Raw genomic sequence first — 56,114 nt, 5'->3', positions numbered from 1 at the left:
CGCGGCGATCAGGTCGGGCTGGCGGTAGCGGCACATCAGGACCGCGCCGCCATCGAGGTGGTCTCCCAGCCGAAGCCGTCCGGGTCGGTGAACGGCTCGGCGGCACCGCCGATCGCGATGCGGTGCGACCCGCTGCCCTCGGCGGGGACGCCGGCGTCCTTGGCCAGGGCCTTGCGGCGGTACAGGCCCAGCTTGACGGGGCCCTGCCCGGCGGCGAACTCGACGTACATGCGGCCGAAGCTCTTGGCCACGGTGAGGCCGCGGTCGACGTAGAAGCGTTTGCTCGCGGCGACGTCGCTGACCCCCAGCAGGAGCACGAGGGCGTCGACCTGCCCGGTGGCCGGGCCGGTGTCCTTCTTGGCCGGGGTCGCCACCTTCCAGATCGTGCCGTCCGGGGCTCTGACGACGCCGCCGTGGCCCCACAGGGACTTCGCGACGGGCTTGAGCGTCGTGGCCCCGGCGTCGAGGGCGGCGTTGAACAGGGCGTGGACGTCGGCGGGCTGGGACATGATGAGCGAAAGGGTGAACCCGCGAAAGCCGGTGGTCGGTTCCTGCGAGGCCCGCAGGCGCAGTTCGTCGCCCAGCCCGAAGGCGGTGGTGTAGAAGCGTCCGGCGGCCGCAGGGTCGGCCACCTCGAGGGTGATGGTGTCGATGGAAGTCATGGTGGTAACGCTAGGCGCAGCCCGGTGACCAGCGCTTCTTGATTCCTGACCGGTCTGGGCGGCCGGCTACCACCACGGGTGGGGCGCGCTGGCCCGCCCGTACTCCCCGGGGCGTCCCCTGCTGCCACCCGTGGGCCGATGCCCGCGCCCCTGTCCTGCTCCTACCGTCGGCGCAGGCAGGGCAGCGCGGCACGGGCCCGCTCGGGAAGGAACGTCATGCGAGAGCCGGAGAACAACGACGGCGGCCTGCGCTGGGGGCTGATCGTCGCACTCGGCGCCGTGGCACTGGTCAGGCCGGTGCTGAGCATCGTGGGCGCGCTGGATGCGCTCGGCAAACCCTGGAGCCCGATCGCGGTGACCGCGCTGATCGCGATCGTGTGGACCGGCGCCGCCGTCGCGACCCGCGCCGAGCGGCCCGTGCCCACCCTGGCGCTGGCCGGGGTGGCCTACGCGGTCCTGGCGATCGTGCTCAACCTGGTGACGGCCACGGTCACCGACGAAGGCCGGTTCGTCACCGTGCCCGGCGCGATCGCCATGCTGGCGACCAACGCCCTGTACGGCGCCGTGCTGGGCGTGGTGGCCCACGGCCTGCTCCGGCTTCGCGAACGGGCCCGGCGCTGACGCGCGTTACACCTGACCGGCGGTGAGTCGGTACCGGTGCCAGGCGCGGTCGTAGGCCTCCCGGTGCCGGTCGGCGGTCGTGGCCCACGAGAACTCCTTGGCCCTGCGCTGCGCGGCCTCCGCCAGTGCCGCCCTCCGCGTCGGGTCGTCCAGCAGCTCGCCGATGGCTGCCGCGACGTCACCCGCGCCCACCCCGCAGTAGGCCACCGCGTCACCGCCGACCTCAGGCAGCGCGAGCCGCCGGGTGGTGAGCACGCAGGCCCCGGAGGCCATCGCCTCCAGCACCGGCAGCCCGAAGCCCTCCCCCAGGCTCGGGTAGGCCACCAGTTCCGCACCGCCGAGGAAGCCGGCCAGGGTGTCGAACGGCAGGTAGCCCGCGCGGATCACCCGCAACCGGTGCGGCACGGAGTCGAGGGCGTTCTCCACCTGGCTGTCCCAGCCAGGCTGCCCGGCGAGCACTAGCGCGGGCGGGTCCTGCCGGTTCGCGACGGCCAGCGCGAAGCCCCTGATCAGCGCGGGCACGTTCTTGCGCGGTTCGAGCGCGCCGAGAAACGCCACGTACGGGGTGTCGCCGAGGCCGACCGCGTCCCTGGCGGCACGCACCTCCTCCGGCGACGGCGGGTGGAACCGTTCGTTGTCGACGCCGTGCTGGATGACCTCCAGCTCGGCACCGCGAACCCGGGTCACGCGCCGCAGCTCCGCGGCGGTCGCCTCGCTCGGCACCACGCACACCGACGCCCGGCGCAGCGCCGTGGTCGTCCACGCCCGGAAGAACCGGGCCTTCACCGACGAGTGCAGCACCGCGTCGGTGAAGAACGTCGCATCGTGCAGCGTCACGACCGATGCCGCCCGGCTGGCGAGCGGCATCGTGTAGTGCGGGGAATGGACCACGTCCACGCCCAGTCTCCGCACGAGTCTCGGCAGGGTGGTCTGCTCCCAGGTCAGCCGCGCGGTCCTGGTGGCCGTCGACTCGGCGGTCCGGACCACGCGCGCACCCGGCGCGAGCCGCGTGTACAGCTCGGCATCCCTCGGCTGGCACACGACGGTGAACTCAGCCCCGCCCTGGTGGAGCGCGGCGACGAGCGAGTCGACGTAACGACCGACACCACCACGGTCGGCGGGGACGGCCGTGGCGTCGATCAGCACACGTGGTTGAGCCACCCGTGCAGACTACGGGGCCTCGCCGCGCCGTTGGACAGAATCCAACAAAGTGGGCCTCACCTCGCAGGATCATGCAGGGCCCAGACGGCCTTCGCCGCCTCGGCCCAGGAGAACGCGGCGGCCCGGCGGCGACCGGCTTCGGCCAGCTCAGCGGCCCTGCGCGGGGACGACAGCACCTCCCGCAACGCGCCGGCGAGCGCCCGCGCGTCCCGCCGCGGCACCGTGAGCCCGGCCCCGCCGGCCACCTCGGCCAGCGCGGGGGCGTCCGAGTGCACCACCGGCACCCCGGCCGCCATGGCCTCCAGCACGGGCAGCCCGAATCCCTCCGCCAGGCTGGGCGCCGCCAGCACGCTCGCCCCGCGCAGCACGCCTGCCAGCTCGGCGTCGGACAGCCTGCCCAGCACCCGCACGCGCCCCGGTTCGACACCGTGCTCGCGTGCCAGCGCCGCCGGGTCGAGCCCGCCCCAGCCGGGCTGGCCGGCCAGCAGCAGCGGCACGTCGAGCCCGGCCATGGCCTCCACCAGCACGTCCACGCCCTTGCGCGGCTCGAGCGTGCCGATCGCCAGCACGTAGCGCTCCGGCACGTCCACCGGCGCGGACGCGGGCAGCTCGGTGACGCCGTGCGGGACCACCCGCACGGGCGCGGGCCCGCTCACCCGGCCCGCCAGGTCGGCGGCGACGGCCGCGGTGGGCACCACGAGGGCGGTCGCCCGCCGCGCCGCCCTGCCGATCATCTGCCGGTGCCAGCGCACGCCGCGCGGCGTCAGCGTCTCCGGGTGGGTCCACGGCACGGTGTCGTGGACGGTGACCGTCAGCGTGCGGCCCCGGCCCGCGCGCGACGGCGCGAGCGGAGTGGGCGCGTGCACCGCGGCACCGCCCGGCCACAGCGGCACCCCGGCCTGCCAGGCGGCCACCAGTGCCCTCCTCGGCAGCGGCAGCATCCTCGGCCCGCGCACTCCCTCCACCCGCGCGGGCTCGGCGTCGGCGTGCCGGGCCACGGCGCTGGCGAGGGTCCAGCCGTCCGGGGTGGTGGCGGCGAGCGCGCGCAGCAGCTCGGCGGTGTAGCGGCCGGTGCCGCCCGGCACCGGGGCGAGCAGCTGCTCGGCGAGCACGACCAGTTGGGGCACGCCGCTATTCTGCCCCGGTGCCGCTCACCACCGTCATCGTCGTCACCTGGCGGGGCAGGGACCACGTCGCCGACTGCCTCGACGCCCTCGCCGCGCAGGATCGTCCACACCGGACGATCGTGGTCGACAACGCCTCCGACGACGGCACCGCCGACGTGCTCGCCGCGCACCCGTCCCGGCCCGAGGTGCTGCGCCTGTCCCGCAACACCGGATACGCGGGCGGCATCGCGGCCGCGCTGTCCGCTGTGGACACCGAGTACGTGGCCTGGCTCAACGACGACGCCGCGCCGCGGCCAGGCTGGCTGGCCGCGCTCGAGGACGCGATGGGCCAGGGGGTGGCGGCCGTGGCCTCGCGGCTGGAGTATCCGGACGGCACCGTGCAGTCCACCGGCGTCCGGCTCACCGCCGACGGGCACGGCGCCGACTCGACCGCGGAGGGTGCCCCGTTCGGGTTCTGCGGCGGCGCGGCATTGCTGCGCACCGAGGCCCTGCGGGCCGCGGGGGGCGTTCCGGCGGGCTTCTTCTGCTACTACGAGGACACCGACACGGCCTGGCGGCTGCGGCTGGCCGGGTGGGACATCCGGCTGGCACCGGATGCCGTGGCGCGGCACCGGCACGGCGCGAGCACCCGGCCCGGCTCGGTGGCCTTCCACCGCTGGAACGAACGCAACCGCCTGCTCATGCTGCTGCGCTGCGCCCCGGCCGCGGTCGCCGCGCGCGAGCTGGGCCGCTTCACGGCGCTCACCCTGTCACTGCCCGTGCGCAGGCGAGTACCCGATGCGGCGAACTTCCGCGTCCGGCTGCGCCTGCGCGTGCTCGCCGAGGTGACGCTGCGGCTACCGGCGACACTCGCGCAGCGTCGCGCCGTCGGCGCGCGGTGCACGGTGGACCGAGGCGTGGTCTGGCGGCGCTGGGCCTGCCGATAAGCTCCGCTGCGACAGCGCGTGCTGACGACGACGAGGAGCGCGGCCTTGGCTCAGGGGGACACGACACACCCGCCCGTCTCGGTCGTCGTGGTGAACTACCGCGGCGCCGACGACACGATCGCCTGCCTGCGCGCCCTCGGTGAACTCGGCTACCCCCGGCTGGAGATCATCTGCGTCGACAACGACTCCCCCGGCGACGACGCCGCCCGCATCCGCGCCGCCGTGCCGGAGGCGACCGTCGTCGGCTCCGAGCGCAACCTCGGCTTCGCGGGTGGCTGCAACCTGGGCGCCCGCCACGCGAGCGGCACCGTGCTCGCGTTCCTCAACAACGACGCCCGCCCCGCGCCCGGCTGGATCGACGCCGCCGTCGCCGCGCTGCGGGCCGACCCCGCGGTGGCCGCCGTGGCGAGCAAGGTGCTCGACGCCGAGGGCACCGGCACCGACTTCGTGGACGGCGGGCTCACCTGGTTCGGCATGGGCTACAAGCGCCACGCGGGCACGCCGATCGCCGACGTGCCCCCCGCCGAGCACGAGACCGCCAAGGACGTCCTGTTCGCCACCGGCGCGGCCATGTTCGTGCGCGCGTCGGTGTTCGCCGAGCTCGGCGGGTTCGACGAACGCTTCTTCATGTTCTACGAGGACGTGGACCTCGGCTGGCGGCTCAACCTGCGCGGCTGGCGGGTGCGCTACGTCCCGGAGTCGCTGGCCTACCACCGCCACCACGGCACCATGTCCGAAGTGGACACGCCGGACAGCGGCCGCGAGACCTTCCTGCTGGAACGCAACGCCCTGTGCGCGCTGTACAAGAACCTCGCCGACGACACCCTCGCCAGGGCGCTGCCCGCGGCGCTGGCGCTGACCGTGCGCAGGGCCACCGCCCGCGGCGAGCTGGACCCCACGCAGCTGGATCTGGAGCGCGACGCGGGCACGCCGGAGACCGCGCCCGTGCCGGTGCCACGCAGCACGCTCGCCGGGGTGCTGGCCGTCGACCAGTTCGTGGAGCTGCTGCCGTCACTGGCGCAGGCAAGGCAGGCCGAGCAGGCCGCGCGGGTGCGCACCGACGCCGACCTGCTGCCGCTGCTGCGCAACGCGCTGGAGCCCGCCTACCCCCTGCCGCGCTACCTGGCCGCGCACGACATCCTCGTCGCCGCCTTCGGCATCGAGCAGGCGTTCGGCAAGCGCCGCCGCGTCCTCGTCGTCACCGGCGACGCCATCACCGAGCGCATGGCGGGCCCGGCCATCCGGGCCTGGAACATCGCCACCGTGCTCTCCGCCGAGCACGACGTCCGGCTGGTGACGGTCAACCCGCTCGCCGACCCGCCGCCCGCGCCGTTCGCGGTCAGCGCGGCCCGCCGCCGCGACCTCACCGAGCCGATCGAGTGGGCCGACATCGTGATCCTGCAGGGCCACGTGCTGGAGATGGCTCCCGCGCTGAAGGACGAGCACTCGCACAAGATCGTCGTCTGCGACCTGTACGACCCGATGCACCTGGAACTGCTGGAGCAGGGCAAGGACGCGCCCGACGACCGCAGGAGCGCCGACCTGGCCGGGGTCACGCGCGTGCTCGACGCGCAGCTGGAGCGCGGTGACTTCTTCCTCTGCGCCTCTCAGCGGCAGCGGCACTTCTGGCTCGGTCACCTGGCCGCACTCGGGCGGCTCTCGCCGCGGCTCTACGACGCCGACCCCACCACGCGGTCCCTGCTGTCGGTCGTCCCGTTCGGGCTCTCGGCGACCCCGCCGCGGCGCACCGGCCCCGGCCTGCGGGCGTCGCTGGACGGCATCGCCGACACCGACCACGTGGTGCTGTGGGCGGGTGGCGTCTACAGCTGGTTCGACCCGCTGACGCTCGTGCGCGCCGTCGGGCAGCTCAGCGAGCGCAGGGCCGGCCTGCGGCTGGTGTTTCTCGGCATGCGTCACCCGAATCCCGAGGTGGCGGAGATGGACATCGGCACGCGCACGGTCCGGCTCGCGGACTCCCTCGGCCTCACCGGCAAGCACGTGTTCTTCAACGAGCAGTGGGTGCCCTACGGCGAGCGGCAGAACTGGCTGCTCGACGCCGACTGCGGGGTCACCACCCACTTCGAGCACGTGGAGACCACGTTCGCGTTCCGCACGCGAGTGCTGGACTACCTGTGGGCGGGACTGCCGATCGTCACCACCGACGGCGACGCGTTCGCCGACCTGGTGCGCGAGGAACGGCTCGGCGTCGTGGTGCCCGCCGAGGACCCGGACGCGCTGGCCGAGGCGCTGGAGCGCTGCCTGTACGACGCCGAGTTCGCGGCGGCCTGCCGGGAACGCATCGCGGTCGTCGCCGAGCGGTACACGTGGCCGACCGTGCTGGCGCCGCTGGTGGAGTTCTGCCGCGACCCGCGTCCGGCGGCCGACCGGCTGCCCGGTGCCGCCGACCTGGTGCCCTCGGAGCCGCTGCGCGGAGCCGAGCTTGTGCGCAGGGACCTGGCCCTGGTCAGGGAGTACCTGGCCGAGGGGGGCCCGGCCGAGCTCGCCCGCCGCGCCGCGGGCCGGGTGCGCAAGCTCGCCCGGCGGGGGCGGCACCGTGGCTAGGACCGCGCTGCGGGTGCTGCTGGACGGCACGCCGTTGCTGGGCAACCGCACCGGCATCGGCCGCTACACCGCGTCGCTGTCCGAGGAGCTGGCCTCGATGTCCGATGTGGACACGCGGGCCGTGGCGTTCACGTTGCGCGGCTGGCGCCGCCTGCGCACGGTACTGCCGCACGGGGTGCGGGCGCGCGGGATGCCCGTGGCGGCACGGCTGCTGCGCAAGGCGTGGCTGCGCTCGTCGTTCCCGCCCGTGGAGCTGTTCGCCGGGCCGACCGACGTCGTGCACGGCACCAACTTCGTCCTGCCGAGCGCGGCCCGCGCCGCCGGGGTGCTCACCATCCACGACCTGGCCTTTCTCGACGCGCCGGGAGAGCTGCCGCCGAGCGACAGGGAGTTGCCGGAGCTGGTCCGGCGCGGTGCCGCGAAGGCCGACGTCGTCTGCACGCCGACCGCCGCGGTCGCCGACGCCGTGGCGGAGCGGCTCGGCATCGACAGGGGCAAGGTCGAGGTGACGCCGCTCGGCGTGGACGCGGGCTGGTTCACCGGGCGGCCGCCGAGCGACACCGTGCGGGAGCGGCTGGGCCTGCCAGGCCGGTACGTCCTCTTCGCCGGGGCGGCGGGCCCGCGCAAGGGCCTCGACTGGCTGGTCAAGGCGCACGGCCTGAATCCGGACCTGCCGACGCTGGTGTTCGCCGGGCCCGGCGGCTTTCCGCGGGGCGAGCGCCTGCACCACATCGGCTACCTGTCCGACCTCGACCTGCAGCGGGTGGTGGCCGGTGCGGCGGCGCTGGTACTGCCGTCCCGGGACGAGGGGTTCGGCCTGCCCGTGCTGGAGAGCATGGCGTGCGACGTGCCGGTGGTGTGCACGGACGTGCCCGCGCTGCGCGAGGTGTCGGGCGGGCTGGCCAGGCTGGTTCCCTACGGCGACGTCGAGGGCCTCGCGGCTGCGCTGGCCGAGGCGGTGGAGGAGCCGAAGGCGGCCTCGGCGTCGGCGACCCGCAGGGCGCACGCGGCCAGCTTCACGTGGCGCCGCTGCGCCGCGGCCACGGTGTCCGCCTACCGCAGGGCCGTCGAGCTCCACTAGCGCCCACCGCCACCGAGCCCACGGTGACCTTGGGTACGTACCGTGTACCCAAGGTGCCCTTCGGCTCGCCCGCAGGCCGTTCAGCCGCGCTGGAAGTAGGCGTGCAGTGCCTCGCGCCACGGGCGCAACGGTGTCAGCCCCGCCTCGGTCCACGACGCCGACGACAGCACCGAGTAGGCGGGCCGGGGCGCGGGGCGCGGGAACTCCTCGGTGGTGCACGGCCGCACGCGCTCCGGGTCGGCGCCCAGCTCGGAGAAGATGGCGCGGGCGAAGGCGAACCAGGTGGTCTCGCCACCACCGGTGCAGTGCAGCACCCGCCGGGCGGGTCCCGCGCCGTCGGCGATCCGGCCCGCGAGCTGGAGCAGCCCCGCCGCGAGGTCGGCCGACCACGTCGGCGTCCCGCGCTGGTCGTCCACAACGGACAGCGTGTCGCGTTCCTTCTCCAGCCGGGTCATGGTCTTGACGAAGTTGGCGCCGGCCTCGCCGTACACCCAGGACGTGCGCACGATCCACGCCTGCGCGCCCGAGCCGAGCACCGCGTCCTCCCCGGCGGCCTTGGTGCGCCCGTAGGCGCTGCGGGGCCCGAGCGGGTCGTCCGGCTCGTAGGGCCGGTCGCCGTCGCCGGCGAAGACGTAGTCGGTGGACAGGTGCACCAGGGGAACGCGCCGCGAGGAACAGGCCGCGGCGAGCACCCTCGGGCCGTCGGCGTTGACGGCGAAGGCGCGGTACTCGTCGGTCTCGGCCGCGTCCACCGCCGTGTAGGCGGCAGCGTTGACGACGATCGGGAACCGGCCGCTCTCCCTGGCCCTGGCGGCCAGTGCCGAGACGGCCTCCACGACGGCGCCCGCCTCGGTCACGTCCAGCTCGCCCGACCCGGGGGCGCGCACGTCCACGCCCTCGCCCGCACCGCCGGCGCGGCCGGCACGGTCAGCACGGCCGGCAAGGTCAGCAAGGTCAGCAAGGTCACTGCCCACCTGGCCCGTGCCACCGGGCACCAGGATCGCCAGACCCGCCACGGCCATCACCTCCCTGTCAGCGTGGCCCGGCCCTTCAACGGCTCCCACCACGCGCGGTTCTGCGAGTACCAGCGGACAGTGTCGGCGAGGCCGGTCTCGAAGTCGATCCGGGGCTCGTACCCGAGTTCCGTACGGATCTTGCCGATGTCGACCGAGTACCGCCGGTCGTGCCCCTTGCGGTCCTCCACCGGCTCGACCATCTCCCAGCCCGCGCCGACGGCGGCCAGCAGGCGCTCGGTCAGCTCGCGGTTGGTGAGCTCGGTGCCGCCGCCGATGTTGTAGATCTCGCCCGGCCTGCCCCGGTCGGCGACGAGCTGGATGCCGTGGCAGTGGTCGTCCACGTGCAGCCAGTCGCGCACGTTGAGCCCGTCGCCGTAGAGCGGCACCGGCTTGCCGTCGAGCAGGTTCGTCACGAACAACGGGATGACCTTCTCCGGGAACTGATACGGGCCGTAGTTGTTCGAGCACCGCGTGACACACACGGGCAGCCCGTAGGTGCGGTGGAACGACCGCGCCAGCAGGTCCGACGACGCTTTCGACGCCGAGTACGGCGAGTTCGGCTCCAGCACGTGGTCCTCCGACCACGAGCCGCTCTCAATCGAGCCGTACACCTCGTCGGTGGAGACGTGCACGAATTTTCCGACACCCGCGTCGTGAGCGGCCTGCAGCAGCGTCTGCGTGCCGAGCACGTTGGTGAGCACGAAGTCGGCCGAGCCCAGGATCGAGCGATCCACATGCGACTCCGCCGCGAAGTGGACGACGAGATCGACGCCGGCCATCAGCTCGCCGACCAGTGCGCCGTCGCAGATGTCGCCGCGGACGAAACGCAGCCGTTCCTCGGCGGCCACGGGCACGAGGTTGCTCTCGCTGCCCGCGTAGGTGAGCTTGTCGAGCACCACGACCTCGGCGTCGCGCAGCGAGGGATACGCACCGGTGAGCGCCTGCCGCACATAGTGCGACCCGATGAACCCCGCTCCACCGGTGACCAGCACTCGCATGTGTTTCCTCCCGGACTCGTCGGGGCAGTCTGTCACGGGCTGCCCCGAGGGAAACGCAACATCCAGGCAACGTTTCCCGATCGAACGCACTCCTCACAAGTAGATCAGTAGTGTGGATCGTGGCGTCGACTGGGAGGAGCGCACGGTGACCGACTGGCCGCGGGGACCGGTCGAGGCGGCATCAGTGCGCCGCAGGAGCCGGGTGGGCGCGTTCGCTCTCCTGGGTGGCAAGGCCGTCATCTCACTCGTCTCGGTGGCCGTTCTCGCGCTGGCCTGGTACGGCTGGCAGTTCGTCGGCAACGTCAGTTCGGGTGTCACCACAACGGACGTGTTCGACAGCGAACCACAGGCCGTTCCGCTGGATGGAGCAATCGACATACTCCTCGTCGGGCAGGACAGCCGCACCGACGCCCAGGGCAACCCGCTTCCCCAGGAGGTGCTCAACCGGCTGCACGCGGGTGAGGCCAACGGTGAGCGGCAGACCGACACCATGATCCTCGTGCACATCCCCCAGGACGGCACGCGCGCGGTGGCGATCTCGTTCCCCCGCGACTCCTGGGTGGAGCTGGCAGGCGGCTACGGCACGCACAAGCTCAACAGCGCGTTCGTCTACGCCTACAACGACCGGTTCGAGACCCTGCAGCAGGAGGGCGAACTCGGGCAGGACGAGATCGAGCAGAAGGCGAGGGAGGCGGGCAGGCGCAACCTGATCGCCACGATCGAGCAGTTCATCGGCAAGCGCGGGATGATCGACCGCTACGCCGAGGTGAACCTCGCGAGCTTCTACGAGGTGACGAAGGCCATCGGCGGCGTCGAGGTGTGCCTGAACAACCGCGTGCGGGAGCGGAACTCCGGCGTGAACCTGCCCGCGGGGCGGCAGACCCTGCAGGGCGTGCAGGCGCTCGCGTTCGTCCGGCAGCGCTACGACCTGCCGAACGGCGACCTCGATCGCATCGCCCGGCAGCAGGCGTTCCTGTCCGGTCTGGTGCGCAAGATGCTCTCCTCGGAGGTGCTGTTCGACCCGGGCAGGCTCAGTGACGTGGTCGCGGCGGTGAAGAAGTCGGTGGTGCTGTCGAAGGACTGGGACCTGCTGCAGTTCGCCGCGCAGATGCGCAACCTGTCCGGCGGCAACGTGGAGTTTCACACCATCCCCGTGATCGGCGACGCACGGATCGGCAGTGCGTCCGTGTTGGAGGTGGACCAGCAGGAGGTCCGCGCGTTCGTCGACGAACTCGTCACCGACGAGCAGGAGGACACCACGGAGCCGGCGCCATCGGTGATCGCGGGCGCCGAGGAGATCACCGTGGACGTCTTCAACGGATCCGGCGACGAGGGTCTCGGCGAGTCCGTGCGAGAACTGTTGCAGAGCAAGGGTTTCCAGGGCGAGGGTTTCGCCACAGTGGACCCGGCCACGGAGTCGGTGATCCACTACCACCCGGGCGAGGAGTCGGCCGTGGACGCCGTGCGCCAGGCACTCGGCGAGACGCTGGCCGCCGTGGAGGACAGCACGCTGGCCAGTGGCAGGCTGAGCGTCATCCTCGGTTCCGACTACGAGCTGAACGTCACCGCGAGCTCCGAGGCCGCCGCCGAGCCCAGCTTCGCGGGGCAGGCACCTCCGCGGCAGAACCTCACCTCGCCCTCCGGCGCGCAGCAGACGGACGGCGCCGAGCCGGATGAGCCCATCACCGCCGGTGACGTGCCCTGCGTCAACTAGGCTGTCCGTCATGGGGACCGCGCGCGGGGTGGGGAGGAGCCAGCGTGGACAACGACGACGATCGCGACGCCGGCCGGACTGAGTCCGAGCCGGAGGTGGCCTCGTCGGCTGTCCCGACGCCGTACCCCCGCTCATCGGGGACGGGCGATGGCGAGGCCCCCGATTCCGAGGACGGGGACGGTGACGCCGGCCGGCCCGGCGAGCAGGCCGGGGACGCGCCGCCGCGGCGGCGCAGGCGCTCGCCGGTGCGCGCCGCGGCCCGCACGCTCATCGCCCTGCTGTCGGTGGTGGCGCTGGCCGCCACCGGCTACGCCTACGCGACGCTGGACCAGCTGCAGGACAACGTCCAGACCACCGACGCGCTGACCTACGACGACCACGGGGACGACGAGGAGGGCACTCCTCCCCCGCCGAAGGACGACGGGGCCACCGACATCCTGCTGGTCGGCGCCGACTCGCGCACCGACATGCAGGGCAATCCGCTGCCGCTGTCGATGCTCAAGCAGCTGCGCACGGAGAGCAAGGAGGGCATCAACACCGACACGCTGATCGTCCTGCGCATCCCGAAGGACGGCAGCGCACCGTCGGCCGTGTCGATCCCCCGCGACACCTGGGTGGACGTGCCGCAGGGCGGGCGGGACAAGATCAACTCGGCGTACGGGGCGGCGAAGGTCGCGGAGGCTCAGCGGCTGCGCGCCGAGGGCAGGACCGACAGCGCCGCCATCTCCCGCGAGTCGGACCAGGCGGGCAGGCGAGCCCTGGTCAAGACCGTGCAGGACTTCACCCAGGTCAGCATCGACCACTACGCCGAGATCGGACTGCTCGGCTTCTACCTGCTCACCGAGGCGCTCGGCGGTGTGGAGGTGTGCCTGAACCACGCGACCGAGGACAAGGACTCGGGTGCCGACTTCGCGGCCGGGCCGCAGGTCGTCTCGGGTGGCGAGGCGCTGTCGTTCGTGCGCCAGCGCAAGAACCTGCCGAGGGGCGACCTCGACCGCATCGTGCGGCAGCAGGCGTTCCTGGCGTCGGCGCTGAACAAGGTGCTCTCGGCGGGCACGCTGACCAACCCCGGCAAGCTCAGCCAGCTCACCGAGACGGTGCGCCGCTCGCTGGTGATGGACCCCGACCTGGACCTGCTGCAGTTCGCCGAGCAGGCCAAGGACATCGCGAGCGGCAAGATCCGGTTCGTGACGATCCCGGTGGTGCAGGTGGGCGCGCGCAGCGCGGACGGCCAGAGCATCATCACCGTGGACACCGGGCAGGTGCGCTCGTTCCTGCGCAACCTGGTGAACAGGGACCTGCCCCCACCGGCGGCCGGAGGCGGCGGCTCGGCACCCGCGGCCGGTGCGTCGGCCCCCATCACGGCCGACGGGGTGCCGTGCGTGAACTGACCGGGTCGTTAGGGTCGGGTGTGTGAGCCTCACCGAACAGCTGTTGCGCCCGATGCTGGCCTCGTCCGCGGCCCGGCCGCTGGTGACGCACTACGACGACGCCACGGGCAGCCGGATCGAGCTGTCCGTCGCCACGACGGCGAACTGGGCGGCGAAGACCGCGAACTGGCTGGTGGAGGAGTTCGACGTCGAGCCGGGCGACGAGGTCGCCGTCGACCTGCCCGCCCACTGGCAGACCGCAGGGGTCCTGCTGGGTGCGTGGTGGTGCGGGGCGCACGTCGTGGCCGACCCGGCGGGTGCGCGCGTCGCGTTCACCGGGCCGGAGGGCACGCCGGGCAAGGCCGAGGCGACGGCGATCGTCGCGCTCGACCCGCTGGGCCGGGGGCTCGGCGCGCCGCCGTCGGGTGGGGCGCTCGACTACCTCTCGGAGGCCCGGCTCGCCGGTGACGACTTCTCCCCGCTGCTGCCCATCGACGGCGGCACGCCCGCGCTGCTCGGCACCACGGTCGACGACCTGCTGGCCACGGCCAGGGAGCGGGCCACGGCGCTGGGCATCGGCGCGGGCGATCGCGTGCTGTCCACGCGGGCGTGGTCGCTGCCGGACGGGGTGCTCGACGCGCTGCTCGCACCACTGGCCGCCGGGGCGAGCCTGGTGCAGGTGACCAACGCCGACCCCGCCCGGCTGGACGCCCATCGCACGACGGAGCGCACGACGGTGGACCTGGTGTCCTGACCGGTCCGCGACCGGCAAGGTCAGGCGTTCTGCCACGCCGCATCGGCCTTGCCGGCGGCGGCGCGCCTGCGCCCGAAGATCAGGTGGTCGAGCGAGAGCCGCCCGCCGTTGAAGCCCAGCGCCAGCCCGGCGAGCCCGAGCACCAGCACGAGTTCGTAGCCGCCCTGGCCGGTGAGCCCGGCGTCGAGGTGGACGAAGAACAGGGCGCCGAGACCGCTGATCGCGTAGCCGATGCCCACCACCGGCAGCGCGAACCCGGCGATGAACGCGATCGAGCCGAGCACCTCGACGGCCATGAGGAACAACGCGGTGACCGTGGGCAGCGGAACGCCCGCGGCGCCCACCATGTCGGCCGTCCCTCCGATCCCCATGTCCCACTTCTGCAGCCCGTGCGCGAGGAACACCACCGCGATCGCGACGCGTCCGAGCAGCGCCGCCACGTCCTGTACGCGACCGAACATCCCAAACCACCCCCGTATAGATGAACCTTCAACTAACAAGGTTGATCGTATCCGGCCCAGGTAAAGCCGGGGGAAAGAACCTGACCGCCGCGCGAGCCTGTTCGACCGGTTCGACGATCGAATCGTGACCGCGTGCCCCGCTAAGCTGCGGCCGTGAACGGCGCGCTGCGGTGGAGCAACGAGATACTGGCCTTCCTGCTGGAACTCGCCGCCCTGGTCGCGCTGGCGTACTGGGGCTTCACCGCCGACCTCGGCACCGTGAGGGCGATCGTGCTGGGACTGTGCGCGCCGACCTTCGCCGCCGTTCTCTGGGGCCTCTTCGCCGCGCCGCGGGCGCGGTTTCCCCTGCCCGTGCCCGGCGTGCTGGCGGTGAAGGCACTCGTGTTCGGCGCGGCGGCGGCCGCGCTGTACGCCCGGGAGCACGCCGTGCTGGCCACCGTGTTCGCGGTCGTCGTGCTCGTCAACACCGTCGTCGTCACCGGGTACCGGCACCGGGAGCGGCAACGGGGTGCCGCACCCGGCACGTGAGCCGCGATGAGTTCCCTCCGCCGTCCGAGTCGATACAGGCGTCACACGATGCGGACGACGAGGAGAGACGATGCTGATCATCGCGGGCCGGATCCGGGTCGACGAGCGCGACCGGGACGCCTACGTCGCGGACTGCCGCCGGGTCGTCGAACAGGCACGCCGTGCGCCGGGGTGCCTCGACTTCGGCATCACCGCCGACCCGCTGGTACCCGACCGGGTGAACATCTACGAGCGGTGGGCCTCCGATGACGCGCTCGCCCGGTTCCGGGGCGCGGGCCCGGGTGACGACCTGGGCAGCCGGATCCGCGAGGCGGACGTGCACAGGTACCGGATCGCCAGCGTCGAGGATCCGTGAGAACCCTACTGGGAGTGGACCGAATGCGGCACTGGTGCCACTGGATGGAGCGAATGCCGCATTGGGGAAGCACTACGAGTGCACGTCTGCACCTTCCGTGTGGCTCGCTTCCGTATCGAAGTGGGGTGCGGCTGGGCCTTGCAGCCTGGCGGGCCGGGCAATGAATGGCCTGGGGTGGTCGCCGGTGGGTACCTTGGCCGCGTCGTCCGACGATCGCCCGGCCAGTCAGCGTGGCGGGGGTGGTTCCGGTACATCTCCTGGTTCCGCCGCTTGCGGCTTGGGCTGCGTCTTGGCGGGCGTAGGCGAATGCTCGAATGGATACGCAGCCTCCGAGTTTTGACGCTCGCGATCGATCTGATCGAGCGTCTTCACCGAATCCTCTGACTTCTGGCCTTCGTAACGCATACGGCCTGCGTTGGTGTTCTCGATATCGGCATAGGAACCGTTCGCAGCATGTAGCTTGTCTGCGATCCCGTCGCCGATCTGCGCCAGCGCGACGCAGCCCTTCGTAACGCGGACTAGCGCGGCACCGACGACCTCCGACGAGAAGCCAGCGTCGACCGCGTCCGGCATGTCACTTGCGATCAAGTCAAGATCTGCGACACCACCACGGAGATAATCCGCAGCCTGAGTCAGTGCGCCTTCGTCGTAGAAGTAGCCGTCCACGTCCGTCCCCCTCGTTTCGCCATCGTCAGCGAGTCCAGTCCTGCACTGGCTCGGGATGTCGTGCGTCTTCGGCAAGTGGCATGTCGAAGACGACTCTCGCCGCTCCCGCTTCGAACGCGACCTCGTCGATCTGGGCGACATCTATCGCCGCTGCCGCCTGATACGGCCCACATCCGGCTTGCAGCGCGGGCAACGAGGAGTACGCGAGCAGCAATGGTTGCCCCGGTTTACGACAGTACAACTCGGCGTCCACGTGCCTGTCGCCTGCCCTGACAGGGCGTGTCGGTATCCACACCATCCCGGTCGCCGCCATGTCGTCGCCAGCCAGCTTGATGTGTTCCATCGGCTCCATCTCGGATGGCTCCGGCGCCGGATAGCGCGAGCCCTCGGGGTGCCATGCGTCCAAGGCGACGAGTAGGGCGTCATCTAGCGCGCGACCCAATTCGACGACTTCAGCACAAGTCGCACGCACACAAGGTTGCGCGTCGCCGCAGGACACTACAAGGTTGGTAATCCGCGTGTACGCCCAGAGAATCAGTTCATTGCGGACGCTCTTGTAGAACTCCAGCGAACCTTCGGGCTTTGTCAGGACATACAGGCGATCGACTTCAAGGTCGGCAATAACGTCGAGGGTCGCCAACGCCCTCCGGTCGAACGGCTTCAGTTCCGGCTCGGCGCCGGACTCACGATCAAGATTATCTGCCAACGATCATCCCCCAACCGACCTCGTACGACTCGTTCCATATCTCCTCATGCCCCCCGCGTTATGTGAACCCGGCCCGTATACGCGATCGGCTCGGCATCGTGGTCGGGTGACAATACAAGCGTCATCTTCCCGCTTGAGTCGTTGACGGTGTACGCACTATCGAACGTCACCTCATGGCCTGGCGCAACCTGCTTGTCCGGCAACAACGGTGCTTCACAGGGACCTCCGGGATCAGCCAGGAGCCGAGACGCGCCTTCCGCGCGTTCGGGGTTGCTGGGAGCCATATCGCGAAGTCGGTAGTCGCCAACACCACCATTTCTGACTCGGATCGACACTATGGCACCGAACCGCGCATCACCTGGGTATGCTGTCGAACTCGGCTTACACGGCCGCGCACCGACTACTTCGATAGTCACCCCACTGCGCCACGTATGGTGCCCCCAGGCAGTGCTTTGCGGCTTGCCCTTGTTCGAGGAGCCCCCGCAACCGCTGACCAAGGATACGGCCGTCAGGACGGCACCGACGGCAGCCGTACTGCGCAGCATGGTTTCAGCCCTCACGTCGGTAGAAGCGTACCCAACGCTCGTCCTCGGCGTCGGCGGTGCGCTCGTCAGGAATGGCGGCGTCGGTCGCTGGTTCAGTGTCTTCGGCGAACCATGCCGGGTTGGCGGGATTGCGGAGTGCGTTTTCCGGCCAGGTGGGGAATGCTTCGCGGAACGCTGCGGCGGACATGTCACCGATGCCCGTTTGCTCCATGGTTTCCCGGATCAACGGGTCCGACATCAGCTCCCACACCTGAACGTCGCTGAGCCGGGCAACCGGGATCGCACGGGGGCCGCCATTCGGGTAGCGCAATGCCGGTACGTGGTCCAGCTCGAGGAGCCTGCGAGCCTGAGGTGCCACCTTCGCGCCCGCCGCGACGGAGTGCAGGATCCCGTTGTAGACGAGATCCCAGATGCGGCGGTCGGCCTGCCAGTCCGTGCGGTCCATGGCGATGTTGTCCTCATCGTCGGCAAGACCAAGCGTGATCACCGTCGGCCCGCTGCCGAAGTTGATCTGTCGTAGCGCGTACAAGTTGACCACGTGGTTCCGGCGATGAACACCGAATCGGTAGAGGTCGTACTGGCACCAGTCCGCGCCAGCCGACAAGACGGTGTAGCTGAACGGGCCCGTGATCAGCAGGGAGACGCCGACGAACAGCAGCCACAGCGGCCAGTAACTCACCCAGACGAGCGGAGAATCGCCAGCGATCACACAAATCAGCGAGAACCCCACCACCAGCATGGCCAGGCTGACGAAGAACAGCGCGAGCTTCGCACGCCTGCTTTTCTTGTGCCACGCCAGCACCGGCCCCATACCCGCCGGAGGCGAAGGCTTGTAACGGGCGTTCACATCGCGATCACGACCGTCCCCCTCGTCACGACCAACGTAGCCGCGGCCGTGTGGGGGAAACGGCTCACCGGTGTCCCGGTCAGGGCGCGGCGGCAAACCTGACCCACCGCCCGAAGGCGTAGTCACCGGCCCATGCCCTCGTAATTGATCTTATGCATCTGACCAGGCATTTCCTTCTGCTCCGGCACGTAGTAGTCCACTACTTTACTACCGGCGAAACCACCGATGATGCTGCCGGCGCCACCGCCAAGAACGGTGCCCCACGGCCCAGCAGCGCTACCGATGACACTGCCAACTGAACCTCCGACAGCTCCACCACTGAGGATTCCGGCTGACTTCGCGACCGCCTTACCCCAGGTCTGTTCACCCGTCGAGGCCCCCCACATCTCGGTGCCGACCGTCAGAGTGGTGCCGATGTAAGGCAACTTCTTCAACACACCACTTACTGCCTTGATGCCGAGCGCAGCGTCATCAATGGGGGCGGCGATGTTCGGACTTCCCCGTCCTGGGTAGCCTGCCGCCCCCGTTCGAAATCGGTCCGGGATATGTTTCAGGAGCTTGTCCAGTGAGTCGAACTTCGCGCGATACTGCTGCTCCTTGGCAGTCGACCTGGCCGCGTTGATCAGGGCACGTGCGCGTTCGGGCGGCGGCAGCTTTCCGGCGGCCATCTGTTGGAATCCGAGCGCGTTGGCCGCAAGCCGATCAGCCTTCAACAGCGACTCGTAGCGGAGATTCTCCGCCGAGCCGACACCGCTGATCACAGCTGACGCGCTCGTGTTACCGATCGTCCACGCGTCGACGTTGGCGCCCTTGCTCGGATGCAGTGCCTGCCACAGCCGCGAATGCGCTTCCTTCTCGTTGTTGCGAGCAGCGGTGAAGATGGCCAGGCATTCGTTATAAGCGTCGACCTTGCGGTTGAACTCATTCACGAGCTGCTTGTAGCCGTCGATCACTGCCTGCTTCGCTTGAATTTCGCCCGCTGAGTCGCCTGGCATCGTGGGCGGCATCCGAAGATCAGGCGGCACGCCCGGACTTTGCGGATGCTCGACGATCGGGCCATCGACTGTGAGCCCACCCGCACGCGCCTTGCTCACGACCTCGTCCATCTGCCGCTTCACACCGTCCAAGGAATCGGCGAACTCATTGAGCGCTCGCGAGTACAGCGGCAGCGTGTAGCAGAGGTGATGCAGCGGATCAAGCGTCGCTGTGACGGACTCGGCGAAGGCATCCCGCGCGGGGCCAGACCACGTGACCTCCGTGCTGTCGCGGCTCTTGCGGTAGAGCGTCTGCGCGTCCTCGGCGTACCGCACAGCCTTATCAAGCTGCTCAGCAGCGTCGCGGCACATCTCAACGCTGCCATTGACGGTGGTATTCAGATCGCTCGCGGCCACAACGCCTCCCCCGTGATGTTGCCAGCTCAAGCGAACGTAACACGGAGTTACCAGCTGAACACGTACTTCCCTCATTCTCCAGCTAGTAGCTACTTGGCGGCGCTCACAGGACCGGCTGGATCCGGTGCCGGATCCAGAACATCGCCCGCTCACTGCAGTGTGACGGTGGCCAGGCTCTTGCCGTCGTGGCGTTTGGCGCGAGGGAGCTGCACGCCGGTGGGGTCGTCGTCGGCTTCCCACCGTTGGCAGCGGCCGAGCGTTGCGCTCAACGTGTCGGCGTCCGCTGGGACGAGGGACGGCCAGTTGTTGACGCCGAGGCCAGCGTGCCGAGGTCGCGTTGGGTCGGCTGTTGACCAAGGGCCGCGCGCCCGGTATGCACGTCATCGGCGCGCTGCAGGACCCCCCGCAAGGAGGTCGTGAAGTGGCGCGACTTGTTCCCCACCCGCATGGCGCTGCGGCTGGTCGAGGGCTCGAAGTGCGGCATGGTGCTCGGCGACGGTGCCCGTGACCGCGGTGCCCGCTGTGAGGAGATCACCGAGACCGCGCGCGGCGTGGGCTACGTGGTCGAGGCCGGCTCTCGTGCCGTGACACGCGTGCGTGCCGCCTATCTGACCGACGACGACATCCGGCAGCTCGCGCAGACCCACCGGCCCGGGCCGGTGCTCCACTCCGGGGAAGCGGGGCGTCGCCTGATGACCAGTACCCACTCGGCACAGCAGCCGGAACCGATCAGCAAGGACGGTGCGGCGACCTGTCCCCGGACGACGTTGACCGGGACGCGCAGGTCGTCCGTGTCCAGCGGCAGCTCAAGACCGTGCAGGGTGTCACGCTGCCCTGGAGCGAGCCCGACGGCGAGCGGGTAACGGTGCGGGTTCTGATGATGGGTGAGGCAGGACGCCTCGGTACCGGTGACCTGTTCACCAAAGTGGTGTGGCACGGCGCGTTCCGGCGACCGGAATCGAGTACCGCAACCGCGAGGACGGCATGCATGCCCTGAGGCATTTCTACGCGTCCACACTGCTGTCCCGCGGTGTGTCGATCACCGAGCTCGCCGACCTCGGACACGCCGACCCGGCTTCACTCTCCGGACCTACACCCACCTGGTGCCGTCGAGCCACGAGCGTGCCCGCCAGGCCGTCGATGCCGTCTTCGCACGGCCTACCGACCACGACGGCCTGGAGGCGGCCTGATCATGGCGACTACCCGGGCAAAGAGGAAGCCGCCATCATCGGCTCAGCCCTTGAGCAGGGAGCGGGCCATCACGAGGCGCTGGATCTGGTTGGTGCCCTCGTAGATCTGGGTGATCTTCGCGTCGCGCATCATGCGCTCCACCGGGAAGTCGCGGGTGTAGCCTGCGCCGCCGAAGAGCTGCACCGCGTCGGTCGTGACCTCCATCGCGACGTCGGAGGCGTAGGACTTCGCGGCGGAGGCCATGAACGACGCGCGCGCGTCGCCGCGCTCGGTGGCCGCCGCGGAGGCGTAGACGAGGTGCCGCGCGGCCTCGATCTTGGTGCCCATGTCGGCGAGCATGAACTGCACACCCTGGAACTCACCGATCGCCTTGCCGAACTGCTTGCGCTCCTTGACGTAGGCCACGGCGGCGTCGAGGGCGCCCTGCGCGATGCCCAGCGCCTGCGCGCCGATGGTGGGGCGCGTGTGGTCGAGCGTGCGCAGGGCGGTCTTCAGCCCCGTGCCCGGCTCGCCGATGATGCGGTCGGCCGGAATCGCGCAGTTCTCGAAGTAGATCTCCCGCGTGGGCGAGCCCTTGATGCCGAGCTTGCGCTCCTTGGGGCCCACCGAAAAGCCCGGGTCGTCGGCGTGCACCACGAACGCCGAGATGCCGTTCGACTTCTTCTCCGCGTCCGGGTCGGTGACGGCCATCACCGTGTACCAGCTGGACTCGCCCGCGTTCGTGATCCAGCACTTGGTGCCGTTGAGCACCCAGGTGTCGCCCTCCAGCCGGGCCCGCGTGCGCATCGACGCGGTGTCCGAGCCCGCCTCGCGCTCCGACAGCGCGTACGACGCCGACGCCTCACCCGAGGCGATCGACGGCAGCACGGTCTTCTTCAGCTGCTCGGACGCCGACAGCAGGATCGGCTGGGTGCCCAGCTTGTTCACCGCGGGGATCAGCGAGGCCGAGGCGTCGACTCGCGCGACCTCCTCGATCACGATGCACGCCGCGATGGCGTCCGCACCCTGCCCCTCGTACTCCTCGGGGATGTGCACGGCGTTGAAGCCGGCCCGCGCGAGCGCGTCCCGCGCCTCCGCCGGGTACCGCTCCTGCTCGTCCACCTCGGCGGCATGGGGCGCGATCTCCTTCTCCGCCAGCGCGCGCACCGCCGCCCGCAGTTCCTCGTGCTCCTCCGCGAGCTGGTAGAGGCCGGGACCGTCGCTCACCTGCGCCACCTTTCGTCGAGACTTCTCCACGCCGGTCCCGATGTTAGTGGCCGTTTACTCGGACATCCTTGTGTTCTTGGCCGCACTCTTCCTAATGTCAGGTGATGCCGATCACAACGATGTCCCGGCCTCCCGGACTTCCGGACACCCTCACCTACCCCGACACGCCGGTCAGCACGCTGCTCGCGGGAGCCGCCACCCGGTTCGGCGACCGCACGGCGTTCCAGCACGGCGCCGAGCGCCTCACCTTCGCCGAGACGTGGCGCGGCGCCTGCCGGTTCGCCAACGCCCTGCGCGAGCGCGGCGTCGGCCACGGTGACACGGTGGCGTTGCACCTGCCGAACTGCCTGGCCTTCCCGGTCGCCTACTACGGCACGCTGCTGGCGGGCGCGACGTTCAGCCCGGCCAACCCGCTGCTGCCGCCGCACGACCTCGCCCACCAGCTCGCCGACTGCGGGGCGTCCGCCGTGGTGACCTACGGCCCGGTGGCCAGGGCGCTCGCGGGCACCGGCATCGACCTCGTGGTCGTGTACCGGCCGAGCGGCGAGGGGCAGCTGGACTTCGAGACGTTCTGTGCCCGGGCCTCCGAGGTGCCGCCCGATCCGGGCGTGGACGTGCGCCAGGATCTGGCGCACCTGTCCTACACCGGCGGAACCACCGGCCGGTCGAAGGGCGTGCGGCTGCCGCACCGCAACGTGGTCGTGAACTCGCTGCAGTACGGGTGCTGGGGCTACGGTGCGGTGCCCGAAGTGGACGATGCGGGCAACCCGGTGCTCGACCAGGTCGGCAGCGAGGACGAATGGCCGGTCCGACTCGGTGAGGGCATCGGCATCAACCTCACGCCGTGGTTCCACGCCATGGGCACCATCGGCTCGCTCAACGTGCCCGTGCTCGCGGGTGGCACCGTCGTGTTGCACGACCGCTTCGACCCACCGTCCTATGTGGCCGACGCCGAACGCCTGCGGGTGACGTCGATGGGTGGTGCGCCCGCACTCTTCGCCGCGCTGCTGGCGTGCGAGGAGTTTCACACCGCGGACCTGTCGTCGGTGCGCACGATAACCTCCGGCGCGGCACCGATGCCGCACGAGATGATCAACGCCTTGCAGCGCCGCTTTCCCGACGCCGTCATCGCCGAGGGCTACGGCCTCACCGAGGTCACCATGGGCGCCACGCTCGCCCCGAGCTGGCGGTCCGGCCGGCGCAAGGTCGGCTCGGTGGGGGTGCCGACGTTCGACACGGAGATCCGGATCGTGCCCGCCGAAGGTGGAGAGGAACCGTTGCCGCCCGGCACGCCGGGCGAGGTGTGCGTCCGCGGCCCGCAGGTGATGCAGGGCTACCACAACCGGCCCGAGGAGACCGCCGCCGTGCTCGTCGACGGCTGGCTGCACACGGGCGACATCGGCGTCATCGACGACGACGGCTTTGTGTCCATTGTGGATCGCAAGAAGGACATGCTCATCTACAAGGGCTACAACGTGTACCCGCGCGAGCTGGAGGAGCTGCTGATGGCGCTGCCCGAGGTCGCGTCCGCGGCGGTCGTCGGCAGGCGCACGCCGGAGGCGGGCGAGCTGCCGGTGGCCTTCGTCGTGCGCGCCGCCGGGCACGAGGGTGCCGAGCCGGAGCGGCTCCTGGAAACCGTCAACGCCCAGGTGGTGCCGTACAAGCGGCTGCGGGAGCTGCGCTTCGTGGAGACCATCCCCGTGTCGGCTGCGGGGAAGGTGCTCAAGCGCGAGCTGCGCGACCAGCTCACCTGACCCGGCCCCGGCGAGCCGAAGGGCACCCTGGGTACACAGGACGCACCCAAGGTGCCCTTCGGCTCGGTGCCGCTCACGGTGCGGGCCAGGCGGACATCGCGGCGTCGACGGCGGCGAGCAGCTCGTCGCGGCCGGCGCCATCGCGTGCCTGGATCGAGAGTCCGTGCAGCACGGTGACGTAGAACCGCGCGAGCCCGGCGGTGTCCGTCCCCGCGGGTAACTCGCCGTCCGCCAGCGCCGCGTCCAGCCGCGCCCGCAGCTCGGCCAGGTCCTGCCTGCGCAGCTCGGCGAGGAAGTCGCCGATGTCGCGGTTGGCCTCGGTGTGGTTGGTGGCGGCGAGCACCACCATGCAGCCGCGCGGGGTCTCCGGGTCGGTGTAGGCGGTGGCGTTGACCCGCAGCATCGCGTCGATACCGGCCCGCACCGTCGGCGCCTCCCGCAGGGCCCGCTGCGGAGCCCCGCCGTCGGTGCGTACGTAGAGTTCGACCGCCTCCCGGAACAACGCCTCCTTGCACGAGAACGCCGCGTAGAGGCTGGGCGAGTTGATGCCCATGGCCGACGTGAGGTCCGCCATCGAGGTGCCCTCGTAGCCGTGTTCCCAGAACACCCGCATCGCCGCGCGCAGCGCCGCGTCGCGGTCGAAGCGGCGGGGCCTGCCGCGTCCCGCCATCCGCCCTCCAATTTTGTGTCGACCATTACATATTACTTGCCGTGTGGCATCAGCCTGCCCTACCAATTATGTACAGATCACTACATAAATGAGGTGGGCACATGCTGCAGGACAAGGTCGCACTGATCACCGGCGGTGGAAGGGGCATCGGCGCCGCCACCGCGCGCCGCCTGGCACTGCAGGGCGCGGACGTCGCCATCACCTATGTCAGCGCGCCCGGCGCCGCGAAATCCGTGGCGGCCGACGTGGAGGCGCTGGGCCGCAGGGCACTGACGATCAAGGCCGACAGTGCGGACGCCGAGGAGATCGTGGCCGCCGTCGAGCACACGGTCAGCACGTTCGGCAGGCTCGACGTCCTGGTCAACAACGCGGGCCTCTTCCACGCCGGACCGCTCGAGTCGATCACCGTCGCCGACATCGACCGGATGCTCGCGGTGCACGTGCGCGCGGTCCTGCTGGCCACCCAGGCCGCTGCCCGCCACCTGGGCGACGGCGGGCGCGTCATCAGCATCGGCAGCAACCTCGCCACCCGCGTGGCCGACGCGGGCACCGTGCTGTACTCGGCGAGCAAGTCGGCGCTGATCGGCCTCACCAGGGCACTCGCACGGGAACTCGGGCCGCGCGGCATCACGGCCAACGTCGTCGATCCAGGTTCGACCGACACCGACATGAATCCCGCCGACGGTCCGCACGCCGACGCACAACGGGAGCGGACGGCCCTCGGCCGGTACAACACCGCGGACGACGTCGCCGAGGCCGTGGCCTACCTGGCGGGCGACGGCGGCCGCAATGTCACCGGCACCGCCCTACTGGTCGACGCGGGCGCCAACGCCTGAGACCACGGCCGGCGCGGGAACCGGCCGCCGCGGCCTCGTCCTGCGGCGCGAGATCGCCACCCCGGCCAGGCAGACGGCGCCGCCGACGAACCCGTACACCGTCGGCACCTCGCTCAGCAGGAGCCAGGACAGCAGCACCGACACCGCGGGCACGGCGTAGGTGGACGCGCTCAGCTTGCCCGCGTCGGTGCGGCGCAGGGCGTAGGCCCAGGTGCTGAAACCGAGCGCGGTCGGCACGAGTCCGAGGTAGACGGTGCCGAGGATGGCACTCACGGGGGCGGCGCGCAGTTCGGTGATCAGCTGCGGCAGCCACGGCAGCAACGCGACGGTGCCCATGACACAACCGAGCCAGGTGATCGTGAGCCCGTCGGCGTGGCGCAGGGTCACCTTCTGGATCAGCACGCCCGCCGCGTAGAGCACGGCGGCGACGAGGCACAGCAGCACGCCGATCCCGTCGCTCTGTCCCGACGACCCGGCCGCGATGATCGCCACGCCGCCGAATGCCACCACCGACCCCACCAGCAGCGGGCGCGGGAAACCCTCGCCGAGCAGCAGCCCCGCGCCGAACGCCACGAGCAGCGGCGCGACGTTGACCAGCAGAGCCGCCGTGCCGGCGTCGACATGCTGCTCGCCCGCGTTGAGCGCCACGGTGTAGGCGGCGAGCCACAGCACGCCGTAGGCGGTGATCAGGGCGAAGGCCTTGCCGGTCAACGGGATGCGTGTGGACCGGCGACGGGTGGCCAGCACGGGAACGGACAGCGCGACGGCCGCCACGGCGAGCCGGAGCAGTGCCAGCGGCGCCGCCGACAGGCTGTGCCCGATGTCGCGGATGGCCACGAAGGACGAGGCCCACAGCACGACAGTCAGCGCCGCCGCGGCGGCGGCCTTGGTGCCGTCGGAGGACAGGGAGGCGGCTGTGGTGCCACGCGGACGCACAGGCCCATCGTCGTGGCGCGAGCGGCGGGAAGCTGGCAGGTTCACGCCTCCATCCTCGGCCCGCCAATTCGGTAGCACAAGCGATTAGTTCTACACAACCGTTAAGCCGAGTTGTACGATGGGGGGATGCTGGATGTCGCCAGGCTGCGGCTGCTGCGCGCGGTCGTCGCCACCGGATCGATCCGCGCGAGCGCCGAGGTGCTCGGCTACACACCGTCGGCGGTGAGCCAGCAGCTCACCGCGCTGCAGCGGGAGACGGGCCTGCGACTGTTCGAGCGCGTCGGCCGCGGCATCGAACCCACCGCGGCGGGGCGCACCCTCGCCACCGAGTCCGGCGCGCTGTTCGAGGCGCTGAGCCACGTCGAAGGCGTGGTGGACGACCTGCGCAACGGGCGCGTCGGGCGGCTCTCGCTCGGCTACTTCGGCTCGGCGGGCTCGGCGTGGCTGCCGCCGGTGGTGGCGACCCTGCGGGCGGAGTTCCCCGAGCTGCGGCTCGACCTGCGCATGACCGAGAACCCGGAGCCCGGCGAGTCGCTGCCGGACATCGACATCTTCGTCGAGCGGCCTGACGGCAGGCGGCCCGCCGGTGCCGAGGTGCGCAGGCTCGCCGACGATCCCTACCTCGCGGTGGTGCGCGCCGACGACCCGCTCGCCGCCCGTGGGGAGGTGCCGCTGGCCGACCTGGCCGGGCAGGCATGGATCGACAACGACCTCGGCAAGGGCGCCTGCAGGCAGGTGCTGCTCGACAGCTGCGCCGAGGCGGGCTTCTCGCCCCGGTTCGTCGTCGAGGCCAACGACTACGCCACCGCGATCCCGTTCGTGGCCACCGGCATCGGCCTCACGGTGATCCCCGCGCTCGGCATTGCCGACCTGCCGGAGGAACTGACCACGGTGCGCATCGTGTCACCGACGCCGGTGCGCCACATCAGCGTCGCGGTGCGCCAGTCGATTGCCGGGCATCCCGCGGCCGTGCGCGCGCTGGAGGTCCTGGAGAAGGTGGTCAGCGACAGCTAGTGCCGCGCCGCGCCGAGCCCGAGGGCACCTTCGGTACCTACCGTGTACCCGAGGGCACCTTCGGCTCGCGGGCCGAGCGGGCGATGTCACGGAGCGCGCGACTCGCCGGACGCTCAGCCTTCGAGCTTCGAGCGCAGCGCGGCGTCCTTGTCGAGCACCAGCCGCTCCAGGTCGGCCTGGAACCGGCTCATCCGCTCGCGCAGCGCCTCGTCGCCCGCGGCGAGGATCCGCACGGCGAGCAGGCCCGCGTTGCGCGCGCCGCCGACCGACACCGTGGCCACCGGCACGCCCGCGGGCATCTGCACGATCGACAGCAGCGAGTCGAGCCCATCGAGATGTTTCAGCGGCACCGGGACGCCGATCACCGGCAGCGGGGTCGCCGAGGCCACCATGCCGGGCAGGTGGGCCGCGCCGCCCGCCCCGGCGATGACGACCTTGATGCCGCGCTCGGCGGCCGTGCGCGCGTAGTCGAGCATCCGCTGCGGGGTGCGGTGCGCCGAGTACACCCCCACCTCGTAGGGCACCTGGAACTCGTCGAGTGCCTGCCCGGCGGCCTCCAGGACCGGCCAGTCCGAGTCGCTGCCCATGATGACGCCGACCTGCGCGGTCACGGTTCTCCCCTCGTCGGTGCGGTGGCGCGGAAACGCTCAGTGGATCTGGTGGCCGTCGAGCCACTCGGCGTGCGACAGCCAGTGCGCGGCGAGGCGCGCCCTGCGCCGCAGGTCGTCGTCGAGCGGGCCGAGCAGGTTGACGTGCCCGAGCTTGCGGCCCGGCCGCTCCCCCTTGCCGTAGAGGTGCACGCGCGCGTCCGGGAACCGGGCGAAGAGGTGGTGCAGCCGCTCGTCCGGCCGCATGGCCGGGGTCTCGGGCGCGCCGAGCACGTTGGCCATCACCGTGGGCGACAGCAGGTCGGTGACGCCGAGCGGGTAGTCCAGCACGGCCCGCAGGTGCTGCTCGAACTGCGAGGTGCGGCAGCCGTCCATGGTCCAGTGCCCGGAGTTGTGCGGGCGCATCGCCAGCTCGTTGACCAGCAGCCCGCCGTCGGTCTCGAACAGCTCGACGGCGAGCACGCCCACCACCTCGAGCTCCTCGGCGATGCGCAGCGCCAGCTCCTGCGCCTCGTGAGTCTGCTTCGCGGTGAGCCCCGGCGCGGGCGCCAGCACCTCGGTGTTGATGCCATCCGACTGCACCGTCTCCACCACCGGCCACGCCGCGCCCTGCCCGAACGGCGAGCGCGCCACCAGTGCGGACAGCTCCCTTCGCATCGCGACCTTCGCCTCGACCAGCAGCGGCGTGCCCGCGTCGAGCAGTTCGGGGATCAGCGCGCCCGCGTCCTCGGGCGAGTCGAGCATCCACACGCCCTTGCCGTCGTAGCCGCCGCTGGCCGCCTTGAGCACGACGGGCCAGGAGTGCGCCTCGCCGAACTTGAGCGCGTCACCGACGTCGTTGACCTCGGCGAACGCGGGGCCGGGGAAGCCGTGCGCCGCCATCCGCTCGCGCATCAGCAGCTTGTTCTGCGCGAACGCCAGCGACTCGGGCCCTGGCCGCAGCACGAAGCCCTCCACCGCCAGTGTCAGCAGGTGCTCGCCGGGCACGTGCTCGTGGTCGAAGGTCAGCACGTCGACACCCCGCGCGAACGCGCGCAGCGCCTCCAGATCGGTGTGGTGGCCGTAGACGACCTCGCCGGCGACGAGTCCCGCGGAGTCGTGCTCGCCCGCGGCGAGCACCCGCAGGGACTGGCCCAGCGAGATGGCCGCCTGGTGGGTCATCCTGGCGAGCTGACCGCCGCCCACCATGCCGACGACGGGAAGTCCTGTGCGCGTGTCCATAGCGCGCTCAGCTTAGCCGGGCCGGCTCCCTCGGCTCGTGGTCAGGCCTGGTCAGCTGCCGTCTGCGCCACATCCAGCGCCCGGCGAGCACCGCGGCCAGCCCCACCGGAACCAGGAGGTAGGCGCTGCCGAGGACGTACTGCCAGAACGCCCAGTGCAGCTCGAGGTCGCGGCCGTTGGGCAGCACCAGCAGCACGCAGCTGAGGAACACCACGATCACCGCACCCGCGCCGAGCCAGCGGCGCCACGCCGTCGCGGGGGTGGTCTGCGGCAGCCGCGACACCAGCAGCACGATCAGCGGCACTGCCCACACCCAGTGGTGCGACCACGACACGGGCGACACGAGCAGCCCGTAGAAGGCGGTCACGAGCAGCGCCTCCAGCGCCTGGCCCCTGCGGTGGAAGCGCAGCATGAGCCAGATGGCGGGTGGCGCGAGCAGGGCGCCGATGCCGTAGGCGGCCATCGACGACCAGGGCGCGAGGTCGGTGACCCGGTTGACCAGCCCGTTCAGCGACTGGTTGCCTGCCCAGTGCATCGGCCCGATGCGGCCCTGGTCGTTGATCGTGTGCGTCCAGAACCGCGTCGCGTCGCCGGGGATGAGCAGGAACATCAGCGCCTGCAGGGAGAAGAACGTCACGAGCGCCCGGACCGCCTCCCGCCTGCGCCCGGTGAACAGCAGGTGCGGCACGAAGATCAGCGGGGTGAGCTTGACCGCGGCCGCGACACCGACGAGCACGCCCCCCCACCTGCTGCCTCTCGCGCAGACCACCAGCACGTCCACGACGATCAGCGCCATCAGGATCAGATTGATCTGGCCGAGGAAGATCGTGCGCCAGACCGGCTCGATGGCGAAGAACGCCACGGCGAAGACCAGCGTGGTCCGCGCGGGCGAGGCCCAGCGCGGCAGGTCGCCCCACGGCCGGGGCAGCGAGCCGATGGTCACCCGGATCACGAGCGCCATCGCGAGGAACGAGGCGGCGGCAACCACGCCCCACGCCACCTGCACGGGCAGCACCGCGAGGGGCACGAAGAACAGGGCCGCCGTCGGCGGGTAGGTGAACGGCAGCAGCGCCCACCACGGCTCCGGCCCGAGGGTGTTGCCGTCGTAGAGCGGTTCGCCCTGCAACAGGGTCAGCGCACCCGCCCGGTACACCGCGCTGTCCACCCCGAGCCGCCAGTCCAGCAGCCAGCCCGCCACGCCGGCGACCACCGCCAGCACGGGCAGCGCGACCAGCAGTGCCATGGACCGGGGCCGGACGGCGAGCCGGTCGAGTGACGTGCGCAGGGCGAGCCGCGGTGGCTCGGTCTTCACGGACATCCGCTGCCTCACGCCCCCTTTACGGAAACTCCGCGCGCGACGCGAGCACGCCGCGCCGAATCCACGTGGTCACCCTTCTAGGAAAGCACGGAGCGCCCGCACGCCGGCCACAAGGCCGGGTTCACGTCCTGCTGAGCCGGTCGAGCAGCGCACACGCCTCGTCGTGACAGCCGGGAAGGCGGACCATCCGGATCGTCGGCGAGCCGACCTCCCGCAGCTGCGCGTCCACGGCGAGCCGCTGGGTCAGCTCGCGGCGCAGCCGCACGGCCCGCGTGGCCACGCCGTCGTCGCGGGTCGCCACGGCGGCGACCGTGGACGGGCCGAGCACGGCGAGGCTCTCACCGCCGTCGAAGGCGGCGCTGAGCGCGTCGGCGGCCAGGATCATGCCGGTCAGCCGCGACCAGCCGGCGGCCTGCGAGAAGTCCATGCCCACCACGACCAGGGCGTGCCCGTCGGCGACGGGCCGCTGTTCCCTGCTCGCCTGCCGGTACAGCTCCGCCAGCCGGGTGCGCAGGTACGCCCCGGTGGGCAACCCGGTCAGCGGGTCGCTCACCTCCGCGCGCGTGAGCTGGTCCAGCGCGACGTCGGCCCAGGCCACCGCCGTCACCCGCAGCAGCCGGGCCGGGGTGGCGTCCACGTCGGGGGCCACGAAGCCGTCCGCAGCCTCCTGGTCCTCCAGCACGGCGTGCAGCGCGGCCAGGTCCGTCAGTGTCTCCTCCAGCCCCGCGCCCGCCGCGGCCCTGGCCCTGCCGAGCCCGGCCAGCGCGGCGAGCGCGCCGTCGGCGGCCCCGGTCCTGACCACTGCCGCGCACACGGCGTCGACCTCGGGCAGGCCCCAGTCGCGGGGGAACCGCCAGCCCGCCGCCAGGCTCGCCGTCCGCCATTTCGCGCGCAGGGTCCGCAGCGCACGGTCCGGCGTGGCCCGCCGCCCCCCGTCCGGGCGCGAGCCATCCGGATCGGACAGCGCGCCCGTCGCAGGCACATCCACAGACAACCGTCCTTCCCGGCCTTGTGGGCCGACAACCTTCGCGATCACGGGACGCGCCAGACCGCCCGGCGTGACGGCACTCGCGGCGATTCGCGGGGGTGAACGCATTGCGACCTCCGGGTCAATCGATCACCCGCCAGGTGACGCAGTCGGCGGGGTCCGTCACACTTGGCGCTGCGTGCCCTCTCTTCAGACAGCAGGAAAGGACAAGCCGTGACGACCGCCTCCGCCGACCCCAGCGGCATGAGCGATGCCGAACTGATCTCGGCGGTGCGCGAGGGCAGACTCGCCGCGTACGGGACGCTGTACGAGCGGCACGTCTCGGCCGCCTACAACCTCGCCCGCCAGCTGGCCCGCTCCTCCACCGAGGCCGACGACCTCGTGTCGGAGGCGTTCTCGAAGGTGCTGGACACGCTGCGCGCGGGCAAGGGGCCGGACAGCGCGTTCCGCGCCTACCTGCTGACGGCGCTGCGGCACACCGCCTACGACAAGACCCGCAAGGATAAGCGCGTCGACCTCGCCGAGGACATGACCGACATGGCGACCGCGGGCAGCGCGGCGGCCGAGGCGCTGACCGTGCCGTTCTCTGACACCGCGATGGCCGGCCTCGAGCGCACGCTGGCCGCGAAGGCGTTCGCGCGGCTGCCGGAGCGCTGGCAGGCCGTGCTCTGGCACACCGAGATCGAACAGCAGTCGCCCGCCGAGGTGGCCCCTCTGCTCGGCCTGACCGCCAACGGAGTCTCGGCGCTCGCCTACCGGGCCCGGGAGGGGCTGCGCCAGGCGTACCTGCAGGTGCACCTCGCCGAGACCAGCGCGTCCCGCTGCCGCGCCACCGCCGACAAGCTCGGCGCGTGGACGCGCGACGGGCTGTCGAAGCGCGAGCGCGCCCAGGTGGAGCAGCACCTCGACGAGTGCGCCGACTGCCGCGCGCTGGCCGCCGAGCTGGCCGACGTCAACGGCGCCTTGCGCGCGGTCGTCGCCCCGCTGGTGCTCGGTGGCGGCGTGCTCGGCTACCTGGCGCTGGCCGGTGCGGGCAAGGCGAGCGCCGCGACCGCCGTGGGCGCCGGAGCGGCGGCGGGCTCGGCGGGCGGCGCGGCCGGTGCGGCCGCGTCCGGGCCGCGCCAGTTCGTCGGCGTGGCCACGTCCGGTGTCGCGATGGCCGCGGCGGTCGCCCTCGCGCTCACCGCGGGTGGCGGGTCACCCGAGATCCCGAGGGCCGCCGTGCAGCCGCCGCCCGCCGCCGAGGCGCCTGCCAATCCCCCCGCACCGCCCGCGAACCCGCCCGCACCGCAGCCACCGGCCCCGCAGCCTCAGCCCGTCGACCCGGCGCCACCTCCCGTGGTCCCGCCGCCACCGCCGCCCGCGGCACCACCGCCCGCGGACCCGGAGCCCGCGCCGCCCAGGGTCACGGCGCAGGCCCCGCCGGAGGGCATCGAGCTGCAGCCCGGCGGCGCGCCGGTCGACCTGCCGATCACCGTCCGCAACGACGGCGGCCGCGCCTCGGACCCGGTCGTGGTGACCCTGTCGCTGCCCGAGGGCGTGAGCGCCATCGGTCCCGCGAGCGGGGGTGGCGGAGCGCCCGCAGGTGGCCTGGCCGCGCGGCAGGCCCAGGCCGCGGAGCGGGTCACCTGCCCCGGTGGCACCGGCACGGTGAGCTGCCGCACGCAGGAAGGGCTCGAACCGGGCGAGTCGGCGGTGCTGACCTTCCGGCTGCAGGCCGCCGAGGGCGCGCGTTCCGGCGAGGTCACGGGCACGATCAGCTCCGGGAGCCCGGTCGAGGTGTCGCTGCGGGTCCCGGTGTCGGTCCCGCCACCGCCACCGCCGCCGCCCCCGCCGCGCGACGACGTCTACCTGGACGCGAAAGCCGGGTTCGGCCCGTGGGCGCCGTGGACGCGCACGGTCGCGGTGTTCGTGCGCAACGACGGCGAGTCCACCAAGCCGGCGACGATCACGCTGTCGCAGCGGGCCAGCGTCGTGGTGCCCGACCCCGCGGTGCGCTGTGAGCCGGGTGCGAAACCGGCGGCGTGCACGACGACACCGCTGGAGCCGGGCGAGGACGTGTCCGTGGTGTTCTTCGTCCACAGCCACCACTGGCGCGAGCAGCCCACCACCGTGACCGCGACCCTCGGCGCGGACTCGGAGTCGGAGACCGTGGAGCTGTGCTGGTTCGGCCACCACTGCCACCTGCGGGACAAGCCGGAGCCCACGCCCGAGAGCCCGTCGGACGCACCGCCGACGGAGTCGTCGCCGTCCGAGGAGAGGCCGTCGACGAGGACCCCGGCCAGTGAGCCCAGCGGTGGCGGGGCGCCGACCACCCCGGCGCGGCCGGTCGTGCCCACCACGCCGGCCACCGAGTCGTCGAAGCCGCCGGAGCCGTCGAGCACACCGAGCGCACGGCCGTCGAGCCCGGCGCCCTCCAGCCCGGCAAGGCCCGCCCCCGCCGAGTCCGGCAAGCCGTACCTGCCGCCGCTCGACCCGGACCCGGCGCCGGGCAGGCAGTCGCGGGGGCTCTGGGACTGGCTGCCCTGGCCCGGCTGATCCGCGGCGGACCGATGAGTTGAGCGTGCCTCGGTGGTCTGCCCCGGTGACACGAAACCGACACCGGGAGGGCACCGATGCGCACGCTCGCCATCACCCAGAACATCACCGTCGACGGTTCGATCGAGATGCTCGGGAAATGGTTCGACCCACAGGGCCAGGGCTCGGTGGACAACGCGGACCTGCTGGAGGAGCTGCACCGGCAGGACGCCGAGGCCGACGGGTTTCTCGTCGGCCGCAGGACGTTCGAGGACCTGCGCGGGTACTGGCCCCGCCAGACCGCCGACCCGACCGGCATCACCGCCTACCTCAACCAGGTCAGCAAGTACGTCGTCTCCTCGACGCTGACCGACCCCGGATGGCGGAACTCCACGATCCTGTCCGGTGACCCCGTTCCGCGGGTCCGGGCGCTCAAGGAGCAGCCGGGCAAGGACATCGTCGTCACCGGCAGCATCAGCCTGTGCCACACCCTGATCGAGGCCGGGCTCGTCGACGAGTACCGGCTGTTCGTCTACCCGGTCGTGCAGGGCGGCGGGCGCAGGCTTTTCCCCGACGGGTTCGCCATCCCGGCGCTGCGGCTGCTCGCCGCCCGCCGGTTCCGCGGCGGGCTCGCCTACGTGGCCTACGCGCCCGCCTGACCGGACGTGCTCAGAGCTTCTGGTCGCGCAGTACGTCGAGGTTGTGGAACACGGGGGGCTCGTCGCACAACTCCTGGAGCCGCCCGGCGAAGTCGTTGGTCTCGGGCAGTTCCGAGTTCCGCATGGCCTCCTCGTAGGAGGGGAACTCCACGAGCTGCAGGTACGTACCGGGGTGATCACGGTCACCGGTCAGCAGCGCGTGCGTCGCCGTTCGTTTACCCTCCGTAGCCGCCATCCACCCTTCCATGAGCTCGTTCAGCTCGTCGTAGCGGGACGTCTTGACCTCGATGAGTTGCATGAACGTCATGGTGGCTCCATTCCTGGCCCCCTGAGATGCGCTGATCGTGCGCCGCGGCCCACAGAGGCGTCAACGCGGGGTTTTTCAACACGCGCCCGCCCTCACCCCTGCTGACCTGCGCCGGACGCCGGCCCGGCGACTCTGCGTAGACTCGCGTCGTGGCCGTCGTCGAATCCGTGCTGTCGCTGGCGCCCGAGCGGCTGCGCTCGGTGCTCATCAAACACCGCGAGCTGCTCAAGTTCGCGATCGTCGGCGGCACCACGTTCGTGGTGGACAACGGGATCTGGTACCTGCTGAAGCTCACCGTGCTGGAGCCGAAACCCACCACCGCCAAGGCCATCGCCATCATCGTCGCGACGATCGTGTCCTATGTGCTCAACCGGGAGTGGTCGTTCCGCACAAGGGGCGGCCGGGAACGGCATCACGAGGCCGCCCTGTTCTTCCTGATCAGCGGGTTCGCCGTCGTGCTGAACCTGATCCCGCTGCTGGTGTCGCGCTACGTCTTCGACCTGGAGCAGCCGCACGTGTCGCTGCTCGTCCAGGAGGCAGCCGACTTCGCGAGCGGCTCGATCATCGGCATGCTGCTCGCGATGTTCTTCCGCTTCTGGGCGTTCCGGAAGTGGGTGTTCCCCGACGAGCTGGGCGGGCGCAGGCGCGGCCGCCTCTGACGCGCCCGGCACCGAGCCGAAGGGCACCTTGGGTACACCATGCGTGCCCGAGGGCACCTTGGGCGCAGCCCCTGCCGGCCACCGGCGTCAGCGAGGCACCCGCTCGGCGGGCCAGCTCACCCCCGCCACGTCGGCCGGGCTGGGCACCCGCAGGAACAGGCTGAACGTCGCGGGCCGTTTCACCGACAGCTCGAGCCTGCCGCCGTCCGCCTCGGCCAGCGCACGCGCCAGCGACAGCCCCACCCCGGTGGAACCGCCCCCGGAGAAGCCCCGCTCGAAGATGTGCGGCACCAACTCGTCGGGCACGCCCGAACCACCGTCGTGGACCTCGACCACCACGGTGCCGTCGGCCTCGCCCCGCCGCGCGGTGACCGTGACGGCGCCGTCGCCGTGTCGCAGCGCGTTGTCCAGCAGCACCCCGACCACCTCACGCAGCCGGGCCGGGGTGGCACGCGCCCTGAGCCCGTCGGCCACGCGCAGGCGCAGCGTCCGGCCCTCCGCCTTCAGCAGGTGCCGCCACTCCTCGGCGATCTCCGGCAGCATCGCGGACAGCTCCACCGGCTCGGCGCCCACCTCACTGGCCGCCCGCGCGGCGGCCAGCAGCTCGTCCAGCGTCGCCGCCAGCCGGTCGGCCTGCTCCTGTGCGGCCTGCGCGTCCTCCCGCACCTCCTCGTCGGGATGCTGCGTCAGGCTCTCCAGCCGCAGCTGCAACGCGGTCAGCCTGCTGCGCAGCTGGTGCGACACGTCCCCGACGAGCTGCCGCTCTCGCTGCACGAGCTGGGCCAGTGCCGTGGCGGAGGCGTCGAGCGCGTCGGCGACCATGTCGAGCTCCGCGACCTCGTAGCGCCGCCCGTCCGGCCGGAAGTCCCCGCCGCCGAGCTTCGCGGCCCGGTCGGCGACGTGCCGCAGTGGTTGCGCCAGCCTGCGCGCCGTCACCGTCGCCACCACCGTGCCGGTGCCCACCGACAGGACCACGAGCAGGATCACCGCCATCGCCACCTGCGTCTGCCTGGTGCGCAGCGGCCCCGCGGGCACGGCCAGCTCGACGGTGCCGCCCTTGGCGATCGGCACGGTCTCGACGAGCGGGTCGCTCCCGGGGTTCCGGCCGTAGCTCAGCTGCTGCGAGCCCGGCATGCTGACGGTCAGCCTTCCCGACCTCGGCACGGCCGCGTGCACGGGCTGCAGGTCGAGCGGCCGGTTGTCGGCGAGCTGGTCGTCCAGTGCGGCGGCGATGCGCTGGGCGCTGGAGGCCAGGTCCTCGCGCGCGAGATTCTCGACGAGCAGCCACCCGGTCACGCCGAGCGGGCTGCCCAGCGCGGCGCCGGTGACCGCGACCGCCAGCAGGATGGCCAGGAGTATCCGCCGCCGCATGCGTTATTCGGTGTTGAACCGGAACCCGACGCCGCGCACGGTGGCGATGTGCTCCTCGGCCGTCTTCCGGCCGTTGCCGTTGTCGTCGCCAAGGGCGAGCTTGCGCCGCAACCACGACATGTGCATGTCCAGCGTCTTGGAGGTCTTCGACTCGAGGTCGTTCCAGACCTCGGCGAGGATCTCCTCCCTGCTCACCACCTGGCCCGCCCGGCTCATCAGCACCCGCAGCAGCTCGAACTCCTTGTTCGCGAGCTGGATCTCCTGGCCGTCGACGGTCACCAGCCGGGCACCGAGGTCCATGCGCACGCCACCGGCCTCCAGCACTTCGGGCGCCCTCCTGCGCAGCAGCGCACGGATGCGGGCGAGCAGCTCGGCCAGGCGGAACGGCTTCGCCACGTAGTCGTCGGCGCCCGCGTCGAGTCCGACCACGAAGTCGACCTCGTCGGTCCTGGCCGTGAGCATCAGCACGGGCAGTTCGGTGTCGCCGGCCCGCAGCCTGCGGCAGACCTCCAGGCCGTCCATGCCCGGCAGGCCGAGGTCAAGAACGAGCAGGTCCACCCGCCGGCTCGCGGTCACCTCCAGCGCGGAGGGCCCGTCGCCCACCACGGCGACGTCGTAGCCCTCGCGTTGCAGCGCCCGGGACAGCGGCTCCGCGATCGCCGGGTCGTCTTCGGCAAGTAGGACCGTGCTCACCTGCCCAACTTTACGGCCGGCCCACATGAAACCATCGTTACCGTGTCCGATTACTCCCCCGATCTGATGCTGGCGGGCGTGCTGGCCGACGCCGCCGACAAGATCACTTCCGCGCGGTTCCGCGCCCAGGATCTTCGGGTGTCGCGCAAGCCCGACCGCACGCCGGTGACCGATGCCGACACCGCGGTCGAGGACGCGATCCGCGAGCTGCTGGCCACCGAACGGCCGGGTGACACCGTGGCGGGCGAGGAACGTGGCGGCTCGGTCGCCGCGCCGGGACGGGTCTGGGTGCTCGACCCGATCGACGGCACGAAGAACTTCCTGCGCGGCGCGCCCGTGTGGGCGACGCTGATCGCGCTCGTGGAGGACGGCACGCCGGTGGTCGGCATGGTCAGCGCACCCCTGCTGGGCAGGCGCTGGTGGGCGAGCGCGGGTGGCGGCGCGTGGCTGCGCGACGACGCCGGCGAGCGACGGATCTCGGTCTCGGCGGTGGGTGAGCTGGGCGATGCGTTCCTGTCCACGACGGACCTCGGCTCGTGGACGGAGTACCACTCGCGGGAGGCCTACCTCGCGCTGGTGGACGCCTGCTGGGAGAGCAGGGCGTTCGGCGACTTCTGGCACCACTGCCTGGTGGCCGAGGGCGCGCTCGACGTCGCCGTGGAGCCGATCGTGAACCCGTGGGACGTGGCCGCGGCGCAGGTGCTCGTCACCGAGGCCGGGGGCCGGTTCAGCGACCTCACCGGAGCCGGGCGGTTCGACGGCGGCTCCGCGCTGTCCTCCAACGGCCTCGTGCACGACGCCGCGCTGCGGCTCGTGCGCAGGTAGGCGGGAGTTCACCCACCGGCCAACCGCGCGGCGCCCCCAGGTCGCGCCGCGCTGCTTGGATCTGCGGGCATGAGGAGACATCCCCGCAAGGCTTCGCTGCTCGCCGTGCTCGTGGCCGGCGTGCTCACCGCGCTCACCCTGACTCCCGCGACCGTCGGCACGGCGGGTGCGGGGCCTGGCGGGCCGCTGGCGGGCTGGCGGCACGAACGCGTCGCGCCGGGCGTCGACCTGTACCGGGGCGTCCTGTCCGGCACGCCGGGCAGCGACTTCTGGACCGTCACGCTGCGCCAGGACGGCGCGCAACTGCTGCCCGCGGCGCAGGCGCGCACGCTGGCCGAGCGGCTGCGCGCGGCCGGATTCGCACCCCGGGTCGAGCCCGTGTCGTGGCCCGCGGGCGCCGACCGGCACGGTGTCCTCGGCCACCGCGTGCGCGTGGGCACGTTCGGCGGGCAGAACCAGGCCGACAACCGGCGCGCCGCCCTGCGGGAGGCCGGGTTCGACGCCGTCACCGACTGGACCGGCGGCGATGGCACCCCCGGCACCGGCCTGGCGCAGGTCGCGGTCGCCGTCATCGACCCGCACCGGTTCCGCGGCAGTCTCGCCGGCGACACCGGGGAGGCCGTCGCCGGGCGGGAGACGGTCACCAGCATCGCGGGCGATGCGCTGCTCGCCGTCAACGCGGGCTTCTTCGTGGTGGGCACCGCCGACGGCATCCCGGGTGCCCCGGCGGGCATCGCCGCCTACGACGGCCGGTTGCAGGGCGCGGCCACCAACGGCCGGGTCGCGATGATCCTGCGAGGCGACGGGCTGCGCCCGGAGTTCCGCAAGCTCAGCACCGAGCTGCGCGTGCGGGCCGGGTCGGCGAGCGAACTGGTCGACGGCGTCAACCGCGTGCCGGGCCGCATCCGCAACTGTGGCGGAGTGGGCGGCGACGAGCCCACGCAGGCGCCGCTGCACGACGTCACGTGCACCGACCCGGACGAGATCGTGCGGTTCACCCCCGAGCTGGGGGCCGGCACCCCGGCAGGCCCCGGCGTCGAGGCGGTGCTCGACGGCGAGGGCCGGGTGCTGGCGCTGCGGGAACGCGGTGGTGCGGTCCCGCAGGGCGGCTCGGTGCTGGCGGGGACCGGCCAGGGCGAGCAGTGGCTGCGCGAGCACGCCACCGCGGGAACGCGGCTGGCCGTGACGCAACGCATCACCGACGAGCAGGGCCGCGAGGTGCGGCTCGGCCCGGACGACGACATCGTCAACGGCGGGCCCACGCTGGTCCGCGACGGGCGGGTGGCCGTCGAGTTCGGCGCCGACGGCATCGAGCGCGCGGGCGATCCGACGTTCGCCTACGCATGGGGCATCAAGCGCAACCCCCGCACGTTCGCCGGGATCGACCGCGCGGGCCGCGTTCTCCTGGTGGCCTCGGCGGGCCGTCAGCCCGGCTACAGCGACGGCCTCGGGCTCGCCGAAGGTGCCCGGTTCCTGCGCTCGCTCGGCGCCGTGGAGGCGATGAACCTCGACGGCGGAGGCTCCACGGCGATGGTCGCGGGCGGCGAACGGGTGACCATGCCGTCGGATGCGACCGGCGAGCGCCCGGTCGGCGACGCGCTGGTGCTGCGCCGCTGACCGGGCGGGCCGGGTCAGCGGGCGACGGTCTTCACCACGCCCCCGTAGTAGGGGAAGTTGACCCCGCCGCCGCACTCGACCCTCTGGCCCTCCTTGAAGTACACGGTGATGTTGCCCTTGCACTCGAAGGCCTTGAACCCGCTCCACGTGCGGGTGCCCGGCTGCAGGCAGAGTGCGTCCTTGCCGAAGCGCCGGATGTAGCCGGAGTAGCCCTTGCCGCAGGTCTTGATGATCTCGGGATCGCCGCTCGTTCCCGAGGGGCCTGCCGGGGCCGCCGTGGCGGCGGTGGCGGGCAGCACCGCCGTGGTGGCGGCGACGGCGGCGAGCAGCACCGCCCTGGACAGCGTTCGCATGGTCGAGCCTTTCCGAGTCAGTGAGCCGTCAGTAGCAGCGCGCCGAGGAGATCGCGTAGGTGTAGTTGTTGGACAGGTTGGAGGTGACGTCGAAGGCGATCTTGTAGCCGATCGGCGGCTCGCCGAAGACGTCCGTCTTCACCTTCTTGTCCTTGCCGGGGGCGACGACGCCCTTCCACAGCGTCTTCTTCCAGCGCACGTCGCGGATGCTCAGCGCGAGACCTCGCCAGTCGTGGTTGTGCACCTTGATGGTGATCACCTGGTCGGCCAGCACCTCCGCCGTGGTGGTCTTGCCGCCCATCAGCGGCCCTCCCGCGCACACCTTCTGCACGGCCGCGGCCTGCGGCGCCAGCAACAGCGGCAGCGCGGCGGCCACCGGCAGCACGGCCGCGGCTCGCCTGGTCCAAGTCGGCATCCGGACTCCCCTCACTCGGGTCGGTTTCGATGACGACCCGACCGTAGAGAGGTTCAGACCAGCGCGGGAGCGCTGTGCCGGCCACACCGTGGCCGGTAGCCAAAGAGCACTGTCCACGCTGGTCAGCGATTTGGCTTCCGGCCGCGGTGGCCAACGGCGTCACCCGGTCAGGCGACGACGCGGACGAAGAAGAACACCGCGCGATGGCCGGGCAGCAGCAGCCTGCCCTTGCCGTCGACCATCTTCCAGTACACCTGGCAGTGGCCGGGCTCGTCGGGAGCGCGGACCTCCACCGACACCCGCACCGACTCGCCCGGCATCGTTCTCGGGATGGGCACCCGGTGCGGGGTGCGGCAGTCGTCACCGTCACCGAACGAGCCCTCGCGGCGCAGGTAACGGCCGATCCACGGGACCGTCCCGGTGTTGCGGAACTCCCAGGTCTTGACGAACCGGGTGCCGGTGGGGATCTCGGTGCCGTCGGGCACGGTGATGTCGCCGCCGAACTCGGAGGCGTCGCCCGCGATGAGCGGCGGGGGCACGGCGGCGCGGGGATCCTCGGTGCCGCCCTCGGGGCGCAGCGCCTCGATCCCGGCGATCGTGCCCGCGGCGAGCAACGCGGTGGCGACCACGGCCGCGGCCACCGGGGCACGGCGCCAGGCACGCCGCCGCGCACGGCCGGCGGACTCGGCTGGTGTGCCGGTTACGCCGGGCTCGCCGGGTTCCGGAGCCGCGGCGGTGGGCGTGGGCGAGGGTGTTCCGGCCTGCGCGCGGGCCTGCTCCCACGCCGCGCGCCAGCGGGCGCGGACCTCGTCCTCCGGTTCCCCCAGCAGCCCGACCTCGAGGACGCGGACGAACTCCCACGTCGTGTCCCACGACGGCAGGCGGCGTCCCCGCGCGGCCGCCGAGAGCGCGGACTTGGACGCGAGCGCGCCGTACTCGCCGCGCATCCGGTCGTAGGACGGGTCACCCGCCCTGCGCTTGAGGTCCCACAACCGGTGCGCGAAGGCCGCGGCCGGACCGGCGGCCGCGTCGGGACAGCCCGCGGTCCTGCCCCGGCGTGCCGGAGTGTCGATCATGACCACCGAGGGTATGGCGCACCCCGGCCAGGCAGGGCCGCTTCGGGTGAGGTTCGCCCGCTAGGGGAGCACGCCGACTGCGCCCCGCGCGACCTGCGCCCAGGTGAGCCGCCCGAAGAGGTAGTGACACGCGACCTGCTCGTTGGTGAAGCGCGCCCAGTCGTAGCGGTTGCCCTGCTCCCGCCAGAACACCTCCCACGCGACCTCGCCGTCGCCGGTGGGCTCGTCACCGCGCAGCAGGCACCAGGTGTTGTCGGCCTCGCCGCCGATGGAGACCACCTCGGGCGGCACGCCGACGGCCTCGAGCCAGCGCATGATCGACTCCGTGTTCACGACTTCTCCTCGAACGTGACGTCCGCCAGGTAGCCGAGCGTCACCAGCTCGGCCGCCGAGTACACCGACCGGTACCGCACCCCACCGCCCGGCTGGGCGAACCAGCCCGCCGACACGGTCCGCCACATCGGCAGCTCCCGCAGCACCCGGTATCGCCGGTATCCGGCCTCCAGGTGGGCGGGCGGCAGCGACCGGTGCGCGAACGGCGTGCCCTCGGGCGCGAAGACGCGGCCCAGCGCCGTGCCGAACCGGTCGAGCAGGATGCCCTCGGCGAGCACTACCGGCTCGCCTTCCTCGCAGCCGCCCTCCGGGTACTGCTCGCCCGGTGGCCAGGCGTACTCGGGCCGCTCGCCATCGTGCACGAGGTAGCGCTGGTCCCAGTCGCGCTCGTGCAGCTCGCCCAGCGGGTCGTAGCCGTCGGTGAGCGCGGCGGGCGGGCAGGGCAGCACCGCGGCGGGCGGGGGCGCGGGCTGGCGGCGTCCCGCCCGCAGCGCGGCCAGCGCGTCGTCCGGGTCGATCAGCCCGGACTCGGGGTGGTCGTGCGGCGGGAACCGCAGCCACGGCACGCAGTGCTCGTCGCCGGTGGGCACCGGCAGCTGCCGCGCGGGACGGTCGGACGCCACCGGCAGATGCCCGATCGGGAACATGTGCACCAGAAACAGTGCGACGACGCTCTGCCGCTCCTGCCGGGGCGCGCCGACCGGCACCGGCGGCGCGGGTGCCTGCGGCCGCACCGGCTCAGCCGCCGGTGGCCTGCCCTGCGGCGGGTGGGGCTGGTACGGCTCGGCGCCGGGACCCCAGCGCTGCGGCGGCGCCATCGGCCCGTGGCGGGGCGGCTGGCCCGCGACGCCGGGCGGCGGCGCGTGCGGAGGTGGTGGTGCCGGTGCGGCGCCGGGTGGCGGCGCACCGTAGGGCACGCCCGGCGGGCCGAACTGCTGACCGCCGAACGGCTGGCCGCCGTAGGGCTGCGGGCCGAACTGCTGGCCCGCGAACTGACCGGGGGGCGGCACCGGGGGTGGCGCGGCACCGGGCGGAGGCGCCACGGGTGGCGCCGCGTAGCCCGCGAGGTGGGTCTGGCCCGGCGTGGGTGGTCCGGCCTGCCCGGAAGGCCCCGCGGCCGGGGGCATCGGGAAGCCGCTGGGCGGGGTCGGCGCATCGGCGAACCCGACGGGCGCGGGTGCGCCGAAGCCGGTGCCGCGCGGCGGCGTCGGCGCGTCCGGCACGACGATCGGCCCGGTACCGGCGTCGGTGCCACCGGGCCGGGGTGGCTCCGCGGGCCCGCGCGCGTGGCCGGGAGCGGGCTCGGCAGCCGGGGGCGGCTCGGCGGGAACCGGGCGTTCCGCGGGCACCAGGCCGGACGGCCGGGCCTCGGTGAGCAGGTCGTGGCCGTCCTCGGCGAGCTCCGCGCCCTGCTCGACGGTGGGCCCCACCGTCGACAGCGCGCCGTCGACGACGCTGGCAGGCAGGCCGGTGGCAGCGCTGAGCAGGCCGGTCTGCCCGTCGGCGGTGTGGGCGCCCGGCTGGGCCTCGACCACCGCGCCGACCGTCTCCACCGGCGCACCGGCCGCGGGACCGACGGCGTCGGCCAGCCCTCCGGACACGGCTCCCAGGTTCGCCGCGGTGCCCGCGAGCACCGTGTCCAGGCCGGCGAGCGCGGCCGGGTGGCCCGCGTCCGCCGCGGCGGAGGCGGCGTCGGCGTTCTTGGCGGCGGCCACGAGCTGGCGCACCATCTCGACCTTGGCGGCGCCGACCTGGTCGGCCGCGTGCTCCAGCCGGTCGGCGGCCGCGCCCGCGTCGCGCGCGGCCACGGTGAGCGTGCCGCTGTCGGGCTCGACGTAGCCGGACCATGTGCGGCTCGCGGCCTCGGCGACCTGCCCGGACAGCGCGCCGAGCGCCTTGCCCGCCACCGCGTCCGCGTCTCCGGCCAGCGCCGCGAGGTCCTGCTCGGCCTGCCGCCAGGCGCCGGCCTGCTCACGCATCGCGTCCTCGTCGGCCTGCGGCCAGCTCACCCCGGTCCGCGCGGCGATGTCGGCCAGCTCGGCGGGAAGCTCGATGCCCATGCGTGCCGCCTACCCGGCGCCGGTCACGTCGTCGGCCGCGCTGTCGTCGGCGGTCTGGTAGGCCCCCGCGGCCGCGGAGAAGCTCGCGCCGACCTCGGCGAGGCCGCCCGCCAGTCCGCCCAGCCGGTCGAGCGCGTCGTTCGCGGGGCCGGTGTGCGCGGCGGCGAAGCTCCGGCCCACGGCGTCCCCGCCCCACGGGGCCGCCCCGGCCACGACGTCGCGCAGCCGGGCGGTGATGCGGCTCGCCCGCTCGGCGAGACCGTCGAACTCGGCGGCGTGCGTACCGAGCCGCTCGGCATCGACCTCGAAGCCCTCGCCCGCCGCGCTCATCGCGACCTCGGCCAGTCGGCCTCGTCCAGCCAGCTCTGGTCCTCGAAGCTCTCGTCCTCGTCGTCGGGATCGCCGGAGGGCGGCGCGATCTCCTCGGCGGCCAGGTCGGCCGTGCCGAGCAGCAGGGCCTGCGGATCCGTGCCCGACGGCAGCGCGGGGGCCAGCACCTCACCCGCACCGGCGAGGGCCTTCACGGTGGCGGCGCCCGCCACCTTCACGATCTGCGCGGCCAGCTCGCCCGGCCGGTACCGCTCGTAGGCGGCGTCGGCGATCACCAGCCCGGTGAGCACCCCGCGACCGCCGACCGTGGCGGTCACCAGTCCGTCGTCGCTGCTCGCGGACTCACTGATGGACGCGAGGTTCCGCTGCACCGAGGCCAGCTGCTCTCTGCTGCGCTGGTAGTCGGCGAGCAACTCCTCCACCTGCGCGCGATGGTCGGTCACGGCCCCTCCCCGACGTCCGAAGGTCTGTGTGTACAGCAGTCGGCAGCGGTTTCGACGCAGCACGGGGCCGCCTGGTTCCGGTCGCGGCCGAATCGTTGCCCGTTCGGGCGACGGCCGCGTGCGCCGATCAGCCGGCGAGTGCCTTCACCACCCGCGACGGGCTGGGCCTGCCGAGCTTGCCCGCCATCCACACGCTCGTCTCCACGAGCGCGTCCAGGTCGGCGCCGTGCTCGATGCCGAGGCCGTCGAGCAGCCACACCAGGTCCTCGGTGGCGAGGTTGCCGGTCGCCGACTCGGCATACGGGCAGCCCCCGAGCCCGCCGGCAGAGGAATCCACAGTGGACACACCATGGCGGAGCGCGGCGAACGTGTTGGCCAGCGCCTGACCGTAGGTGTCGTGGAAGTGCACGGCCAGCGCGTCCACGGCCACCCCGGCCTCGCTGAACGCGCCCACCAGGCGGTCCACCTGGCCGGGCGTGGCCACGCCGATGGTGTCGCCGAGCGAGAGCTGCGAGCAGCCGAGGTCGAGCAGTCGCGTGCCCACGCGCACGACCTGCTCGGCGGGCACGGCACCCTCCCACGGGTCGCCGAAGCACATCGACAGGTAGCCGCGCACGTCGAGCCCCTCGGCCCTGGCCCTGGTGACCACCGGCTCGAACATGGCGAACTGGTCGTCGACGGTCGAGTTGAGGTTGCGCTTGGCGAAGGTCTCGGTCGCGCTCGCGAACACGGCGATATGCCGCACCCCGGCAGCCAGTGCCCGGTCGAGCCCGCGCTCGTTGGGCACGAGCACCGGGTAGCGCACGCCGGGACGCTGCTCGAGCCGCGCGAGCAGCTCCTCGGCGTCGGCCAGCTGCGGCACCCACTTCGGGTGCACGAAGCTCGTGGCCTCCAGCGTGGTGAGCCCGGCGCCGGCCAGCCGGTCGAGGAACTCGGCCTTCACCTCGACGGGCACGACGGCGCTCTCGTTCTGCAGCCCGTCCCTCGGACCGACCTCCCAGATCGTGACCCGTCGCGGCAGCCCGTCGACGGAGGGCACCCGCTCGGGAAGGCCCAGTTCACGCGCGCCCATGCCTTAGCGTCCCCTTCCCTGCGTGCTCGGCGGCGGCTCCTGCCCGCCGTGCGGCAGCTGCTCGGTCGGATCCGGCTCGGCGTAGCCGTAGTCGTCGTACGGGTTGTCGTTGACCTGCCGGTAGATCATCGTGTGCACACGCTCCACGCTGGGGATGTCGTCGAAGGTCAGCGGCTCGTCCGAGGCCGACTCGATGATGAGCGTCCCGCAGCCGAACACGCGGTCGAGCAGGCCGTGCTCGAAGCGCACGCTGTTGATCCTCGCCATGGGGATGTCGATGCCGGTGCGCTTGAGCACGCCTTCCCGCGCGATCACCCGGTCGGTCGTCACGATGAAGTGCGTGGTGCGCCAGCGCACGAACGGCACCAGGAACAGCCACACGACGAGCAGCAGTCCCACGGCTCCGATGGCGATCAGCGCCACCAGGTCCCACGGCGGGTCCACGTCGCCGGCGAGCACCGCCAGCCAGCCACCGCCCGCGAGCACCACCAGCAGCACGACGATCGGCACGACCAGCATCTTGAAGTGCGGATGCTTGTGGGTGACGACGCGCTCGCCGTCGCTGAGCAGATCGTCTGGATACGCCACTTCGAACACTCCCCGGGCTCGTGCCTCGCCGTGTGCGCTCACCGTACCGCGCACCGGGCGGCTTTCACTCCAGGACAGGACGCAGGTGCACCACGTCACCCGCGAAGACGGTGCGCTGCCGCCCGTCGGCGGTGCGCACCACGAGCGCGCCCGCCGGGTCGAGGTCGACGGCCTCGCCCACCAGGTCGCTGCCGCCCGCGACGAAGATCCGCACCTCCTGCCCGAGCGTGGCGCAGTGGGTGCGGTACTCGTCGAGCAGCCCGGCCCTGGCCAGGTCGCCGCCCTCGGCTCGCCAGCGGCGTTCCCGCAGGTCCAGGAAGGTCAGCAGCAGCAGGGCGATCTCGGTGCGGTCGGTGGTGCGCGCGCCGAGTTCGCGCAGCGACACCGGCGGAAGGCCACCGGGACCGGGCGGTGGCACGTCTCTCGCCGAGGTCACGTTGAGCCCCATGCCGAGGATGACGGCCTGCTCCTCGGACGCGGCCGCCTCGGAGAGGATGCCCGCGCACTTGCCGCGCCCGTCGGCGGCGAGGACGTCGTTGGGCCACTTCAGGGCCGTGGCCGCACCCAGCTCTCTGGCCAGATCCACCAGTGCGAGCCCGGCCACCGCCGCCAGCGAGCCCATGCCGGCCAGCGACACCTCGGCGGGCCGCAGCAGCACGCTGCAGTAGATGCCGGTGCCGGGGGGCGAGCTCCACGAGCGGCCGCGCCTGCCCACCCCGGCGGTCTGCTCCTCGGCGATCAGCACGGTCCGGTCGGGGGCGCCGTCGACGAGAGCCGCCCGCAGGTCGGCGTTGGTCGAGCCGGTGCTTTCCACCACGTCGAGGGCGGCGTAGGGCCCGGCAGGCCGGACCAGCTCGGCACGCAGCCGCCCGGCGTCGATCCGCTTCATGGCGCTCACCTTAAGGTGTCGTGCCACGTTGCCTACGCCACATGTGAGGACCCCACACGGTGGCTAAGCTCGGCGTCCATGAGCAGCGCGACGGAGCCGATCGGGACGCCTCCCGAAGACGAGCCGGACATTCACACCACGGCCGGCAAGCTCGCCGACCTGTACCTGCGCTACTCCGAGGCCGTTCACGCAGGTTCGGAAAGAGCCGTCGAGCGGCAGCACGCCAAGGGCAAGAAGACGGCACGCGAGCGGATCGACCTGCTGCTCGACCCCGGCTCCTTCGTGGAGCTCGACGAGCTGGCCCGGCACCGCTCGACCAACTTCGGGCAGGACAAGAACCGCCCGTACGGCGACGGCGTCGTCACCGGCTACGGCACCGTCGACGGCCGCCCGGTGTGCGTGTTCAGCCAGGACGTCACGGTGTTCGGCGGCTCGCTCGGCGAGGTCTACGGCGAGAAGATCGTCAAGGTGATGGACCTGGCCATCAAGACCGGCCGCCCGATCATCGGCATCAACGAGGGCGGCGGGGCGCGCATCCAGGAAGGCGTGGTGTCGCTCGGCCTCTACGGCGAGATCTTCCGGCGCAACACCCAGGCCTCCGGCGTGGTCCCGCAGATCTCGCTGATCATGGGCGCCAACGCGGGCGGGCACGTCTACTCCCCCGCGCTCACCGACTTCGTGGTGATGGTCGACCAGACCTCGCACATGTTCATCACCGGCCCCGACGTGATCAAGACGGTCACCGGCGAGGAGGTCACCTTCGAGGACCTCGGCGGCGGGCGCACGCACAACACCAAGTCGGGCAATGCCCACTACCTCGGCTCGGACGAGGAGGACGCGATCGGCTACGTCAAGGAGCTGCTCGGCTTCCTGCCGCCCAACAACCTGTCCGAGGCGCCGGTGTTCGACGCGCCCGAGCCGGTCGGCGAGTCCATCCCGGACGGTGTCACCGACACCGACCGCGAGCTGGACACGCTGATCCCGGACTCGCCGAACCAGCCCTACGACATGCACGAGGTCATCACCCGCGTCGTGGACGAGGGCGAGTTCCTCGAGGTGCACGAACTGTTCGCGCCGAACGTGATCGTCGGGTTCGGCCGCGTCGACGGGCACAGCGTCGGCATCGTGGCCAACCAGCCGACGCAGTTCGCCGGCTGCCTGGATATCGACGCCTCCGAGAAGGCGGCGCGGTTCGTGCGCACGTGCGACGCGTTCAACGTGCCGGTGCTGACGTTCGTCGACGTGCCGGGCTTTCTGCCGGGCACCGACCAGGAGTGGAACGGCATCATCCGGCGCGGCGCGAAGCTCATCTACGCCTACGCCGAGGCGACCGTGCCGCTGGTCACCGTGATCACGCGCAAGGCCTACGGCGGCGCCTACGACGTGATGGGCTCCAAGCACCTCGGCGCCGACGTCAACGTGGCGTGGCCGACGGCGCAGATCGCGGTGATGGGCGCGCAGGGCGCGGCCAACATCGTGCACCGCAAGACGCTGGCCGGTGCCGCCGAGGGCGGCGAGGACGTCGAGGCGCTGCGCGCGCGGCTGATCCAGGAGTACGAGGACACGCTGTGCAACCCGTATGTGGCCGCAGAGCGCGGCTACGTCGACGGCGTCATCCCGCCCGCGCACACGCGCGGCTACGTGGCGCGGGCGCTGCGGCTGCTGCGGGACAAGCGCGAGACGCTGCCGCCGAAGAAGCACGGCAACATCCCCCTGTGACCGGTGAAGGGCTGGACGTCATGACCGACGAGTCGGGCACCGACGGCGCCGCGGGCTCCCCGCCGCTGCTGCGGGTGCTGCGTGGCAACCCCGACGACGCCGAGCTGGCGGCGCTCACCGCCGTCGTGGCGGGGCTCGCGTCGGCGGAGCGGCCGGAGCCGCCCGCCCCGCCCATCGCGTCGCGGTGGGCCGACCGGGCGGCTCTGCTGCGCGCGCCGCTGCACCCGGGCCCCGGCGCCTGGCGCGCCTCGGCGCTGCCCCGCTGACCCCGTCGCCGTGCTGGCCGCCCGCGTCGGTGTGCTGGCCCGCTGCGCCGCCCTCTAACCTGGGGCCGTGCGTTTCGTCCTCGCTTCCGCCTCCCCTGCCCGGCTGGCCGTGCTCCGCGCGGCGGGCGTCGAACCGAGCGTCGTCGTGTCCGGTGTGGACGAGGACGCCGTTGCGGCGTCGCTGACCGACCCGTCGCCCGACGAGCTGGTGACCGCGCTGGCCCAGGCCAAGGCGCGCGCGGTGGCCGAGACGCTGCACCCGGACACGGTGGTCGTGGGCTGCGACTCGATGCTCGCCATCAACGGTGACGTGGTGGGCAAGCCGGGCACGCCCGAGATCGCCCGCAAACGCTGGGCCGAGATGGCGGGCGGCACCGGCGAGCTGCTCACCGGCCACGCGGTGCTGCGCCTGGAGGACGGGCGGCCACCCCGGCAGGCCAGCGGCACCCAGCGCACGACCGTCCGTTTCGCCACGCCGAGCCAGGACGAGCTGGACGCCTACATCGGCACCGGTGAGCCGCTCGCGGTGGCGGGCGCGTTCACCCTCGACGGCCTCGGCGGCTGGTTCGTGGAGGGCATCGACGGCGACCCGTCCAGCGTCATCGGCATCAGCCTGCCGCTGACCCGCAGGCTGCTCGCCGAGGTCGGCGTCTCGGTCACCGATCTGTGGCGTCCCGGAGTTGTCTAGGAACCGGCACACCAGCACACTCGTCGCATCACTGATGCATGCTGTCACCGGCACGCGAGGAGTGATGCCGACCATGAACGACCTGGCACCTGCCGAGGAAGCGGTGACTCCGGTACCGCCTGAGTTTCCGCCCGTCGTCTACCTGCCGTGCGCCACCCACACGGAGGATCCCGCAGACGCGGTGGTCGAACTCCGCCGGACGAGGGACGGCCGGATGGCCCTGATGGCCTATTCCGCGCTCGACCGGCTCAAATATTGCTGCGGCGAGCAACAGCCATGGATGGTGGTGCCCACGCCGACGCTGCAGCGAATTCAACAGGTCCAGCCATTCGAGCTTGTGCTCCTCGACGTCATCATCCCGCCGGAGCACCGGCATGGAGCGAGCGATGCCTGACGGTCACGGTTTCCGCGCAGATCCGGGCGTCCTCGACGGCATAGTCAGCACGCTCCGAAACGCCGCCGCTCAGCTCGACACGCTCGGCCAGAGCAAGCCCCCGGCACCGGACGCCGGCGACGCGAGTGCGGCGGTCGCTGCCATCCTGGCCAAACTCGCGGACAGTGCGGGCCAGCTTGTGGTGGGCACCGAGGCGGCAGGCGATGCCGTGGCCGACGGCGGCAAGGCATACGCCGAAACGGAAGCGTCGGCCGGTGAGGCTGTCACCTCGTCGGGAGGCCGGTGACCATGCCGGTCGACACGAAGATCGAGGGCAACCCGGAGAGTGTGACCAGGGCCGCGAGCTGGGTGCGCGACTCGCTCGCAAGCCGCGTCACCGACACCGCGAGCCAGATATACAACGCACGAAATCAGGCGGACGCCGGCTGGACAGGCCCCGCAGCCGGCGCGTTCCGGGACCGCATGACGCAGGGCGCTCGCATCACCGACGACTTCGCCGGCACCGCCAGGACCATGGCCCAGAAACTGGACGACCTGGCTGCGGATCTCCGACGAGCAAGATCCGATATGGAACGCATTCGGAGTGAGGCGTCCGCAGCAGGGCTCACTGTGAACGGGGATGTCATCGCCGAGCCGGGTCCGGCTCCAGCAGCTCCGGGAACCCCTCCGACCGGAGACGCCGCGACCCCCGACGCGGTGCAGGCCCACAACGACGCCGTGCAGGCGCAGCAGGAGCACGCGGCCAAGGTGCGTGCGTACAACAAAGCGCAGGGCGAGGCCGAGGGAGTCCGGCGGGCGTGGAAGTCGACCGTGGAGCGGATCACTGAAGAAGCCAACAGCGCGGGCCCGAAGGCGTGGCTCACCGTCGCCGACGTCGCAGGAAACACCATCGCGGCGGCAGCCGGTGCGAAGTACAGCTCGTTCCTGCTGGATGGAGCCAGGCACTACGCCGACGACGCAGCCCGCGCGATGAGCCACGTCCGCGCGTACGGCGACGTGGTTCTCGATCCCAAGAACTTCTACACACAGCTCGACCGTGCGCAGGCCGGCACTCGGGCCTCCGCAGCGCTTGCCGACGACGCCGCGAGGGCCAGCAGCAAGGCCAAGTTGACCGGGCTGCGCCTTGGCGGTGCGCTTGCCGTTGGCGGCGTCGTGTACGACGTCGCCAACGGCAAGCCCGTCGGGCAGGCTGTCGTGTCCAACGGGGCGGGCTTCGCCGCTTCGGTCGGCGCAGGAGCAGTGGTCGGAACTGCCATCGGCGGCCCGGTGGGCACGGCGGTGGGTGCGGTGGTCGGCGCGGGCGTCGGTGTGTTCACCTCGGGCATGGTTGACTCCCTTTACGAGAACGGCATCGGCGCCGTGGGGCAAGCGATTGAGGACGGTGTCGATGCCGTAGCCGACACGGGCGAGGTGATCGTTGACGGCGTCAGTGATGCGGCCGGAGCGGTGGTCGGCGGCGTGAAGGATGCGTGGAATGCAATCTTCTGAAGCCTTGCCTCTCCCGGCGGAATGGCCGGACGGACACAAGACCCGTTACACGATCGCGCTCGCCGTCAACGCCGTCCTGTTCGTCCTCGCCCCGCTCGCGATCGCGTTGGTGCTCCTCTCCCGGGACAACGCCAGGGCGGCGTTCTACAGCGTCGCTGCCGCCGTGCTCGGCTCGCTGATCTGCTGGGTCGGTTACGAGACGAGGCTGCGGCGACGAACCCGCACCGACCCGATCGTGCTGCACGAGTCGGGCGACGGCTCGCGGAGTCTGGAGGTGCCGTACTCCTCGCGGCTCTTCCTCGGGTACGCCGCGCTCACCGGTGCATTCGCGGCCGTGTTCACGGTGGCCGCCTTCCATGCGGCCGCGAGTCCGGACCACACGAACGGCGCCATCGTCTGGGCGGCCGTGGCCGTGCTGTTCGCCTCCCTGCCCGCACTGATGCTGACGGGACGGTTCGCGCTCGGCCGGATCCGGCTCTCCCCGGAAGGCCTCTACCAGCGCGGCTGGACCTTCGAGTCGTTCATCCCCTGGTCCGGCATCAACGGGGTCTTCCCGAGACACACCGACAGCCCGATCGTCGTCGTCGTCGGTGACGAGAACGCTCCCTGGCAGCGCCGCCAGATCACCCGGCTCTGGCGCCAGGACCGCCTGCCGAAGGTGCGGTCGGGCCAGCGCGAGGTGCCGATGATCGTGATCCCCGGCAAGTTCCTGTCCGTGGATCCCGTTCTCCTGTACCACCTGCTGGGCTACTACCTCGAGAACCCGGGCGCGCGGGCCGAACTGGGCACGGAGGCAGGACTGCGCCGGGCACGGGCGGCCGCGTTCGCAGGCTGAGCACCGGACGTCACGGGCAGGTGGTCAGCTCGCTGTCGTCGACCTCGACCTCCGGCCAGTTCCGCAGCGCGCCGGGCGAGCCGTACGTCAGGGTGCAACCCGCCTGGCCGCCACGCAGGTCGAACACCTCCGCCAGCACCGGCGCCTGCTGACATTCCTCGACGGTGTCGGTGCGGCTGCATTCGTGCCGCACCACGATGACCTCCGGAGTGGCGTCGCCGGTGACGTTGCTCAGGGTGATGCTGCCCGCGTCGGAGAAGTACGGCCGCGCGGTGGCCCGCCAGCTGTCCCCGCGCCACACCAGCACCTCGCCGACCATGCCCCCGTCGTGCGGGCCCCGCACCAGGCACACCGGCGTCGCCGTCTCCACGCAGCGCAGCGAGTCGTGGTTGAGGCGCACACCCATCGTGGTGATCGCGGTCTCGGCGATGGTGCCCGAGCCGGGGCCGCCCGCGCGCAGCCTGCCCATGCCCCCGTCGCCGTCGGCGAGCAGCTCCACGGTCATCCCGTTGACACCGGTCTGCGCGAGCACCCGGCACGGTTCGTCACCGCAGCCCGTGTGCGAGGCGGACGTGGCCGTGGCGGGCGCATCCTCCGCGCCCGCGGACAGTCCCGGCTCCGGCCGCAGCACGAGCGCCGTGCCGAGCGCCACCACGGTCACCAGCGCGGCCAACGCGCCCGTCACCAGCACCGGCCGGGGTACCGACGGCGAACCCACGGTCGTCTCCACCTCCCTTCGTAACCCGTCCGAGCGTAAGAGAGACCACGCAACGCGCACGTCTATGTTGGGCCCGTGACCAATCCCAGCCTGCCGCCGGTCGTGTACCTGCCCACCGGCGCCCACTCCGGCACCGACACCGAAGAGACGACCGTCGAGCTGCGGCGCACCGGGGACGGCCGCGTCGCGCTGGTCGCGTTCTCCGCGGTCGACCGGCTCGTCGCGGGCTGCGGCGAGCACCAGCCGTGGATGATGGTGCGCACCGAGCATCTGCCCACGCTGTACGACGCGCAGCCCTACGACGTCATCATGCTCGACGGGGTGATTCCCGAGGAACTGCGGCATCCGGGCGCCGCCGGGGCGTGAGCCTCCTCTCATGTATGGCCCCTCGCGGGTCCGTAGACTCCCCGGAGAGCGGCTAAACAGGGAGGTAAGCGTGCCTGAGCGGGCCAGCATCACGAAGGTCCTCGTCGCCAACCGGGGCGAGATCGCCGTCCGCGTGATCAGAGCTGCCAAGGATGCCGGGCTGGCCAGTGTGGCCGTCTACGCCGATCCCGACCGCGACGCGCCGCACGTGCGCATGGCCGACGAGGCGTTCGCGCTCGGCGGGGCCACCGCGGCCGAGAGCTACCTGGTGTTCGACAAGCTGCTCGACGTCGCGGCCCGTTCCGGTGCCGACGCGGTCCATCCCGGATACGGCTTCCTCTCCGAGAACTCCGACTTCGCCCAGGCGGTGCTGGACGCGGGCCTGACCTGGATCGGGCCGAGCCCGCAGGCCATCCGCGACCTCGGCGACAAGGTCACCGCGCGGCACCTGGCACTCAAGGCGGGCGCCCCGCTGGTCCCGGGCACCAAGGACCCCGTGGAGAACGCCGACGAGATCATCGCCTTCGCCGAGGAGCACGGTCTGCCCGTGGCCATCAAGGCGGCGTTCGGCGGCGGTGGCCGCGGGCTGAAGGTCGCGCGCACCAAGGAGGAGATCCCCGAGCTGTTCGAGTCGGCCACCCGCGAGGCGGTCGCCGCGTTCGGGCGCGGCGAGTGCTTCGTCGAGCGCTACCTCGACCGGCCCCGGCACGTCGAGGCGCAGGTGCTCGCCGACAAGCACGGCAACGTCGTGGTGGTCGGCACGCGCGACTGCTCGCTCCAGCGCAGGCACCAGAAGCTCGTCGAGGAGGCCCCGGCGCCGTTCCTCACCGACGAGCAGCGCGCCACGATCCACTCGTCGGCCAAGGCCATCTGCAAGGAGGCCGGCTACTCCGGCGCGGGCACCGTCGAATACCTCGTCGGCGTCGACGGCACCATCTCGTTCCTCGAGGTCAACACCCGCCTGCAGGTCGAGCACCCGGTGTCGGAGGAGACCACGGGCATCGACCTCGTGCGCGAGCAGTTCCGCATCGCCGAGGGCGGGAAGCTGCCGTTCACCGAGGACCCGCAGCCGCGCGGCCACTCCATCGAGTTCCGCATCAACGGCGAGGACGCCGGGCGCAACTTCCTGCCCGCGCCCGGCACCGTCACCCGGCTCGTCTTCCCCGAGGGGCCCGGCGTGCGCGTGGACTCGGGTGTCGAGACGGGCAGCGTCATCGGCGGCCAGTTCGACTCGATGCTGGCCAAGGTGATCGTCACCGGCGCCGACCGGCAGCAGGCCATCGAACGCAGCCGCAGGGCGCTGGACGAGATGGTCGCCGACGGGCTGGCCACGGTGCTGCCGTTCCACCGCACGATCCTGCGCGACCCCGCGTTCGTCGGTGACGGCACGGGCTTCTCCGTGCACACCCGCTGGATCGAAACCGAGTTCGACAACACCATCGAGCCGTTCGTCGCCCCCACCGAGGCGGCCGAGGAGACCGAACCCCGTCAGAACGTCGTGGTGGAGGTCGGTGGCCGCAGGCTCGAGGTGTCGCTGCCCGGTGACCTGGCCCTCGGCGGCGGCAACGGTGGTGGCGGCGCGGCCAAGGCCAAGCCCCGCAAGCGGGGTGGCGGTTCCAAGGCCGCCGTCAGCGGCGACGCCGTGACCGCGCCCATGCAGGGCACGATCGTCAAGATCGCGGTCGCCGACGGCCAGCAGGTCGAGGCCGGCGAACTGCTCGTGGTGCTGGAGGCCATGAAGATGGAGAACCCGGTCACCGCGCACAAGGCGGGCACGGTCACCGGGCTCGCCGTGGAGCCGGGCTCGGCGGTCAGCCAGGGTGCCGTGCTGCTGGAGGTCAAGGACTGACCGCCGCATCACGGTCGGCCAACGACACTGAAAAAGCCTCAGCCTTCGTGGCTGCGTCCGCGCGGGCGGACCTACCATCGACACGTGGCCGTCGACAGACCGGAGTACCGGCTCAGCGACGCTGAGCGGCAGGAGGCGCTGGACGCGCTGTCCGAACACGTCCGGACCGGGCGGCTGGACCTCGTGGAGTTCGACGAGCGTTCGGCGCAGGTCAGCTCGGCCAAGCTCCGGCGCGACCTGGAGCCGCTGTTCGCCGACCTGCCCGAGCCGAAGCCGGGCATGCTGACCCCGGTCCGCGGCATGCGCCCCGCCACGCCCTACGTGCCCCCTGCCGCGCCCCCTCCCGCGCCC

The 56,114-nt window shown here is 72.1% G+C and carries 59 protein-coding genes (1 of these 59 only partly in view); 28 read left to right on the top strand and 31 right to left on the bottom strand.

The window, feature by feature from the left end; translation table 11 throughout:
• Positions 1-35: 35 nt before the first annotated feature.
• The gene (locus BAY60_RS09865; protein ID WP_112280424.1) at positions 36-662 is read right to left on the bottom strand and encodes a VOC family protein; all 627 of its coding nucleotides are present in this window, start codon (positions 660-662) and stop codon (positions 36-38) included.
• A 216-nt stretch (positions 663-878) separates the two neighbouring features.
• Between BAY60_RS09865 and BAY60_RS09860 the strand changes: the two genes are divergently transcribed.
• Positions 879-1,283, top strand: coding sequence for a hypothetical protein (locus tag BAY60_RS09860; protein ID WP_112280423.1), 405 nt, complete (start codon positions 879-881; stop codon positions 1,281-1,283).
• 6 nt (positions 1,284-1,289) lie between these two features.
• On the opposite strand, the gene BAY60_RS09855 is transcribed toward BAY60_RS09860, so the two are convergent.
• A complete protein-coding gene (locus tag BAY60_RS09855; RefSeq protein WP_112280422.1) occupies positions 1,290-2,444 on the bottom strand; it encodes a glycosyltransferase family 4 protein in 1,155 nt (384 codons plus the stop codon).
• A 56-nt stretch (positions 2,445-2,500) separates the two neighbouring features.
• Positions 2,501-3,571, bottom strand: a complete 1,071-nt coding sequence (locus tag BAY60_RS09850; RefSeq protein WP_112280421.1) for a glycosyltransferase family 4 protein — start codon at positions 3,569-3,571, stop codon at positions 2,501-2,503.
• Between the two features lie 17 nt (positions 3,572-3,588).
• On the opposite strand from BAY60_RS09850, the gene BAY60_RS09845 reads away from it, so the two are divergent.
• The 3 genes from BAY60_RS09845 to BAY60_RS09835 are packed head-to-tail and all read left to right on the top strand — an operon-like array spanning position 3,589 to position 8,140.
• Positions 3,589-4,497 (top strand): glycosyltransferase family 2 protein, encoded by a 909-nt coding sequence (locus BAY60_RS09845; RefSeq protein ID WP_112280420.1) that lies wholly within the window; start codon positions 3,589-3,591, stop codon positions 4,495-4,497.
• A gap of 45 nt (positions 4,498-4,542) precedes the next feature.
• Complete coding sequence (locus tag BAY60_RS09840; protein ID WP_112280419.1) at positions 4,543-7,059, top strand: glycosyltransferase; 2,517 nt, start codon at positions 4,543-4,545, stop codon at positions 7,057-7,059.
• Entirely contained in the window at positions 7,052-8,140 is a 1,089-nt protein-coding gene (locus BAY60_RS09835; RefSeq protein ID WP_211330214.1) for a glycosyltransferase family 4 protein, read from the top strand. Before BAY60_RS09840 ends, BAY60_RS09835 begins: the two co-directional genes overlap by 8 nt.
• A gap of 80 nt (positions 8,141-8,220) precedes the next feature.
• Here the strand turns inward: BAY60_RS09835 and rfbD are convergent, their stop codons facing one another.
• Together rfbD and rfbB are read right to left on the bottom strand one after the other, a co-directional pair.
• Positions 8,221-9,162, bottom strand: a complete 942-nt coding sequence (gene rfbD, locus BAY60_RS09830; protein WP_211330213.1) for a dTDP-4-dehydrorhamnose reductase — start codon at positions 9,160-9,162, stop codon at positions 8,221-8,223.
• Positions 9,162-10,154, bottom strand: coding sequence for a dTDP-glucose 4,6-dehydratase (gene rfbB, locus BAY60_RS09825; RefSeq protein ID WP_112280417.1), 993 nt, complete (start codon positions 10,152-10,154; stop codon positions 9,162-9,164). Before rfbB ends, rfbD begins: the two co-directional genes overlap by 1 nt.
• A 145-nt stretch (positions 10,155-10,299) precedes the next feature.
• Between rfbB and BAY60_RS09820 the strand changes: the two genes are divergently transcribed.
• From BAY60_RS09820 to BAY60_RS09810, 3 genes are all read left to right on the top strand, one after another.
• Positions 10,300-11,868, top strand: a complete 1,569-nt coding sequence (locus tag BAY60_RS09820; RefSeq protein WP_112280841.1) for an LCP family protein — start codon at positions 10,300-10,302, stop codon at positions 11,866-11,868.
• A 95-nt stretch (positions 11,869-11,963) separates the two neighbouring features.
• Entirely contained in the window at positions 11,964-13,259 is a 1,296-nt protein-coding gene (locus tag BAY60_RS09815) for an LCP family protein (protein WP_245992431.1), read from the top strand.
• Between the two features lie 22 nt (positions 13,260-13,281).
• The gene (locus BAY60_RS09810) at positions 13,282-13,992 is read left to right on the top strand and encodes a TIGR03089 family protein (protein WP_112280415.1); all 711 of its coding nucleotides are present in this window, start codon (positions 13,282-13,284) and stop codon (positions 13,990-13,992) included.
• Positions 13,993-14,012: 20 nt separating this feature from the next.
• Here the strand turns inward: BAY60_RS09810 and BAY60_RS09805 are convergent, their stop codons facing one another.
• Positions 14,013-14,453, bottom strand: a complete 441-nt coding sequence (locus tag BAY60_RS09805) for a DoxX family protein (RefSeq protein WP_112280414.1) — start codon at positions 14,451-14,453, stop codon at positions 14,013-14,015.
• Between the two features lie 153 nt (positions 14,454-14,606).
• On the opposite strand from BAY60_RS09805, the gene BAY60_RS09800 reads away from it, so the two are divergent.
• On the top strand, positions 14,607-14,981 hold the full coding sequence (locus BAY60_RS09800) for a YrdB family protein (RefSeq protein WP_112280413.1): 375 nt from the start codon (positions 14,607-14,609) through the stop codon (positions 14,979-14,981).
• 70 nt (positions 14,982-15,051) lie between these two features.
• The gene (locus BAY60_RS09795) at positions 15,052-15,336 is read left to right on the top strand and encodes a putative quinol monooxygenase (RefSeq protein ID WP_112280412.1); all 285 of its coding nucleotides are present in this window, start codon (positions 15,052-15,054) and stop codon (positions 15,334-15,336) included.
• Between the two features lie 225 nt (positions 15,337-15,561).
• Here BAY60_RS09795 and BAY60_RS36735 read toward each other — a convergent pair whose 3' ends face one another.
• The 4 genes from BAY60_RS36735 to BAY60_RS09780 form a co-directional block, all read right to left on the bottom strand.
• Positions 15,562-16,002 carry a hypothetical protein gene (locus BAY60_RS36735; protein WP_146770993.1) on the bottom strand — a complete coding sequence of 147 codons (441 nt, stop codon included), beginning with the start codon at positions 16,000-16,002 and terminating at the stop codon, positions 15,562-15,564.
• 25 nt (positions 16,003-16,027) lie between these two features.
• Positions 16,028-16,708, bottom strand: coding sequence for an SAV_915 family protein (locus BAY60_RS09790; protein WP_112280411.1), 681 nt, complete (start codon positions 16,706-16,708; stop codon positions 16,028-16,030).
• 549 nt (positions 16,709-17,257) lie between these two features.
• On the bottom strand, positions 17,258-18,100 hold the full coding sequence (locus BAY60_RS09785; protein WP_146770992.1) for a hypothetical protein: 843 nt from the start codon (positions 18,098-18,100) through the stop codon (positions 17,258-17,260).
• Positions 18,101-18,222: 122 nt separating this feature from the next.
• Complete coding sequence (locus BAY60_RS09780) at positions 18,223-19,491, bottom strand: hypothetical protein (RefSeq protein ID WP_112280409.1); 1,269 nt, start codon at positions 19,489-19,491, stop codon at positions 18,223-18,225.
• Between the two features lie 416 nt (positions 19,492-19,907).
• On the opposite strand from BAY60_RS09780, the gene BAY60_RS09775 reads away from it, so the two are divergent.
• The gene (locus BAY60_RS09775) at positions 19,908-20,354 is read left to right on the top strand and encodes a hypothetical protein (protein WP_112280408.1); all 447 of its coding nucleotides are present in this window, start codon (positions 19,908-19,910) and stop codon (positions 20,352-20,354) included.
• 370 nt (positions 20,355-20,724) lie between these two features.
• Here BAY60_RS09775 and BAY60_RS09765 read toward each other — a convergent pair whose 3' ends face one another.
• Positions 20,725-21,897, bottom strand: coding sequence for an acyl-CoA dehydrogenase family protein (locus tag BAY60_RS09765; protein WP_211330284.1), 1,173 nt, complete (start codon positions 21,895-21,897; stop codon positions 20,725-20,727).
• 95 nt (positions 21,898-21,992) lie between these two features.
• Between BAY60_RS09765 and BAY60_RS09760 the strand changes: the two genes are divergently transcribed.
• Complete coding sequence (locus BAY60_RS09760) at positions 21,993-23,642, top strand: class I adenylate-forming enzyme family protein (RefSeq protein ID WP_112280406.1); 1,650 nt, start codon at positions 21,993-21,995, stop codon at positions 23,640-23,642.
• Positions 23,643-23,715: 73 nt separating this feature from the next.
• Here BAY60_RS09760 and BAY60_RS09755 read toward each other — a convergent pair whose 3' ends face one another.
• On the bottom strand, positions 23,716-24,312 hold the full coding sequence (locus BAY60_RS09755; protein ID WP_112280405.1) for a TetR/AcrR family transcriptional regulator: 597 nt from the start codon (positions 24,310-24,312) through the stop codon (positions 23,716-23,718).
• Between the two features lie 101 nt (positions 24,313-24,413).
• On the opposite strand from BAY60_RS09755, the gene BAY60_RS09750 reads away from it, so the two are divergent.
• The gene (locus tag BAY60_RS09750; RefSeq protein WP_112280404.1) at positions 24,414-25,148 is read left to right on the top strand and encodes an SDR family NAD(P)-dependent oxidoreductase; all 735 of its coding nucleotides are present in this window, start codon (positions 24,414-24,416) and stop codon (positions 25,146-25,148) included.
• Here BAY60_RS09750 and BAY60_RS09745 read toward each other — a convergent pair.
• The gene (locus tag BAY60_RS09745; protein ID WP_112280403.1) at positions 25,119-26,084 is read right to left on the bottom strand and encodes a DMT family transporter; all 966 of its coding nucleotides are present in this window, start codon (positions 26,082-26,084) and stop codon (positions 25,119-25,121) included. The genes BAY60_RS09750 and BAY60_RS09745 overlap by 30 nt on opposite strands.
• Positions 26,085-26,210: 126 nt before the next feature.
• Between BAY60_RS09745 and BAY60_RS09740 the strand changes: the two genes are divergently transcribed.
• Positions 26,211-27,098 (top strand): LysR family transcriptional regulator, encoded by an 888-nt coding sequence (locus BAY60_RS09740; RefSeq protein ID WP_112280402.1) that lies wholly within the window; start codon positions 26,211-26,213, stop codon positions 27,096-27,098.
• 113 nt (positions 27,099-27,211) lie between these two features.
• Here BAY60_RS09740 and purE read toward each other — a convergent pair whose 3' ends face one another.
• The 4 genes from purE to BAY60_RS09720 form a co-directional block, all read right to left on the bottom strand.
• Positions 27,212-27,709 (bottom strand): 5-(carboxyamino)imidazole ribonucleotide mutase, encoded by a 498-nt coding sequence (gene purE / locus BAY60_RS09735; protein WP_281272709.1) that lies wholly within the window; start codon positions 27,707-27,709, stop codon positions 27,212-27,214.
• Positions 27,710-27,745: 36 nt separating this feature from the next.
• Positions 27,746-28,927 carry a 5-(carboxyamino)imidazole ribonucleotide synthase gene (locus tag BAY60_RS09730; protein WP_112280401.1) on the bottom strand — a complete coding sequence of 394 codons (1,182 nt, stop codon included), beginning with the start codon at positions 28,925-28,927 and terminating at the stop codon, positions 27,746-27,748.
• Between the two features lie 7 nt (positions 28,928-28,934).
• Entirely contained in the window at positions 28,935-30,245 is a 1,311-nt protein-coding gene (locus tag BAY60_RS09725) for a glycosyltransferase 87 family protein (protein WP_112280400.1), read from the bottom strand.
• Between the two features lie 121 nt (positions 30,246-30,366).
• Complete coding sequence (locus BAY60_RS09720; protein ID WP_425466456.1) at positions 30,367-31,233, bottom strand: GGDEF domain-containing protein; 867 nt, start codon at positions 31,231-31,233, stop codon at positions 30,367-30,369.
• A gap of 213 nt (positions 31,234-31,446) precedes the next feature.
• Between BAY60_RS09720 and BAY60_RS09715 the strand changes: the two genes are divergently transcribed.
• Positions 31,447-33,771: a sigma-70 family RNA polymerase sigma factor gene (locus BAY60_RS09715; RefSeq protein WP_211330212.1), complete on the top strand. Its 2,325-nt coding sequence runs from the start codon at positions 31,447-31,449 to the stop codon at positions 33,769-33,771.
• Positions 33,772-33,848: 77 nt separating this feature from the next.
• Positions 33,849-34,409 carry a dihydrofolate reductase family protein gene (locus tag BAY60_RS09710; protein WP_112280399.1) on the top strand — a complete coding sequence of 187 codons (561 nt, stop codon included), beginning with the start codon at positions 33,849-33,851 and terminating at the stop codon, positions 34,407-34,409.
• A 10-nt stretch (positions 34,410-34,419) separates the two neighbouring features.
• Here BAY60_RS09710 and BAY60_RS09705 read toward each other — a convergent pair whose 3' ends face one another.
• On the bottom strand, positions 34,420-34,716 hold the full coding sequence (locus BAY60_RS09705) for a hypothetical protein (RefSeq protein WP_112280398.1): 297 nt from the start codon (positions 34,714-34,716) through the stop codon (positions 34,420-34,422).
• A 149-nt stretch (positions 34,717-34,865) separates the two neighbouring features.
• Here BAY60_RS09705 and BAY60_RS09700 point away from each other — a divergent pair, with 149 nt between their 5' ends.
• Positions 34,866-35,375, top strand: a complete 510-nt coding sequence (locus tag BAY60_RS09700) for a GtrA family protein (RefSeq protein ID WP_112280397.1) — start codon at positions 34,866-34,868, stop codon at positions 35,373-35,375.
• 87 nt (positions 35,376-35,462) lie between these two features.
• Here the strand turns inward: BAY60_RS09700 and BAY60_RS09695 are convergent, their stop codons facing one another.
• Positions 35,463-36,746, bottom strand: a complete 1,284-nt coding sequence (locus BAY60_RS09695; protein ID WP_112280396.1) for an ATP-binding protein — start codon at positions 36,744-36,746, stop codon at positions 35,463-35,465.
• A gap of 3 nt (positions 36,747-36,749) precedes the next feature.
• A complete protein-coding gene (locus tag BAY60_RS09690) occupies positions 36,750-37,466 on the bottom strand; it encodes a response regulator transcription factor (RefSeq protein WP_112280395.1) in 717 nt (238 codons plus the stop codon).
• Between the two features lie 39 nt (positions 37,467-37,505).
• Between BAY60_RS09690 and hisN the strand changes: the two genes are divergently transcribed.
• Together hisN and BAY60_RS09680 are read left to right on the top strand one after the other, a co-directional pair.
• Positions 37,506-38,264 (top strand): histidinol-phosphatase, encoded by a 759-nt coding sequence (gene hisN, locus BAY60_RS09685; RefSeq protein ID WP_112280837.1) that lies wholly within the window; start codon positions 37,506-37,508, stop codon positions 38,262-38,264.
• A 69-nt stretch (positions 38,265-38,333) separates the two neighbouring features.
• Entirely contained in the window at positions 38,334-39,881 is a 1,548-nt protein-coding gene (locus BAY60_RS09680) for a phosphodiester glycosidase family protein (RefSeq protein ID WP_112280394.1), read from the top strand.
• Positions 39,882-39,895: 14 nt separating this feature from the next.
• Here the strand turns inward: BAY60_RS09680 and BAY60_RS09675 are convergent, their stop codons facing one another.
• The 10 genes from BAY60_RS09675 to BAY60_RS09630 all read right to left on the bottom strand — a co-directional run bounded on the left by BAY60_RS09675 (position 39,896) and on the right by BAY60_RS09630 (position 47,440).
• The gene (locus BAY60_RS09675; protein ID WP_112280393.1) at positions 39,896-40,234 is read right to left on the bottom strand and encodes a hypothetical protein; all 339 of its coding nucleotides are present in this window, start codon (positions 40,232-40,234) and stop codon (positions 39,896-39,898) included.
• A 28-nt stretch (positions 40,235-40,262) separates the two neighbouring features.
• Positions 40,263-40,649, bottom strand: coding sequence for a hypothetical protein (locus tag BAY60_RS09670; RefSeq protein WP_112280392.1), 387 nt, complete (start codon positions 40,647-40,649; stop codon positions 40,263-40,265).
• A gap of 167 nt (positions 40,650-40,816) precedes the next feature.
• Complete coding sequence (locus BAY60_RS09665; protein WP_112280391.1) at positions 40,817-41,725, bottom strand: NBR1-Ig-like domain-containing protein; 909 nt, start codon at positions 41,723-41,725, stop codon at positions 40,817-40,819.
• A gap of 60 nt (positions 41,726-41,785) precedes the next feature.
• Entirely contained in the window at positions 41,786-42,058 is a 273-nt protein-coding gene (locus BAY60_RS09660; protein ID WP_112280390.1) for a hypothetical protein, read from the bottom strand.
• A complete protein-coding gene (locus BAY60_RS09655) occupies positions 42,055-44,118 on the bottom strand; it encodes a glycohydrolase toxin TNT-related protein (RefSeq protein WP_112280389.1) in 2,064 nt (687 codons plus the stop codon). The genes BAY60_RS09660 and BAY60_RS09655 overlap by 4 nt, the downstream gene beginning before the upstream one ends.
• Before the next feature lie 9 nt (positions 44,119-44,127).
• Positions 44,128-44,448 (bottom strand): hypothetical protein, encoded by a 321-nt coding sequence (locus tag BAY60_RS09650; RefSeq protein ID WP_112280388.1) that lies wholly within the window; start codon positions 44,446-44,448, stop codon positions 44,128-44,130.
• Positions 44,445-44,891 (bottom strand): YbaB/EbfC family nucleoid-associated protein, encoded by a 447-nt coding sequence (locus BAY60_RS09645; RefSeq protein ID WP_112280387.1) that lies wholly within the window; start codon positions 44,889-44,891, stop codon positions 44,445-44,447. The genes BAY60_RS09650 and BAY60_RS09645 overlap by 4 nt, the downstream gene beginning before the upstream one ends.
• 127 nt (positions 44,892-45,018) lie before the next feature.
• Positions 45,019-45,963 carry a hydroxymethylglutaryl-CoA lyase gene (locus BAY60_RS09640; RefSeq protein WP_112280386.1) on the bottom strand — a complete coding sequence of 315 codons (945 nt, stop codon included), beginning with the start codon at positions 45,961-45,963 and terminating at the stop codon, positions 45,019-45,021.
• A 3-nt stretch (positions 45,964-45,966) separates the two neighbouring features.
• The gene (locus tag BAY60_RS09635) at positions 45,967-46,551 is read right to left on the bottom strand and encodes a PH domain-containing protein (RefSeq protein ID WP_112280836.1); all 585 of its coding nucleotides are present in this window, start codon (positions 46,549-46,551) and stop codon (positions 45,967-45,969) included.
• A gap of 64 nt (positions 46,552-46,615) precedes the next feature.
• Positions 46,616-47,440: a biotin--[acetyl-CoA-carboxylase] ligase gene (locus BAY60_RS09630; RefSeq protein WP_112280385.1), complete on the bottom strand. Its 825-nt coding sequence runs from the start codon at positions 47,438-47,440 to the stop codon at positions 46,616-46,618.
• Positions 47,441-47,518: 78 nt separating this feature from the next.
• Between BAY60_RS09630 and BAY60_RS09625 the strand changes: the two genes are divergently transcribed.
• From BAY60_RS09625 to BAY60_RS09595, 7 genes are all read left to right on the top strand, one after another.
• Positions 47,519-49,159 (top strand): acyl-CoA carboxylase subunit beta, encoded by a 1,641-nt coding sequence (locus BAY60_RS09625; protein ID WP_112280384.1) that lies wholly within the window; start codon positions 47,519-47,521, stop codon positions 49,157-49,159.
• A 20-nt stretch (positions 49,160-49,179) separates the two neighbouring features.
• A complete protein-coding gene (locus tag BAY60_RS09620) occupies positions 49,180-49,425 on the top strand; it encodes an acyl-CoA carboxylase subunit epsilon (RefSeq protein WP_112280835.1) in 246 nt (81 codons plus the stop codon).
• A 67-nt stretch (positions 49,426-49,492) separates the two neighbouring features.
• Complete coding sequence (locus BAY60_RS09615) at positions 49,493-50,113, top strand: Maf family protein (protein ID WP_112280383.1); 621 nt, start codon at positions 49,493-49,495, stop codon at positions 50,111-50,113.
• A gap of 73 nt (positions 50,114-50,186) precedes the next feature.
• Positions 50,187-50,507, top strand: coding sequence for an SAV_915 family protein (locus tag BAY60_RS09610; RefSeq protein WP_112280834.1), 321 nt, complete (start codon positions 50,187-50,189; stop codon positions 50,505-50,507).
• Complete coding sequence (locus BAY60_RS09605; RefSeq protein WP_112280382.1) at positions 50,500-50,793, top strand: hypothetical protein; 294 nt, start codon at positions 50,500-50,502, stop codon at positions 50,791-50,793. The genes BAY60_RS09610 and BAY60_RS09605 overlap by 8 nt, the downstream gene beginning before the upstream one ends.
• Positions 50,790-51,995, top strand: a complete 1,206-nt coding sequence (locus BAY60_RS09600; RefSeq protein WP_146770991.1) for a WXG100 family type VII secretion target — start codon at positions 50,790-50,792, stop codon at positions 51,993-51,995. Before BAY60_RS09605 ends, BAY60_RS09600 begins: the two co-directional genes overlap by 4 nt.
• Before the next feature lie 4 nt (positions 51,996-51,999).
• Complete coding sequence (locus BAY60_RS09595; RefSeq protein ID WP_112280380.1) at positions 52,000-52,830, top strand: hypothetical protein; 831 nt, start codon at positions 52,000-52,002, stop codon at positions 52,828-52,830.
• 10 nt (positions 52,831-52,840) lie between these two features.
• Here the strand turns inward: BAY60_RS09595 and BAY60_RS09590 are convergent, their stop codons facing one another.
• Entirely contained in the window at positions 52,841-53,548 is a 708-nt protein-coding gene (locus tag BAY60_RS09590; RefSeq protein ID WP_112280833.1) for a hypothetical protein, read from the bottom strand.
• Positions 53,549-53,623: 75 nt separating this feature from the next.
• Between BAY60_RS09590 and BAY60_RS09585 the strand changes: the two genes are divergently transcribed.
• The 3 genes from BAY60_RS09585 to BAY60_RS09575 form a co-directional block, all read left to right on the top strand.
• Entirely contained in the window at positions 53,624-53,914 is a 291-nt protein-coding gene (locus BAY60_RS09585; RefSeq protein ID WP_112280379.1) for an SAV_915 family protein, read from the top strand.
• A 70-nt stretch (positions 53,915-53,984) separates the two neighbouring features.
• Positions 53,985-55,763, top strand: coding sequence for an acetyl/propionyl/methylcrotonyl-CoA carboxylase subunit alpha (locus BAY60_RS09580; RefSeq protein ID WP_112280378.1), 1,779 nt, complete (start codon positions 53,985-53,987; stop codon positions 55,761-55,763).
• 84 nt (positions 55,764-55,847) lie between these two features.
• Positions 55,848-56,114 carry the 5' portion of a DUF1707 SHOCT-like domain-containing protein gene (locus tag BAY60_RS09575; RefSeq protein ID WP_112280377.1) on the top strand. Its footprint extends 183 nt past the window's final position, so 267 of the gene's 450 nt are visible here — the first part of the coding sequence; its start codon is at positions 55,848-55,850; the stop codon falls past the right edge of the window.

Origin of the sequence: Prauserella muralis (assembly GCF_003202285.1) — a bacterium.
GTDB classification, from domain to species: Bacteria; Actinomycetota; Actinomycetes; order Mycobacteriales; family Pseudonocardiaceae; genus Prauserella_B; species Prauserella_B muralis.
The sequence above is the reverse complement of the archived record's forward strand: the minus strand, read 5'-3'. Positions and strand labels throughout refer to the sequence as shown.

Bases quoted from the DNA above. Each gene is read 5' to 3' on its own strand.
- BAY60_RS09630 (WP_112280385.1), bottom strand. From the start codon at position 47,440: ATGAAGCGGATCGACGCCGGGCGGCTGCGTGCCGAGCTGGTCCGGCCT.
- BAY60_RS09650 (WP_112280388.1), bottom strand. From the start codon at position 44,448: ATGAGCGCGGCGGGCGAGGGCTTCGAGGTCGATGCCGAGCGGCTCGGT.
- BAY60_RS09620 (WP_112280835.1), top strand. From the start codon at position 49,180: ATGACCGACGAGTCGGGCACCGACGGCGCCGCGGGCTCCCCGCCGCTG.
- BAY60_RS09795 (WP_112280412.1), top strand. From the start codon at position 15,052: ATGCTGATCATCGCGGGCCGGATCCGGGTCGACGAGCGCGACCGGGAC.
- BAY60_RS09690 (WP_112280395.1), bottom strand. From the start codon at position 37,466: ATGTGGGCCGGCCGTAAAGTTGGGCAGGTGAGCACGGTCCTACTTGCC.
- BAY60_RS09865 (WP_112280424.1), bottom strand. From the start codon at position 662: ATGACTTCCATCGACACCATCACCCTCGAGGTGGCCGACCCTGCGGCC.
- BAY60_RS09695 (WP_112280396.1), bottom strand. From the start codon at position 36,746: ATGCGGCGGCGGATACTCCTGGCCATCCTGCTGGCGGTCGCGGTCACC.
- BAY60_RS09605 (WP_112280382.1), top strand. From the start codon at position 50,500: ATGCCTGACGGTCACGGTTTCCGCGCAGATCCGGGCGTCCTCGACGGC.
- BAY60_RS09680 (WP_112280394.1), top strand. From the start codon at position 38,334: ATGAGGAGACATCCCCGCAAGGCTTCGCTGCTCGCCGTGCTCGTGGCC.
- rfbD (WP_211330213.1), bottom strand. From the start codon at position 9,162: ATGGCCGTGGCGGGTCTGGCGATCCTGGTGCCCGGTGGCACGGGCCAG.
- BAY60_RS09675 (WP_112280393.1), bottom strand. From the start codon at position 40,234: ATGCGAACGCTGTCCAGGGCGGTGCTGCTCGCCGCCGTCGCCGCCACC.
- BAY60_RS09750 (WP_112280404.1), top strand. From the start codon at position 24,414: ATGCTGCAGGACAAGGTCGCACTGATCACCGGCGGTGGAAGGGGCATC.
- BAY60_RS09610 (WP_112280834.1), top strand. From the start codon at position 50,187: ATGAACGACCTGGCACCTGCCGAGGAAGCGGTGACTCCGGTACCGCCT.
- BAY60_RS09805 (WP_112280414.1), bottom strand. From the start codon at position 14,453: ATGTTCGGTCGCGTACAGGACGTGGCGGCGCTGCTCGGACGCGTCGCG.
- rfbB (WP_112280417.1), bottom strand. From the start codon at position 10,154: ATGCGAGTGCTGGTCACCGGTGGAGCGGGGTTCATCGGGTCGCACTAT.
- BAY60_RS09710 (WP_112280399.1), top strand. From the start codon at position 33,849: ATGCGCACGCTCGCCATCACCCAGAACATCACCGTCGACGGTTCGATC.
- hisN (WP_112280837.1), top strand. From the start codon at position 37,506: ATGCTGGCGGGCGTGCTGGCCGACGCCGCCGACAAGATCACTTCCGCG.
- BAY60_RS09730 (WP_112280401.1), bottom strand. From the start codon at position 28,927: ATGGACACGCGCACAGGACTTCCCGTCGTCGGCATGGTGGGCGGCGGT.
- BAY60_RS09665 (WP_112280391.1), bottom strand. From the start codon at position 41,725: ATGATCGACACTCCGGCACGCCGGGGCAGGACCGCGGGCTGTCCCGAC.
- BAY60_RS09760 (WP_112280406.1), top strand. From the start codon at position 21,993: ATGCCGATCACAACGATGTCCCGGCCTCCCGGACTTCCGGACACCCTC.
- BAY60_RS09655 (WP_112280389.1), bottom strand. From the start codon at position 44,118: ATGGGCATCGAGCTTCCCGCCGAGCTGGCCGACATCGCCGCGCGGACC.
- BAY60_RS09860 (WP_112280423.1), top strand. From the start codon at position 879: ATGCGAGAGCCGGAGAACAACGACGGCGGCCTGCGCTGGGGGCTGATC.
- BAY60_RS09740 (WP_112280402.1), top strand. From the start codon at position 26,211: ATGCTGGATGTCGCCAGGCTGCGGCTGCTGCGCGCGGTCGTCGCCACC.
- BAY60_RS09670 (WP_112280392.1), bottom strand. From the start codon at position 40,649: ATGCCGACTTGGACCAGGCGAGCCGCGGCCGTGCTGCCGGTGGCCGCC.
- BAY60_RS09625 (WP_112280384.1), top strand. From the start codon at position 47,519: ATGAGCAGCGCGACGGAGCCGATCGGGACGCCTCCCGAAGACGAGCCG.
- BAY60_RS09755 (WP_112280405.1), bottom strand. From the start codon at position 24,312: ATGGCGGGACGCGGCAGGCCCCGCCGCTTCGACCGCGACGCGGCGCTG.
- BAY60_RS09640 (WP_112280386.1), bottom strand. From the start codon at position 45,963: ATGGGCGCGCGTGAACTGGGCCTTCCCGAGCGGGTGCCCTCCGTCGAC.
- BAY60_RS09705 (WP_112280398.1), bottom strand. From the start codon at position 34,716: ATGACGTTCATGCAACTCATCGAGGTCAAGACGTCCCGCTACGACGAG.
- BAY60_RS09725 (WP_112280400.1), bottom strand. From the start codon at position 30,245: ATGTCCGTGAAGACCGAGCCACCGCGGCTCGCCCTGCGCACGTCACTC.